The organism is Frateuria sp. GZRe14 (genome assembly GCF_051900395.1).
Taxonomy (GTDB): domain Bacteria; phylum Pseudomonadota; class Gammaproteobacteria; order Xanthomonadales; family Rhodanobacteraceae; genus Frateuria_A; species Frateuria_A edaphi.
Genome location: NZ_JBHZGJ010000001.1, coordinates 3,032,883 through 3,090,200, shown reverse-complemented (window position 1 = coordinate 3,090,200; position 57,318 = coordinate 3,032,883). Strand labels below are relative to the sequence as shown.

Below are 57,318 nucleotides of genomic sequence, written 5' to 3'. Positions count from 1 at the left end.
GCGGGTCAAACCATACTCATGCGTATGTTTTCGAATGATCGCTTTTACTCCCCTGATGGCTTGCATCTGGCGGTTGAAACACGCAACGGTGCTGGCGAGCCACCGCTGCTGTTCGCGCATGGTTTCGGGCAGACCCGCGGCGCCTGGAACGGCGCGGCCGACGCGCTGGCGGCGCGGGGATGCCGCTGCGTGAGCTTCGACAGCCGCGGCCATGGCCAGAGCGGCCGCGTCGCTGGCGGCGATTACCACATGGACCAGTTCGCCAGCGACCTTCATGCGTTGGCGCTGGCGCAGCCGGAGCCGCCGATTCTGGTCGGCGCCTCGATGGGCGGCCTGCTGGGGCTGGTGCTGGCGGGCGAGGCCCGCCCGGCGCCGTTCCGCGCGCTGGTGCTGGTCGACATCACGCCGCGTTGGGAAGCCGCCGGAGTCGAACGCATCCTTGCCTTCATGCAGGCCCACCCGGACGGGTTCGCCGACTATGCCGAGGCGGCCGAACAGATCGCCGCCTACTTGCCGCAGCGACGCGAGCGCAAGAGCGAGGAACAGCTCAAGCCGCTGTTGCGCGAAGGCACGGACGGTCGCCTGCGCTGGCATTGGGATCCGGCAATGCTGGCGGGCGTGGTGCGGGAAAGCGAGCGCTACCAGCCGCGCCTGCTGGCCGCGGCGGCCCGCGTGGACGTACCGGTCCTGCTGCTCTCCGGGCAACGCAGCGACGTGGTGTCACGCGAAACCGTGGCCGAGTTCCTGAAACTGGTGCCGCACGCGCGCCATGTGGAGGTGCCCGGCGCCACGCACATGCTTGCCGGCGACGCCAATGACGCGTTTACGCGCGAAATCGCCGCTTTCATCGAAGATGTCTACCCGGACGGCGTCGCCCGCCCGACCATTCCGCAAGAGGTGCATTGACATGTCCGTGTTCCTGACCCTGCTGGCCGCGATCCTGGCGACCGGCGCCTGCGCCTACCACCGCACCAGCCTGCGGACCTGGGCTATCGCCACGGTGGCCGCCACGCTGGTGGTGGGCGTGTTGACCGGCGCCTGGGTGACGATGATCGTGCTGCTCGTCATCGAGCTGCTGATCGCCGTGCCGCTGCTGATGCCGGCCTTCCGTCGGCGCCAGGTCAGCGCGCCGCTTCTGAAGATGTTCGCCCGCGCCACGCCGACGCTTTCGGCCACCGAACAGACTGCGCTGGAGGCCGGCACGGTCGGTTTCGAGGGCGAGCTGTTCTCGGGCATGCCGGACTGGAAGCAACTGCTCAAGCAGCCGAAGCCCGAACTCAGCACCGAGGAGCAAGCCTTTCTCGACGGCCCGGTCGAACAACTTTGCGCGATGATCGACGACTGGCAGATCACCCACGAATTGGCGGACCTGCCGCCGGAGGTCTGGGCGTTCATCAAGAAGAACAAGTTCTTCGGGATGATCATTCCCAAGCAGTACGGCGGCCTGCAGTTCTCCGCGCTGGCGCATTCGGCGGTGCTGCAGAAGCTGTCGACGGCGTCGGCCACGGTGTCGTCCACGGTGGCCGTGCCGAACTCGCTGGGGCCGGCCGAACTGCTGCTGCACTACGGCACCGATGAGCAGAAGAACCATTACCTGCCGCGCCTGGCCGTCGGCGAAGAGATCCCCTGCTTCGCGTTGACCGGTCCCTACGCAGGCTCCGACGCCACCTCGATTCCCGATTACGGCATCGTCTGCAAGCAGATGGTCGACGGCGTCGAGACGCTGGGCGTGAAGCTCAACTTCGACAAGCGCTACATCACGCTTGCACCGATCGCCACGGTGATCGGTTTGGCCTTCCGCATGTACGACCCCGAGCGTCTGCTCGGCGAGACCGAGGACCTGGGCATCACGCTGGCGCTGCTGCCGCACACGACCCCGGGCCTGGAAGTCGGCCGCCGCCACTTCCCGCTCAACATCCCGTTCCAGAACGGTCCGGTGCGTGGCAAAGACGTGTTCGCGCCGCTGTCGACGATCATCGGCGGGCCGCAGATGGCTGGCCACGGCTGGCGCATGCTGGTCGAGGTGCTGTCGGTCGGCCGCGCCATCTCGCTGCCGTCGAACGCCACCGGCGCGATGCGCGCCTCGGCTGCGGCGACCGGCGCCTATGCGCGCATGCGCAAGCAGTTCGGCCTGGCGATCGCGCGTTTCGAGGGCGTGGAAGAGGCGCTGGCGCGCATCGGCGGCCTGACCTACGCCACCGCGGCACTCTCGCGCGCCACCGCGGCGGCGGTCGACCGCGGCGAGAAGCCCGCGGTGACCTCGGCCATCGCCAAGTACCACGCCACCGAATGGGCGCGCCAGGTCGCCAGCGACACGATGGACGTGCACGGCGGCAAGGCCGTACAGCTGGGCCCGAAGAACTACGCCGCGCGCGGCTGGGAGAGCGTGCCGATCGCGATCACCGTGGAAGGCGCGAACATCATGACGCGCAGCCTGATGATCTTCGGGCAGGGCGCGATCCGCTGTCATCCGTACGTGCTCAAGGAAATGCAGGCGCTCTCCATCGCCGACTACGGCGAGAAGCTGCGCACCTTCGACCGATTGCTCTTCGGCCACATCGGTTTCGGCATTTCCAACGCGGTGCGCAGCTTCGTGCTCGGCATCACCGGCGCGTCGATCGGCCAGGGCGCGGGCGACGCCTATACGCGCCGCTACTACCGCAAGCTCGATCGCTATTCGGCGGCGCTGGCCCTGTGCGCCGACGTGTTCATGGGCGTGCTGGGCGGCAAGCTGAAGTTCAAGGAAAAGCTTTCGGCGCGCCTGGGCGACGTGCTCTCCTACCTGTATATCGCCAGCAGCATGCTCAAGCGCTACGAGGACACCGGTCGCCCGGAAGCCGACCGTCCGCTGCTCGCCTGGGCCTTCCACGAGTGCATGTGGCGCACGCAGATGGCGCTGGACGGGGCGATCCGCAACTTCCCGGTCAAGCCGATCGGTTTCCTGCTGCGCGTGCTGGTGTTCCCGTTCGGCCGTCGCGAGGTGCCGCCGTCGGATCGCCTGGGCCGGCGCGTGGCCGCCATCCTGACCGCGCCGGGCGAGGCGCGCGACCGGCTGATCGACTGGGTCTATCTCACGCCCACGCCGAACAACACCATCGGCCGCATGAACGCACTGCTGCCTGACGTGATCGCCGCCGAGCCGGTCGAGCGCAAGTTCGGCAAGGCGCTCAAGGCCGGCCAGTTGCAGGCGCATGAGTACCAAGGCCAGCTGGCCGAGGCGGTGCGCGAAGGCGTGATCACCGAGGCCGAGGCCGCGCTGCTCAAGCGCGTGCACGAGGGCGTGTTCGAGTTCATTTCGGTGGACGATTTCGATCCGTCCGAACTGGGTGCGAAGGTGACCCGGTCCGACCACAAGCCGCGTTCGGTGGCGGTGGCCTGACGCGCCGGGGCGGGCCCAGCTCCTACCCCGGCCCTCCTTAAGCGGGCAGGTCAAAAAAAAGCGGCGACGAAGCCCTCCCTATCGGGGAGGGCTTTCCACGCAGCGCCCCATCCGGCCCGCGGCAGCAGGCCCGGCGGGACGCCATCCCTGACCGACTTCCGGCCCGCCGAACCGGGCGCGGCGCCGCCGTGCGTCCGCCGCGCATGCCTTGCTGTCTCGCAGCATTACATCGCCGGAAATTTAGGCTATGTTTCGGCGGTACCAGATTTAGATCGATCTAAACCGTCCGGGTCGAGAGCAGGTGGCAAGGCGGGCCAGGTCGAGCGCAAGGGGATGCAGTTGCAGTTGCTCTGAGTTTGTAACGATCCAAATTCTCTCGGGAGGGGAACCATGAAAAGCCCATTCGTGCCGGTCACGCTGTTGGCCGCGGCGGTTCTGGCGGCGCTTTATTGCGGCAACGTGCAGGCGCAGACGCAGGACCAGCAGAACCAGTCCCAGCAGGGTCAGTCCCCGCAGGGCCAGGCCGACACCGGCAAAGGCGCGAAGGCGCAGCCGGACCAGGCCGTATCGCTCTCGAAGGTCCAGGTCACCGGCTACCGCTACTCGATCGAGAAGAGCCTCGACCAGAAGCGCGAGGCCAATGCGATCGTCGAGGTGGTCACCGCCGAGGACGTCAGCAAGTTCCCCGACAAGAACGTGGCCGATGCCCTGCAGCGCGTGCCCGGCGTGATCATTTCGCGCGATGGCGGCGAGGGCAAGAACGTCAGCGTCCGCGGCCTGTCCTCGGAGCTGACGCTGACCGAATTGAACGGCAACTACGTCGCCACGGCCGAGTCCAACGGTGACCCGACGCGCTCGTTCAACTACACGCTGCTGCCGTCGAACATGCTTTCCAGCGCCGAGCTGTTCAAGACGCCTGAAGCACGCATCGACGAGGGCGGCATCGGCGGCACCGTGATCCTGCATACGCGACGCCCGTTGGAAATGGAGGCGAACAGCGGCTTCGTTTCCGCCGAAGGTACCTGGGCTGACACGACCAAGAAGACGGACGGGCAGTTCTCCGGCCAGTACTCCTGGCACGACAAGGACGAGCGCTTCGGCTTCCTCGTCGGCTACACCAGCCAGAAGCGCACCACGCGCACCATGGGCGCGAGCACCGAGAACTGGCAGTGGTACGGCGACGACTACGACGCGCACCCGGCCACCGACGTCAACGGCAAGCCCTCCGGCATGACCTCCTACTGGTGGGGCCAGTCCGGCTTCAACGACCAGAACCATCCCTACACCGGCACCTTCCAGGACGGCTGGCCCACGGAGTGCGGGTACTACTGCAACTTCATGATGCCGACCTCGGTGAACCTCAACGTCACCAACGAGAACCGCGAGCGCAAGGGCGGGCAGGTGACCCTGCAGTTCCGGCCGGTCGACAACCTCACGCTGACGGCCAACTACTTCCGCTTCGACCTGTCGCAGGATTCCCAGACCAACACGCTGAAGATCCCGGAATGGAACCTCGCCCGCTATGCCGGCGATGGCAACTGGCCGGGCGGGCGCATGCTCGACGGACTGACCTTCGACCCCAGCGGCACCATCGTCACCGGCGCCAACTACTCGTTGCATCCGGGCAAGGCCTATTACTGCAGCGGTGACGAGGCGGCCGCGGGCGGATTGACCAATACCGGCGGCTTCGGTCCCGACGACTGCTCCATCCCGACTCCGCAGATCACCGGCAGCTACAACCACGAGAGCGCGCTGTCGCAGACCGCGGACCTCGGCGCCGAGTGGGTCGGCGAATCCTTCGAGGCCAGCGTCAAGGCCGGCCGCACCTGGGCCACCGGTGGCCCGCAGCTGCAGATCTCGGTGCCGATCAAGCCGCGCCGCCAGAACGCGACCGGCGACTACGACCTCGGCAACACCATGAGCTCCTGGAGCCTGGCCGGCACGCCGACGATGAGCTTCTCGCCGGAGTTGATGGCGAACCTTCTGAACGGCATCGGCGAGGTGGATCTCGGCTCGACCGGCTCCTCGTGGACCCGCAACGAAACCCGGCAGAAGTACGCCCAGGCCGACTTCACCTGGCACGCCTACGGCGACTGGATGGACTCGCTGCAGTTCGGCGTGAAGTACCGCAACGGCGGCACCCACCGCAGCACGGGCAACAACTACTGGGTCTGCCAGGGCACGGATCCGACCGATTACGACAACCGCTTCCAGAACGGCTGCGATCCCACCGCCTCGGTGTTCCAGCCGCAGTTCCTGTACGGACAGCCGCTCGGCAACCTCGCCGGCGGCATCAACGCCAGTTCGTTCCCGGCGATCAACTACCCCGCCTACGTTGCCTACCTCAACCAGAACTACGGGGAGATGCAGACGCGCAACGAGGACAACTTCATCTACAACGTAGGCGAGAAGATCTACTCGGGGTACGTGCAGCTCAACTTCAAGACCGAGCGCCTGCGCGGCAACGTCGGCGTGCGCCTGGCGCGCACCCGGCAGCATGCCGACTCGACGGATCAGGTCGATTACTACAACGACTACTTCTTCGACGGCCCCGATGGCAATCCGGCGCCCTGTCAGACCGGCAACCTGCCGGCGGCCGGCGCGCCCGACGGTTCCGGTTGCGTCAGCGGCTTCACCACGCTGCCGGACAGCCAGACCAACCCGGCCACCGGGCACGTGTCCTCGTTCGTGGTCAGCTCGCTCGACCGCACCTACACCGACGTGCTGCCCAGCTTCAATGTCGCCTACGACCTGACCGACGACCTGGTGCTGCGCGGCGCCGCCTCGAAGGTGATCTCGCGCCCGGGCTACAACGACATCGCCTCCCCTGGCGGTCTGCAGTACTACAGCCAGGAATACGTCAACGACCGTCGCCTGATCGGCGGCGGCGACGAGGTCGGCTGGTACGGCGCGGGCAGCAACAAGCAGCTGGAGCCGTACAAGGCGACCCAGTACGACGTCGGCGCGGAGTGGTACTTCCATCCCGGCTCGGTGCTCGGCATCGACGTGTTCCGCAAGGACGTCAGCAACTTCTCGGTGCCGGTGGTGCAGGACGTGTCCCTGGACGTCGGCGGCGAGAACGTGACGGTGCAGAACTACTCGACCACCGCCGGCGGCCGCGACGGCGTGTCCAAGGGCGTCGAACTGTACGCGCAGCACACGCTGGACTTCGGCCTCGGCTTCCAGGTCAATTACACCTACAACAAGACCAACGAGGCGGCGATCACCCTGGAGGACGGCACCGAGATCGGCAAGTCGCCGCTGGTCGGGAGCGCGAAGAACCAGGCCAACTTCACGGTGTTCTACGAGACCGAGCGGTTCCTGGCGCGGGCTTCCTACAACCGTCGTGGCGAGGTGGTGGATGGCCTGGTCAACGGCCTGAACGTCTACGAGGAGCCTTACCAGCAGATCGACCTGAACGCCGCGTACAACATCACCAAGGCGTTCAGCGTCACCGCGTCGGTGCTCAACCTCACCAAGGAGGAGTCGCGCTCGCACCTGGGCAACGACACCAAGGCCCGCTTCTACTCCAACGGCTACGCTGGCCGCATCGTGTACATGGGCCTGACGTACAAGTTCTAGGAAGGCCTTGCCCCGTGCCGCAAGGCACGGGAACCTTCCAACGGCAGTCGCCTGTACTCCCCCGGCACTGCCGTTTTTCTTATGCGCATCTCACTCCGGGTAGCAGCGATGGACGACAACCGCATCCGCACCATCGTCGTCGTGGGCGGCGGCAGCGCCGGCTGGACGGCCGCGGCGGCGCTGGCCACCTACCTGGGCAAGGGCGCCCGCGTCCGCCTGGTGGAATCGGAGGAGATCGGCATCGTCGGGGTGGGCGAATCCACCGTCCCGTTCATGAAAACCTTCAACGCCCAGGTGCTCGGCATCCGCGAGGCGGAATTCGTCGCGCGGACGCAAGGCACGTTCAAGCTCGGCATCCAGTTCAACGATTGGGGCCGCATTGGCGACAGTTACGTGCACGGCTTCGGCACGATCGGCCGTTCGCTGGGGCCGCTGCCGTTCCACCAGTACTGGCTCAAGCTGTTCCTCGCAGGCCGCGCCCCGGACATCGGCGCGTTCTCGCTGCCGACCGTCGCGGCACCGCAGGACAGGTTCACGGCCGACGTGGCCGACGCGCCGCCAGGCTCGCCGCTGGCGGACATCGCCTACGGCTACCAGTTCGATGCGGGACTGTATGCGCGCTACCTGCGCGAGCTGGCCGAACGCCGGGGCGTGCAGCGGATCGAAGGCCGCATCGTCGACGTCGTCCAGCGCGGCGATGACGGTTTCGTCGAAGCGGTGGTGCTCCAGGGCGGCGAGCGGATCGAGGGCGAGCTGTTCGTGGATTGCTCGGGCTTCCGCGGCCTGCTGATCGAAAAGACCGTGAAGGCCGGTTACGAAGACTGGAGCCGATGGCTGCCCTGCGACCGCGCGATGGTCGTGGCCTGCGAGAGCGCCGGGCCGTTGACGCCGTACACGCGCGTGACCGCGCGCGCGGCGGGCTGGCAGTGGCGCATCCCGTTGCAGCACCGCACCGGCAACGGCTACGTGTATTCCAGCGGGCACATCAGCGACGACGAAGCGGCAGCGACCCTGCTCGGGACCCTGGACGGCAAGGCGCTGGGCGATCCGCGCCCACTGCGTTTCACCCCCGGCAGGCGCAGCCGGTTCTGGGACAGGAACGTCGTGGCGGTCGGGCTGGCCGGTGGCTTCATGGAGCCGCTCGAATCGACCGCCATCTACCTGGCCCAGTCGGGCATCCAGCGCCTGCTCGGACTATTCCCGACGCGCGGGTTCGACCCGATGCTGGCCGATCGCTTCAATCGCGAGTCGGTGTTCGAGCATGAACGCGTGCGCGACTTCCTGGCGCTCCATTACCACGCGACCGAACGCGACGACACGCCGTTCTGGGACCACTGCCGCACGATGGCCATTCCCGACCCGCTGCGCGAGACGATCGAGCTTTTCCGTACCGACGGCCGCTATTTCCGCAACGGCGAGGATTTCTTCGCGTTGCCGAGCTGGGTCCAGGTCATGCTTGGCCAGCGCATCGTGCCGCGCGGCTACCATCCCATCGTCGATGAGGTGCCCGAGACCGACCTGGTTGCGTTCGTCGAGCGCGTGCGTCGGACCATCGCCGCGGGCGCCGAAGCCATGCCGTCGCACCAGGACTACATCGACGCGCACTGCCGGGCCGCCACGGCCTGACATCCCATCCTGGCGCCAACGATGCGTCAGTCCGCCAGCACGCAGCGGTTCTTGCCGCCTTCCTTGGCCCGGTAAAGCGCCCGGTCGGCGGCCTGGATCAACGCCTCGTCGCTTGCCACCTGCGCGCTCCACGGCGCCACGCCGATACTCGCGCTGACACGGGCCTCGAAGGCCCCCTGCGGCGACACCAGCGGGTAGGCCTCGGCCAGGCTGGTGCCCAGTTCCTCGCAGCGGCGAAGCAGCACCGGAAGCTCCCCCATCTCGCCCACGATCAGGGCGAATTCGTCGCCGCCCAATCGCGCCACCGTGTCGCCCGCGCGCAGATTGAGCTTCAGCCGCGCCGCGATCGCCTGCAGCAGCGCGTCGCCGGCGGGATGGCCGTAGCGGTCGTTCACGCCCTTGAAGCCGTCGATATCCAGCAACACCAGCGCGAAGCCCGGCCCACCCTCGACCGCATGGGCAAGCGCGGCGCCGAGGCGGTCATGGAACAGCACGCGGTTGGGCAGGCCGGTCAGCATGTCGTGGGTCGCCTGGTGGCGCACCTGCGCCTCGACGCGCTCGCGCTCGGCGATCTCCTGCTGCAACTGGTGGTTGCGCTCGGAAAGTTCCTCCAGCGTCTGCTCCAGCTTCACGCGCGCGCCGTAGAGCTCCAGGAACACGCGCACCTTCGACTGCAGGATCACGTCGTTGATCGGCTTGGCGACGTAGTCCACCGCGCCGGAGCGATAGCCCTTGAGCCGGTTGAGATCGTCCGCATAGGCGGCGGTGACGAAGATGATCGGCGTCTCGTGCATCTGGTCGGCCTCGGTCAGCAGCGAGGCCACCTCGAAGCCGTCCATGTCCGGCATGTTGACGTCCAGCAGGATCAGCGCGAACTCGTGGTCCAGGCACAGCGCGAGCGCCTCGTTGCCGCTGCCGGCCTCGTACAGGTCCGCGCCGGCGTGGGCCAGCAGGCGGCGCATCGCCACCAGGTTGGCCGGGGTGTCGTCGACCACCAGGATCTTCGGTCGCGTCGTGTCGTTCATTCGCGGTGAGCCAGTTCGTTGAGCAGCGGCGCGATCCGCGCCAGGGGCAGGCAGTGATCGGCGCCGGCCTGGTCGAGCGCGGCTTGCGGCATCGCCGACGCGAGCGCCTCGGCCGGATCCTGCACGATGGCCAGGCCGCCGGCCTGGCGGATGCGCATCAGGCCCTTCGCGCCGTCAGGGCTGGCGCCGGTCAGCATCACGCCGGCCAGGCCGGCACCATAGGCATCCGCGGCGCTCTCGAAAAGCACGTCGATCGAGGGACGCGAGTAATGCACCGGCTCGTCTACCGAATAGGCGAAACAACGGTCGCGCTCGATCAGCAGATGATAACCGGCCGGGGCCAGGTGGATCGTTCCCGCCTCGACGGGCCAGCGCTCGCGCGCCTCGCGCACCGGCAGCCGCGCGTACCGCGCCAGCAGCGGTCCGAGCAGGCCGGTGCCCGGCTCGGCGCTGTGGCTGCAGACGATCACCGGCAGCGGGAGCGGCGGCGCGAGTGCGCGCAGCAGAGGCTCGAGCGCGCCCAGGCCGCCGGCCGAACAGCCGATCACGATCGCCTCAAGCCGCGCCATCGGAAGCGGAAAACACGTTGCGGCGGTAGATGCGCAGGTCGGCGTCGAGCGCCGTGAAATCGGCGGCGCTGGGCGCGAAGTCCAGGCTCTCGCGCAGTCCCAGGCAGAGGAAGCCGCCGCGCACCAGGCTGTCGCGGAACAGCCCCAGCACCCGGTCCTGCAGCGGGTTGGCGAAGTAGATCAGCACGTTGCGGCAGAGCACCAGCTGCGCCTCGCAGAACACCTTGTCGGTGACCAGGTTGTGGTTGGCGAAGCTGACGTTGCGGCGCAGGCGCTGGTCGAGCTTGATGAACTCGTAGCGCGCGCTGTAGTAGTCGGCCAGCGAATGGCGGCCGCCGGCCTCCTGGTAGTTGCGCGACCAGGCCTGCGCGGCGCGAACCGGGTAGATGCCCTCCTGCGCGCGCCTGAGCGCGGCCGGGTTGAAGTCGGTGGCATAGATCTGGCAACGGTCGTAGAGGCCTTCTTCTTCGAGCAGGATGGCGAGCGAGTACACCTCCTGCCCGCTGGCGCAACCGGCCTGCCAGATGTTGATGCGCGGCCAGGAGGCGAGCAGCGGCAGCACCTGCTCGCGCAGCGCGCGGAACACCGGCGGGTCGCGGAACATGTCCGAGACCGGTACGGACAGGCCCTCGATCACCTCGAACACGAACTCCGGTTCATGCAGCAGCCGGCCGGTCAGCGCGCTGATCGTGCCGGTGTCGTGCGCGTGCACCAGCTGGCGCACGCGCCGCCGCAGCGAGGCGGGCGCGTAATGGCCGAAGTCGTAGCCGTGGCGCTGGCGCAGCGCGCGCACGAACAGCTCCAGTTCGATGTCCTCCAGCGCGGGATCGATCCGGTCCATCGCCTGGGCGCTCAGTGTGGCAGCCACACGCGCAGCAGCGAGGCGAGCTTGTCGATGTCCACCGGCTTGGAGAGGTAATCGCTGGCGCCGGCCTCCAGGCATTTCTCGCGGTCGCCGCGCATCGCCTTGGCGGTCAGCGCGATGATCGGCAGATCAACGAATTCGTCCTGTGCACGGATCGCGCGCATCGTCTCGTAGCCGTCCATGCCGGGCATCATGATGTCCATCAGCACCAGTTCGGTGGACGGATTGTCTTCCAGTGCCTTGAGCGCCTTGTGGCCGTCCTGCGCCATGGTCACCGCAAGGCCCCAGCCGCGCATCACCTTCGACAGTGCGAACAGGTTGCGCATGTCGTCATCCACCAGCAGCACGCGGCGGCCCTTCAGTTCCTCGCCCGGGGGCGGTTGTTCCGCGGCGCGGCGCGGTGCGTGCTGGATCGAATGCAGGAACAGGCTGACCTCGTCCAGCAGCCGTTCGGGCGAGCGGGCGCCCTTGACCACGATGGCATCGGTGTACTGGCGCAGCTTGAGGTTTTCCTCGCGGCTGAGGTCGCGGCCGGAATAGATCACCACCGGCGGCACGCCCGCGGGCGTGGCGGCCAGGTGTTCGAGCAGCTCCATGCCCGACATGCCGGGCAGGCCCAGGTCCAGCACGATGCAGTCGTACTTCGCCTCGCCGGTCATGCGCAGCGCGGCTTCGGCCGAATCGGCCTCGTCGATCTCCACCCCTTCGCCCCGGAGCATGGAACGCACGGCGGTGCGCGAGGCGGCATCGTCGTCCACCACCAGCAGCCGGCGCGTCTTGCCTTCGGCAAAGTGCAGCAGGCGTTCGAACGCCGCGTTGATCGCCTCGCGGCTGACCGGCTTGGTGAGGAAGCCGACGGCGCCCAGCTCCCGGCCCCGGCCGGCCTCGTCGATGGCGGAGATGAAATGCACCGGGATGTGCCGCGTGGCGTCGTCGGTCTTCAGGCGCTCCATGACCGTCCAGCCGTCCATGCCGGGCAGCATCACGTCCAGCAGCACGCCGGTGGGGCGATATTCGCGCGCCAGCGCCAGGCCGCTCTCGCCGTCGGCGGCGGCCAGCACGCGGTGGCCGTTGCGACGGATCATGTCGGCCAGGATGCGGGCGAACGCGGGGTCGTCCTCGATCAGCAGGATGACCGTGTCGCCGGGCGCCAGCCGGTCGCGGTCGTCCTCGATCGCCTCGGGCAACAACGCGCTGGTATGGGTGCGTGGCGCCGGTGCGGGCGCATGCGCGGACGTTGCCGGGGCGGGCGGGATGGCGACGGACGGGGCGGTTTCCGGCAGCAGCACGGTGAACGTGCTGCCTTCGCCGGGGGTGCTGCACAGCACGACGTCGCCGCCCAGCAGCGCAGCGATGCGCGTGCAGATCGCCAGGCCCAGACCGGTGCCGCCGTACTGGCGGCTGGTCCCTGCGTCGACCTGCTCGAACGCCTGGAAGATGCGCTCGAACTTCTCCGCCGGAATGCCGATGCCCGTGTCGCTCACCTCGATCGCCACCAGCGGCTGGCCGAGCAGGGCGGGGGGAACGCGGGTCTCCGGGCCCGGGTGGCCGATGCGCACCCGCACGCCGCCGCGGGCGGTGAACTTGAACGCGTTGCCGAGCAGGTTGTTGGCCACCTGTTCCAGTCGCGCGCTGTCGGTGTGCAGCGCCGGCGGCATGCCTTCGTCCACCTGCACCTCGAAGGCCAGGCCTTTTTCCTGCGCCACGTGCGCGAAGGTGCGCTTGAGCGCGCGTGCGAACACCGCCAGCGGCAATTCGTCGATGACCAGCTCCATCTTGCCGGCCTCGATCTTGGACAGGTCCAGGATGTCGTTGATCAACCGCAGCAGGTTTGCGCCTGCGTCGTGGATGATCCGCGCCGACTCGATCTGCTCCTCGTCCAGGTTGCCGCCGTCGTTGTCGGCCAGGCTGCGCGAGAGGATCAGCAGGCTGTTGAGCGGAGTGCGCAACTCGTGCGACATGTTGGCCAGGAAGTCGGACTTGTACTGGCTGGCGCGCTCCAGTTCGAGCGCCTTCTGTGCGGTCTCGCGCTGCAGCGCTTCGAGCGCCTGCTTCTGCTGCTTGAGGATGTCGCCCTTCTCGCGCAGTTCCTCGTTGGACGCCTGCAGCTCCTCGGTCTGCACGCGCAGTTCTTCTTCGGAGACGGTCAGGCGCTGGGACTGTTCCTCCAGCTCGCGCGTCTTGGCCTGCAAGGCGGCGTTGGCATCGCGCAGGCCCTGTTGCTGCCGGCGCAGCGCTTCCTCGGAGCGGCGCAGGTGGTCAGCCTGCTCGCGGGTCTGCTCGAGCAGATCCTGCGTGGCGATGGCGCGGGTCAGGTTTTCCTGGGTGAGCGCGACGATCGGCAGCAGCTCCTCCAGGAATTCGCGGCACAACGGCGTCAGCGGTTTGAAGCTTGCCAGCTCCAGCACGCCGACCAGGCGCTCGCGGAACAGTACGGGCAGGATCAACACGTGCCCGGGCGAGGCCTCGCCGGCGGCCGAATGGATGCGCAGATAGCGCTCGGGCACCTCGTCCAGCGCGATCGGCTTGCGCTCGATCACGCACTGCCCGACCAGGCCCTCACCGGGCACGTAGGCTTCGGCAGGGTTCCATGACTGGCGCAGGCCGTAGCTGCCGAGCAGGTCCAGCCGTTCGCTTGCGGCGTCGTAGCCGTAATAGAGCGCAACCCCGGACTGGGTCAGCGGCGCCAGTTCGCTGGCGAGCGCAGCGCCGAAGTCGCGGTGCGTGCCAAGCTGCTGCAGGCGCTGGACCAGTCGCGAGATCTCGCTCTTGACCCAGTTCTGCTCGCTCGAGCCGATCGCCATCCGCTTGAACACTTCCAGTGCACGCGCGATCTGGCCGATTTCGTCGCGCCGGCCCTGGCGGGTGATCGTGACCGAGTGGTCGTGCGCCGCCAGGCGGGACATCAGGGTGGTCATCTGGTGCAGCGGCCGGGTGATGATGCGCCGGGTGAGCTCCAGTACGTAGGCCCCGTAGAGCAGCGAGAGCGCGGCGGCCAGCGCGTTGAACACCCGCATGAGGTCCAGCGTCCGCTGCAGCCGCGCGTTGCGTTCGGCCAGCAGCGCCTCCTCGGTGCCCGCCATCTGGGCCAGCACGCCGGTCACGTCCGGCGCGGTGACGGTGCGGTGGGCGAAGAAGTCCTGCTGGATGCGCTCGCGCGCCCCGGCGTCGATCCTGCCGCGGCTGGCCGGGGTGACCACGTAGGCGACGATCTCGCGCTGCCAGCGTGTCGCCAGCACCTCCGCGCGGTCGAGCCTGGCTTGCTGCAGCGGGTTGTCGGTGGTCAGCGTACGCAGCAGCCTGAACCCGGAGGCCAGGCTGCGGCCGCCCTTCTCGAATCCGGCCAGCTCCGCGCTGCTCTGCGTCAGCATGTAGCCGCGGGCCCCGATCTGCGCGGTCAGCATGGCGTCCTTGACCGAATCGATGGCGAGCAATACCCGGTAGGTGTGCTCGGTCCACCGTCGATTGACCGTCTGCTCCTGCAGCGAGTAGAGCGTGGCCAGGTTGGCGAGCAGGAACACCAGCAGCAGCGGGCCGATCACCAGCAGCATCTTGCGCTGCACCGGCAGGTGCGCCAGCCAGGAATGACGGGAGGGACCGGGCTGGAAATCGTCGGGTACTGCTGCCGGCATGCGTATGTCGCCGTGGTTGCGGAGGGCCGTGGAGTGCTTGCCGCCACGACCTCGTGGTGCCTGCCGCCGGCGATGGAACCAGATTAGCTGCCCGGGGTGGGCATGGGTAGGGAACCCGAACGCGGTTCGGTCCCCTGGCGGCGCCAGCCGGGCGGCACGATCAGGCCGCGTCGCAGCGCCACTGCCAGCAGCATGGCGGACACCAGCGTGCACAGCACGAGCGCGACCACCGACGCCTCGGCGCCGAACACGCCGCCGCTCAGCCAGTCCGGCCCGCTGCGGGTGGATACCAGCCAGCCATCCGCCCGGGTGCCCGATACGGGAATGCCGTAGACCGTGCCCTGCATGAAGTTCCAGGCCGCGTGCAGGCCCATGCAGATCCACAGCGAACGGGTCACCAGGTAGATCAGTCCGAACAGGATGCCGGCCTCGATGGCGATCGCCAGGCCGGCCCACAGCGTGGCGCCCGGGTTGTTCAGATGCGCGGCCCCGAAGAACAAGGCCGACACCAGCAGCGCGATCCAGCTGCCCAGGCCTTCCTCGACGATCCGGTAGAGCACGCCGCGGCAGATGATCTCCTCGCCGATGCCGGCGCCCAGGCCTACCGTCAGTGCCGCGAGCATCCAGTGCGCTTCCGGGTTGGTGCCGATGATCCGGTAACTGCCGAGCAGCCACAGGCTGCCGACGACGGCGCTGAACAGCAGCGCGCCCGCGGCCAGGCCGAGCGCGCCCTCAGGCGCGAGGCGCCGCAGCGCCAGTTCGCGCACCGGCCGGCGCTCGATCAGCTTGACCAGCACCAGGTAGGCAAGCAGCGGCGCCACGGCCCGGAAGCCAAGCTCGCGCAGGCCCTTGGCGACGGGGCTCTCGGCCGGCCCGTGCGGAACGAGCCCGAACAACATGCTGGCGGCGACCAGCAGCGCGGTGAAGAACACCAGCCGGGCGACCGGCGAGAACACCAGCCAGCGCTGCCAGCTCGGGGCCTGGATGGGCGTGACAAAGGCGAGACGGTAACCGTGCATGCAATTTCCCCTGGTTGGAGGGCGCACGCTAGCAGCGCGCGCGGCGCCATCCCAGTGGAGGAGGTCACGCGGGGCGTTCTGCAGGAATGCACCCCTGCGCGACCGCGAGGCAGGCTGGTCGCCGCGCAGGTGCGCTACTGCAGGGAGCGCGGGTTACACCTCGACCGAAGCCGCATGCTCGCGCGTGGCCGAGAAGCGCACCTTCGGCCAGCGCTCCTGCGCCAGCTGCAGGTTGACCCGCGAGGGGGCCAGGTACACCAGCTCGCCGGCCGCGTCGATGCCGAGGTTCATCGCGTTCTTCTCGCGGAATTCCTCCAGCATCTTCGGATCGTCGCAATGCACCCAGCGTGCGGTCGCCACGCCGACCGTATCGAACGAGGCATCCACGCCGTACTCGTCCTTCAGCCGGTAGGCCACCACGTCGAACTGCAGCACGCCGACCGCGCCCAGGACCAGGTCGTTGCTCATCAGCGGACGGAAGAACTGCGTGGCGCCTTCCTCCGACAGCTGTGCCAGGCCCTTCTGCAGCGCCTTCATCTTGAGCGGGTCGCGCAGGCGCGCGCGGCGGAACAGCTCCGGCGCGAAGTTGGGGATACCGGTGAAGTGCACCGGCTCGCCTTCGGTGAAGGTGTCACCGATGGAGATCGTGCCGTGGTTGTGCAGGCCGATCACGTCGCCGGGATAGGCGCTCTCGACGATCTCGCGGTCGCTCGCCATGAAGGTCAGCGCATTGGCGAGGCGCACTTCCTTGCCGGTGCGCGTCTGCATCATCTTCATGCCGGCGGTGTAGGTGCCCGAGCACACGCGCATGAAGGCCACGCGGTCGCGGTGCGCCGGGTCCATGTTGGCCTGGATCTTGAAGACGAAGCCGGTGAGCTTCTCCTCCTCGGGCGTTACCGCGCGGCCGAGCGTGCCGCGGGGGCGCGGGCTCGGCGCGTGCTCGACGAAGAAATCCAGCAACAGCTGCACGCCGAAGTTGTTCACCGCCGAGCCGAAAAACACCGGGGTGAGCTTGCCGGCGAGGTAATCCTCCAGCACGAACGGGTTGGAGGCGCCTTGCACCAGCTCCAGCTCGTCGCGCAGTTCGGCCAGCATGTCGGCGCCCACCGCGGCCTCCAGACCGGGCGCGTCCAGACCCTTGAAGATGGTCGAGTCCTGCCGCGTGAAGTTCTTGCCCGGCTCGTAGACGTGCACCTCGTCCAGCAGCAGGTGGTAGACGCCCTTCAGGCGCTTGCCCATGCCGATCGGCCAGGTCACCGGCGTGCAGGCGATGCCGAGCACCGACTCGACCTCGTCGAGCAGTTCGATCGGCGAGCGCCCCTCGCGGTCGAGCTTGTTGATGAAGGTCATGATCGGCGTGTCGCGCAGGCGGCACACCTCCATCAGCTTGATCGTGCGCTCCTCCACGCCCTTGGCGCAGTCGATCACCATCAGCGCCGAGTCCACCGCGGTGAGCACGCGGTAGGTGTCTTCGGAGAAGTCCGCGTGGCCCGGGGTGTCGAGCAGGTTGACGATCTTGCCCTCGTAGGGGAACTGCATCACCGAGGAGGTGACCGAGATGCCGCGCTCCTTCTCCAGCGCCATCCAGTCGGACGTCGCATGGCGCGCGGCCTTGCGGCCCTTGACGCTGCCCGCCATCTGGATCGCACCGCCGAACAGCAGCAGCTTTTCGGTCAGGGTGGTCTTGCCGGCGTCAGGGTGGCTGACGATGGCGAAGGTGCGGCGGCGGCGGGTTTCTTGGGCGTGCGAGGACATGCGGGCGGTCGGAGCGGGAGTCGAACCGCGCATTGTAGCCGGATCGGCCCGGCTGCCTGCCGGAAGCCCCATCGGTCACGACGCGCGGTTCACACGTGCGCAACAGCGCGCAGGCGTAGCGTCGCCCGCGCGCCGCATCCGCGTGCGCGCCCCCATCGAAGGAGGTGGGCCATGAAACGTGTCGCCATGCTGTTCGCGTCGTTGATGCTGTTCGCGGTGATGGGTACGACGTTAGCCCAGGAGGCCAAGCCCTACAGGGAGGGGCCGGTCAGGGAGGTCAGCTTCATCAAGATCAAGCCCGGCCAGTTCAACAACTACATGAAGTACCTGGACGGCCCCTACAAGGCGGCGATGGAGGCCAGCAAGAAGGCCGGCTTGATCATGGGCTATTCGGTCTACGAGGCGCAGCCACGGACGCCGCAGGACGCGGATCTGATCCTGGCCGTCACCTACCCGAACATGGCGGCGCTCGATCGCACCGACGAGGCCGATGCCATCCGCGCCAAGGTAATGGGTTCGCTGGAGGCACAGGACAAGGGGATGATGGACCGCGAGTCGATGCGCGAGCTGCTCGGCAGCCAACTGATCCGCGAACTCATCCTGAAATAGCGATGCCACGCCCTGGCATGGGTGAGGCCCTTCGCCGGCGGCGAGGGGCCTTTTGCATCACGGCGCCAAGTGCTCCACGCCGAGCAGGTCCTCGTAGAACGCGCCGAACGGCTCGCTGGGGTGGGCGATCTGGATCTCCAGCACCCACAACCCCGGCGAGGGCGCGCCGTCCAGCGTGCCGAGATCGCCGCCCTTGTGCACCGAATGCGGGAAGTCGCCCAGGCGGTGGCCCTTGATCGCATGGTTGAAGCGCCAGCCCATCGCCTGCGCGCGTTCGCTCGCGAAGTCGTAGAGCGCCTTGCCGCTCAGGCCGTCGCTGCGCCAGGCGCGGGCCACCTCGTCGAACAACGTACGGGCGGCGTCGGCGCAGGCCTGCCGCTCCGGCGCGTGGCCGACGACGAAGGTGTCGCCGACGTCGCCTTCATGGCCGTCGAACACCAGCCCGAGGTCGATGAAGTAGCTGTCGTTCTCGGCCAGGCGCACGTTCGGATCGGAGCGCTGGCGATAGGTCTTGGTGGTGTTCGCGCCGATGCGGATGATCACCGGATGCCACAGGCGCTCCATGCCGAGGCCGCGGAAAACGTCGAGCGCCTCATGGCGCGCTTCGTCCTCGCCGATCCCCACGCGCATGCGCTCGCGAATGCCGTGGAGCGCGGCCCATGTCTGCGCGCGGGCATGCTGCATGCGGACGGGATCGAAGCGGGTGCCGACGGCTTCGCGGTCAGTCATGGGCGAGGGCTCCGGAGTGGGAGCTGCATCATCGCAAGCGGGCCGCCCGGATGCAGCAAGGCTCGGCTCGCTTGCGCATAACACGTTCTTGATGCGGCGTTGGGCTTGCCGAGCGTAGCGTTCGCCGGCCGGGTTCGGATGGCGGTCGAAGGGGCGGGCAGAGGAAGCGCCGGCGCGATCAACTTCCGGGAGTATCGGCCATGAAAACCTCAACGCTCGCCGGCATGCTGGCGGTTTTGCTGCTGCCCGCTGCCGCGTTTGCGCAGAACGCCATCGACGGCACCTGGAAGATCGACATGAACAAGGTCCATCTTCCGACCAAGCCCGACGTGCTCGTGCTCAAGGACGGCATGTTCCATTGCAAGACCTGCGTGCCGCCAATCGACGTGAAGGCCGACGGCACCGACCAGCCGGTCAGCGGCCACCCCTACTTCGATTCGATCGCGGTGAACGTGGTGGACGAGCACACGGTCAAGGAGACCGACAAGAAGAACGGCAAGGTGGTCGCCACCGAGACGACGACGGTGGCACCGGACGGCAAGAGCGCCACTTTCCAGTTCAGCGACAGCAGCGCCAGCCACAGCGCCCCGGTCACCGGCAAGGGCAGCATGACCCGCGTGGCCGCAGGGCCCGCCGGTTCGCACGCGCTGTCCGGCTCGTGGCGTACCAGGCACATCGACAACATGTCGGACAACGCGCTGACGATGACCTTCAAGCAGGATGGCGACATGCTGAGCATGAGCAGCCCGACCGGACAGTCCTACTCGGCCAGGCTCGATGGTACCGACGCGCCGTTCAAGGGCGATCCCGGCGTGGACAGCGTCAGCGTACGCAAGACCGGCAAACACAGCTATGTGGAAACCGACAAGCGCGACGGCAAGGTGGTGAGCGTCGCGACGATGACCCTGCACGCGGACGGCAGGACCATGGATGTCGCAGTCGACAACAAGTTGCGCGGCGCGACGATGTCGTTCGTCGCGATGAAGCAGTAGCCGGCAAGGCGGGCTCGGCACGCGCCGCCCCGCCCGGCCGCTCGCTGCGGGGCTAACGTCAGCCGCCGGCTGCATCCGCGCGGAAGGTCACCACCAACACGTCGCGATGGGCGGGCAGGGCCGGATCCTTCGGCGTCACCGCAGTGACGCCGTGGAACACGCGCGCGTCGTCCACCAGCGCGGCATCGAACGGATGGACGAGGGTGAAGCTGCCCAGCAGATGGCCGTCGGCGGCGTGGATGGTGGTGGTGCCGCTTTCGATATTGCTGCGGTCGACCAGCAGCACCAGCACGTAGTCCACGCCGTCGCGGTGCACGCCCTCGGGCGTGGGCTCGCCCGCCTCGCCGGCGCGCGCCTCGATGCGGAACTGGTGCACTTCCAGATGCCAGCGGGCCACTTGCGGTGCGAGCGCGCCGAAGAAGTGGTGGCAGAAGTCCAGGATGCGGCGAAGGCTCGGACCATCGGCATGGATCGGCTCGAACCAGCGCTCGATGTCGCCCTGGAGCGTGTTGTAGGTCTTGCTCTGGTAGTGCGGCTGATGCGCCTCGCGGTGGACGCCTTGCGCGTCGGCCGAGAACACCGCGTGGCGGCGGCGCCGATGGCGGCCGGTCGAGGCCAGGTAGGCATCCGGGGCGAGGTCGTTCCAACTGGCGGTGAAATCCTGCCAGTCGGGCAGGGAGGCCGCATCGAGCAGGACGCGCATGGCGTCGGCGGCGGCGAAAGCGAAGCCATCCTGGCGAAGCTGCTCGTGCAGCGCGGGAAGTGCAGCGGTCATGTCCGGGGTGGGCGGGGAGGGGGCATCAGCATACGCCCGATCTCGAGCCGTCTCCGTCCGGGAAGGTGGCAATGGCATACGCCCGGTCTCGATCCGCCTCCGGAAGGAGGGCGCGCTCGGTCGTGTCATCGTGTTGAAGTAAAGGACATCCAGACGTCTAAACGGCTATTGACAGTTCGCCCGATCAAGTCCCAGAATCGTCCCACTCATCGAGACCGGCGGAGGGATAGGCCCTTTGATGCCGGGGCAACCTGCGGGAAGCGTTCCCGCGACGGTGCCAAATCCTGCGGGGCGCGTGGCGCCGCCGAGAGATGGGCGTGATTCGTCGCCGACGTGCAACCGTCGGCGGGGGATGGCGACCTTTCCGGTTCCCGCAGGCGATGCCACGGAGAACCGCATGACCGCCCAGCCGCTGCCCCTGCCCGTATCGCCCGCCGCCGAACCGCCTCGGGTGGACGCCCGAGCAGGTGGACTCACCGCCCAGCGCAGCACGCGACGGCTGACCCTTTCGCCCAAGTACGGCACCGGCGCGCGCGCGGTCGACGTTCGCTACCTCTGGTGCGGCGCCGCCGACGCGCCGACGGTGATCGTGCAGGGCGGCATCTCGGCCAGCCGTGACGTCACCGCCTTCGACGGTTCGGCCGGCTGGTGGCAGGCGCTGGTCGATGCCGGCGCCGCGGTCGACCTGGACCGTTGTCGCGTGCTCTCGATCGACTGGCTCGCGCCGGCCGATCTGGGTGTCGAGGCGATCTCCAGCGAAGACCAGGCCGACGCGCTTGCCGCGCTGCTCGACGCGCTGGGCATCCACCGCGCGCATGCTTTCGTCGGCGCCTCCTACGGCGCGATGGTGGCGCTGGCCTTTGCCGCCCGTCATCCGCGCGCGCTGGACCGGCTGGTCGTGCTGGCCGGCGCCCACCGCCCGCACCCGCTGGCGTCGGCCCAGCGCAGCGTGCAGCGCGGCATCGTGCGGCTGGGCCTCGCGAGCGGGCAGGCGCAGGAGGCGCTCGGCCTGGCGCGCCAGCTTGCGGTCACCACCTACCGCGGCCGGGAGGAATTCGGCCGCCGGTTCGCCGGTGCGCCGGAATTCCGCGAGGGCCGGTTCCGCCTGCCGGTAGAGGACTACCTGGAGCACCAGGGCCGACGCTTCATCGAGCGCTTCGATGCCGGCCGCTTCCTCGCGCTGTCCGAATCGATCGACCTGCACGACGTCACGCCCGAGCGCATTCCCACGCCTGCCACGCTGGTCGGCTTCGCCTCCGACCTGCTGGTGCCGCTGGCCGACCTGTGCGAACTGCAGCGGCGCCTGCATGGCCCCACCACGCTGGAAGTCCTTGAGTCGCCCTATGGGCACGACGGCTTCCTCAAGGAAACCCACCAGCTCGCGCCGTTGCTGCGCGCGGCGCTGGCCTGACACCCCACGGAGCATTCCCCATGAGCGAATCGGCCCCCTGTACCCGCGCCGTGCGCGCCGGCATCGAAACCGACACGCAACACGGCGCGATCGTGCCGCCGCTGCACCTGTCGACCAACTACAGCTTCGACGGACTGGGCGGCAAGCGGCCCTATGACTACTCGCGCAGCGGCAATCCCACGCGCGACCTGCTGGGCCATGCGCTGGCCGACCTGGAGCTGGGCGCCGGCGCGGTAGTGACGGCCAGCGGCATGGCGGCGGTCGCGCTGGCGCTGGAGCTGGTACCGGCCGGCGGCCTCGTACTTGCGGCGCACGACTGCTATGGCGGCACCTGGCGGCTACTCGATGCGTGGGCGAAGAAGGGCCGCTTCGAGCTGGCCTTCGCCGATCTCACCGACGCCGCCACACTGGCCGCGGGCCTGGCGCGTAAGCCGGCGCTGGTATGGGTGGAGACGCCCTCCAACCCGCTGCTGCGGATCACCGACATCCGCCACGTCGCGCAGGCTGCGCACGCCGTCGGCGCGCTGCTGGTGGTGGACAACACCTTCCTCTCGCCGGCGTTGCAACAGCCGCTGGCGCTTGGCGCGGACGTGGTGGTGCACTCCACCACCAAGTACATCAATGGCCACAGCGACGTGGTCGGTGGGGCGGTGGTGGCGCGTGATGCCGCCGTGGCCGACCAGCTGAAGTGGTGGGGCAACTGCCTGGGCCTGACCGGCGCGCCGTTCGACAGCTTCCTCACCCTCCGCGGTCTGCGCACGCTGGCGGTGCGCCTGCGCCAGCACCAGGAAAATGCGCAGCGCATCGCCGAGTACCTGGCGATGCACCCGGCGGTGCGCGCGGTGCACTACCCCGGGCTGCCGGGCCACTCTGGGCATGCGCTGGCGGCGCGCCAGCAGCAGGGTTTCGGTGCCATGCTGAGCTTCGAACTGGCCGGCGACCCGGCGAGCGTCGCCGCGCTGGTCGATGGGCTGGAGTTCTTCTCGCTGGCCGAATCGCTCGGTGGCGTGGAGAGCCTGATCGCGCATCCCGCTTCGATGACCCACGCCGCGATGGCGCCGGAGGCACGCCGCAACGCCGGCATCGCCGACGCGCTGCTGCGCGTCTCGGTGGGCATCGAGGACGGCGACGACCTGCTGCTCGACCTCGCGCGCGCGCTCGACCGCGCGGCGGACGTGCAGCCGTCCAAACGCCGGGTGAGCGCATGAGCGCGGTACTGGCCGATTGTCCGCAGCCATCCCCTGCCATCGCCGTGGTGCTGCTGGGCACGGGTGTGGTCGGCGGCGCGTTGCTCAAGCTGCTCGATACGCCGGCGGCGGCGGCGCTCCGGCTGGTCGGCGCAGCCAACTCGCGGCGCCAGCAGACCGACCCGCGGCGGCTTGCGCAACGCAACCTGCGCGAGCAGCTGCGCGGCGAGGGCGGACCGCGCGATGACGCGGCGTTGTTCGCCGCGCTGGATGCCAGCGGCGCGCCGGTCAGGGTGATCGTCGACGCCACGGCCAGTGCGGTGCTCGCCGCGCGGCATGCGACGTGGCTGGCGCAGGGTTACCACGTCGTCACCGCGAACAAGGCGTTGGCCGGTGGAGAACTGGCCGGCTGGCGCGCGCTGCAGGCGGCGCTCGCCCACGGCGCGTGCTACGGCGACGCGGCCACCGTCGGCGCGGGGCTGCCGGTGCTTTCCACCCTGCGCCGGCTGCGGGGCTGCGGCGACAGCCTGCTCACGCTGGAGGGCGTGTTCTCCGGTTCCTTGTCGTACCTGTTCAACCAGTACGACGGCAGCCGCCCATTCTCTGCACTGCTGGCCGAAGCGCGCGCGCTCGGCTATACCGAACCCGATCCCCGCTCGGACCTGTCCGGCGAAGACGTCGCGCGCAAGTTGCTGATCCTCGCCCGCCATGCCGGCTTTGCGCTGGGCAGCGAGGAGGTGGAGGTGGAAAGCCTGGTGCCGCCTGCGCTGCGCGAGCTGGACACCGCCGCGTTCCTCGATCGGCTGTCCGAGCTCGACGCGCCACTGGCCGAGCGCCACGCGCAGGCGGCCTCGCGCGGGAACGTGCTGCGATTCCTGGCTCGTCTCGACCAGCGCGGCCGCGCGCGCGTCGGACTGGTCGAGGTGTCGCCCACGCATCCGTCCGCGCGGCTGTACGGCACCGACAACCAGTTCGCCCTCACCACCACCCGCTACAACACCCAGCCCTTGGTGATCCAGGGCCCGGGGGCGGGGCCGGAAGTCACCGCGCAAGCGTTGCTTGGCGATGCCCTGGCGTTGGCGCGAGGGAGCTAGGTGGCGGGCGATCACGGGGCCGACACCGGCTCATGCCGCGTGGGGTCGCGCCATTCGATCCGGCCACTTCATGGCTACAGGCGAACCGGGCTTGCCGCGGGAGGACCTCTCGCCTGGCCCCGCGCGCCGGGATGACCGTCATCAGGACTTCTTGCCCAGCTCCCGCCAGCTCTTTTCGCTCACCTCGACGTCGAACTTCTTCGCCGCCGCCTTGATGCGTTTCCATGCCTCGTCGCGGTCGTCGTCGCTGACGCCCTTGACCTGGTCGAAACGCGCAATGGCGTTGCGAACGTGGCTGGCGTCCTCCAGCGGCTCCTTGCGCTGGTCGGGGAAGGCGAAACTGCCGCGGGACAGGTCGTCCCGTTTGTCGCTATCGAGCTCTGCCATCGGAATGCTCCACAGGTGGTGCCCCGCGAGGGGTGACGCGGAATGTTGTCGCGTCCCCCGTAAGCCATGCGTATGGAGGGTGTGAGCGCTGCCTTGCGGCAATAAAAAACGCGCGGCTTGTCGCCGCGCGTTCGGTGGTGTTGCCGGTGCAGGTCAGTGGCCGGTGATCTTCTCGGCTTCTTCCTCGTCCGGCGGGATCTGCAGCGCATCGGGATGCTGCGCCGCCTGCTCGCGCTCGGCCTCGATCGCCGGCGTGCGCCAGCCCGACGCCACGCCCCACAGGTAGAACACCAGGCCGATCACGCCGACCACGGCGAGGTCGTAGCCGTAGGGGATGTAGTCCAGGCCGCCGAACTTGGCGCTGCCGACCTTCGACACCGCCGCCAGCGTGATCAGGTAGGCGATCAGCCACCACGCGCCCTTCAGGTGCCGGCCGAACTCGTGCCAGCCGTGCTTGGCCGTGTAGTAGAAGTAGACCGGAAGCGCGACCACCATCAGCAGGATGATTTCGCCGGTCAGCGGCCACTTGGCCCAGTACAGCAGTTCGGCGGACATGATGAAGGCGATGCCGGCAATGATCGGCAGGCCGGCAAGCCGGAACGGGCGGTGCAGTTCCGGCGCAGTGCGGCGCAGGGTCATCACGCTGACCGGCCCGGTCAGGTACGAAATGATCGTCGCCACGGAGATCACCGCGGCCAGCGAGTCCCAGCCGCGGAAGAAGAACAGGAACAGGAACGACACCACCAGGTTCAGCCACATCGCCGGGCGCGGCACGCCGGACTTCGGATCGATGCTGCCGAAGATGCGCGGCAGCGTGCCGTTGCGCTCCATGCCGTAGATCATGCGGGCGGTGGTGGCGGTGTAGGTCATGCCGGTGCCGCTGGGGCTGACGAAAGCGTCGGCATAGAGCAGGATCGCCAGCCAGTTGAGGTTGACCAGTACCGCCAGTTCGGCGAACGGCGAGCTGAAGTTGATGCCCCTCCAGCCGGCCTGGGCCAGCAGGTCCGGCGGCACCGCGCCGAGATAGGCGATCTGCAGCAGCACGTAGACCACGGTGGCCAGCAGGATCGCGCCGATGATCGCGAACGGGATGCTGCGCCCCGGGTTGCGTGCCTCGCCGGCCAGGTTCACCGGGCTCTGGAAGCCGTTGAAGCTGAACACGATGCCGGCGGTGGCCACCGCGGTGAGGATCGCCGCGAAATCGTTGGCGTGGCTGCCGCCGGTCGCGCCGACCTCGAGGTTCTCGCTATGGAAGCCGCTGGCGATCAGCGCGACGCCGGTGGCGGCCGGGATGATCAGCTTGACCAGCGTGATCAGGCTGTTGGAGCGGGCGAACAGCTTGACGCTCCAGTAGTTGAGCAGGAAGTACACGATCACCAGCACGCCGGCGATCGCCACGCCCAACTGGCTGAGCTCGCCATGCTGGCCGGGCACGGCGTGGTAGAGATCCTGCGCCCATTGCCACTTCCAGCCGGCCATGTACTGCACCGAGGCTTCCGCCTCGACCGGGATCACCGAGACGATCGCGATCCAGTTGGCCCATGCCGCGATGAAGCCGACCAGCGAGCCATGCGAATAATGGCCGTAGCGCACCATGCCGCCCGACTCGGGAAACATCGCCCCCAGCTCCGCGTAGGTCAGCGCGATGGACAGGATGATTGCCGCGCCGAGCACCCAGGCCCAGATCGCGCCGGGACCGGCGAGCTTGGCGGCGTTCCACGCACCGAACAGCCAGCCCGAGCCGATGATCGAGCCCAGGCCGGTGAACATGAGCGCGAAAGGACCGACGTCACGCCGGATGGAAGTCTGGTTCGCCATCGAGGGCCCCTGTGTCTGCCAGGCGCTGAGCGCCAAAGCGGTGATGGTCGCAAAGTGGGCCGGGCATGTCACCTGCGACGGCGGCTAGATGGTTTGTGGACGTCCGGATGTCCGGTTGTGGCGAGCGGGACGCCCGTGTTCCTATCGCCTCGGGCGAGGGTGGGGATTCGGCAGGGCGTGTTGTCCGGCGATACCGAATCCTCACCCCGACCCCTCTCCCGGAGGGAGAGGGGCGTTCACATTCACGGTTGCAACGAGTGCAGGCACAGCCGAAATCGAAGCGCCCGGCAGCCCGCACGCTGGAGCTAGCCTCAGACCGCGGGGGCCGCCTGCCCGAATGACGGCGGCCGATCCGCCGGTGCCGCACCGAACTTCGGATTGGGCGTGGCACCCATCTCGAACTCCAGCGTTCCGCCCGCCGCCAGCTCCGCGTGGCTGATCCAGCTCTTGGTCCATGGCTTGCCCTTCCAGCGCACCGCCTGGATGTATGGCTTGTCCGGCCCGTTCCCCTGCGTGCGTACCACCAGTTTCCTGTCGCCGGCCAGCATCACCTCGGCTTGGTCGAGCATCGGGCTGCCGAACACGTAGTTCGTGCTCACCGGATCGACCGCGTACAACCCCAGCGCCCCCAGCACATACCACGCACTGGTCTGCCCGCAGTCCTCGTTGCCGGCCAGTCCGTCCGGCTCGGGCCGGTACATCTTCTCCAGCAGCATGCGCACGCGCGCCTGCGTCTTGTGGTGCGCTCCGGTGTACGCGTAGAGGTAGGCCACGTGGTGGCTGGGTTCGTTGCCATGCGCATACTGGCCGACCATGCCGGCGATGTCCGGCGGCGCGTCCCCCGGCAGCGCCGAGCTGGTTTCGAACAGCTCGTCCAGCTTGCGTTCGAACGCCTGCTCGCCACCGAACAGCGGCATGTAGCCGTACAGGTCGTGCTGGTTGAGGAAGGTCGCCTCCCAGGCGTTGGACTCGGTGAAGTCGCGCCACTTGTCGCCATGCCCCATGGCGCGCGGATCGAACGGTTCCAGCCACTTTCCGTCGCTGCCACGCGGGCGGACGAATGCCAGCTTCTTGTCGAACAGGTTGCGGTAATTGCGCGAGCGCTCGCGCAGGTGCTTTGCGTCCTCGTGTGCGCCGGCCGCCTCGGCCAGGCTCGCCATCGCCCAGTCGTCGTAGGCGTATTCGAGCGTCTTGCTGGCGCCCTCCCATTCCTTGTCGCTGGGGATGTAGCCGAGCTTGCGGTAGTACGCGAGGCCGCGATAGTCGTCCTCCATCGCGCGCTTGCGATAGAGCGGCCAGGCTTTTGCGTAGTCGATGCCGGTGAAGCCCTTGGCCTGGGCTTCGGCGATCACCACGGCGGAGTGGTAGCCGATCATGCAGCCGGTCTCCACGCCCTGCAGCGGCCATACCGGCGGGCCGTCCGGGCTTTCCGCCGCCATGCGAACCAGGCCATCGACCAGGTCGGGCACGCGCGCGGGCTGGAACAGCGTCAGCAGCGGATGCAACGCGCGGTAGGTGTCCCACAGCGAGTAGGTGCTGTAGTTGTGCCGGCCCTGCGGCAGCTCGTGGACTTCCAGGTCCATGCCGCGATAACGACCATCGACGTCGCTGAACAGCGTGGGCGCGAGCATGGTGTGGTAGAGCGCGCTGTAGAAGGTGCGCTTGACCGGCTCGGACGGGCTGTCGACGCGGATGCGCGAGAGTTCGCGCTCCCAGGTATCGGAGGCCTGCTGCCGCACACCCTCGAAGTCCCACCCGGGCACTTCGGATTCCAGATTGCGACGCGCGCCGTCGATGTCGACCGCGGAGATGCCGACCTTCACCAGCAGTGGCTCGCGCGCCACGTCGGTGAAATGCAGCGCAGCCTTCAGGTGCTTGCCATGCACCTTGCGCGAGCCGGTGGGCAACGCCACGTCCTCGGCGTACAGCGAGGCGCGCGCGACCGGGCGCGAAAGCTTCATGGCGAAATGCATATAGCGCCCGTTGGCCCACTGGTGCACGCGTCGGCTGCCGACCAGCAGGTCGTCGCCGACGAGCTCGAGCGTGGCATCGCTGACCTTGGCCGGCACCTTGGCATCGTCGTGGTAGCCGTGCGCGAGGTCGACCAGCAGATGCCCGTCGCCTTCGCCATGGAACCTGTAGCGGTGCAGGCCCGCGCGCAGCGTGGCGGTCAATTCGGCCAGGATGTCGTGGTCGGTCAGGTGCACGCGGTAGTAGCCGGGCTGCGCCTGCTCGCCGTCGTAGCGCGAGCGGTAGCCATGGCCGGGTTTGCCGACCGCGTCGGGCGGTAGTCGCGTGCTCGCGAACGCCGCTTCGTCGAAGTGTGACTGGTAGTTCCTGTCCGGCAGCCCGCGCTCGCCGGGCTCAAGCAGCACCGGGCCCTGGGCCGGCATCACCAGCACGTCGAGCATGTCGCTGGCGCCGGTGCCGGAGAGGTGGGTGTGCGAAAAGCCCATGATCGACCCGTCGCGCTGGTGGTAGCCCGAGCAGGCGTCCCAGCCGGCGTCGTTGGTGTCGGGGCTCAGCTGCACCATGCCGTAGGGCAGGGCGGCGCCGGGGAAGGTGTGGCCGTGGCCACCGGTGCCGACGAACACGTCGACGTAGCGCGACACGCCCGCGTCGGCGCCCATCGATGAGCGAGGGGCGCCCGCCCGGCTCATCGCGAAGCCCGGCAGTGCCCCGGCCCCGCCCAGTGCGGCCAGGGCGCCCATGCCTTGCAGGAAGTGTCTGCGGGTCACCATGTCGAGTTCTCCTGTGGATCGGTGGGCGGCACCACGGATGCCGGCCTTGGGTTGGAAAGTGGATTCACGGGTTGCGCAGCAGCGCGGGCCGGGTATCGGCGAGCTTGACGATCAGCTCGCCGAACAGGCTGTTGGCCCAGGCGAACCACGCCCGCGTGAAATGCGCCGGATCGTCCTGGTCGAACGCCTCGTGCATGAAGCCGGTACCCGCGTCGGTATCGCGCAACCAGCGCAGGCACTGGCGGATCTCGGTCGGGTCGCTGCTGGTCAGCGCGCGCATGGTGATCGCCATCGGCCAGATCATGCGCAGGCCCTCGTGCGGGCCGCCGATGCCCTCGGCCGCGGTGCCGCGGAAGAAGTAGGGGTTGTGTTCGCTCCAGGCGCGCTCGCGGGTGCGCCGGTAGAGCGGATCGTCCGCCGCGCAGCAACCGAGGTAGGGCAGGCTGAGCAGGCTAGGCGCGTTGGCATCGTCCATGAACAGCCGGTTGCCGTAGCCATCGATCTCGTAGGCCCAGACGTCGCCATCGGCGTCGTGCAGCCGCCCGTCGCGATGGGTGGCCTGCGCCACCTCGTCGGCCAGCGCCGTGCACTCGTCGGCGAAGGGGCCATCATGGTGGATCGTGCGGCTCATCGTCGCGAGTTGCCGCAGCGATACGACGGCGAAAAGGTTGGCCGGCACGAACAGCGGATACACGCAGGCGTCGTCCGACGGCCGGAACATCGAATGGATCATGCCGTTGGGCCGCGTCGGGTTGCCGTAGCCTGCCAGCGCCTGCGTCTCGGTAGGACGGTCGCTGGTGCGCTGGAAGTGGTACGGGCCGCGGCCGTGCTTGCGTTGCTGTTCGCGGAACGTGTTCACGACCAGGTGCATGGCCGCGCGCCAGTCATCGTCGAACGGGGCCGTGTCGCCGGTCGCCCGCCAGTAGCCGTGCGCCAGGCGGAGCGGCCAGCACAGCGAATCGATCTCCCATTTGCGTTCGCCCACGCCCGGCTTCATGTCGGTCTGGTCCTGGCGCGCCCACGACAGCGGCTGCGCATGCGGATCGGGCATGAAGGCATTGGCGTAGGGATCGATGCGGATGCACCGCGCCTGGCGCTGTATCAGTCCGTGGAAGAGGCGCTGCAATGCGCGGTCCTGCTTCGCCAGCGGCAGGTACGGCGCAACCTGCGCGGAGGAATCGCGCAGCCACATCGCCTCGATGTCGCCGGTGATCACGAACGTGTCCGGCTTGCCGTCCAGTGTGCCCAGCTCGACCGTGGTGTCCAGCGTGTTCGGGAAGCAGTTGGCGAACATCCAGGCAAGCTTGGGATCGCCGATCAGCGCCTGCACGCGCGCCAGCTCACGTTCCACCGTGTCGCTGGTGAAGCGGCGCTTGCCCGGGGGCGGGCGCTTGCCGGCGTAGCCGCGCGCGCGAGCCATGGCGGCGTTGCCAATGGCGCCGGCGGCCGCGGTGGTGCCGAGCAGTTTGAGGAAGTCGCGGCGGGTGGTCATGGCGGGGTTCCCATGGCATGCGCAAGGTCCTGCACCTGCAGGGCTTGCCGGAGCGCTTCGACCGGGGCCTTGCTGGTGACGTCCAGCGTGACGGGTTCGCCCGGCAGCAGGTCGAGGCTGTTGTCCGACAGATCGGCATCGAGATCGCCGAAGGAAACCCACACGTCGCGCGCCAGCGCATCGGCGGCAAGCGTCAGGGTGTAGCCCGTGGGCGCCGGGATGAGTTGCACGTGGACATGCGCCCGCGGAAGGCGCAGGTCCTTCGGCAGGGCGAAGAACACCAGGTTGCGGGCGACGGGCTTGTCGTCCTCGATCAGTTCGAAGACCGCGAAAGTGGCGTGTGGATCGGCGCCATCGAGCAGCTCCGCATCGGTGTAACGGGCAACCTGGGTGCTGGACAGCGGCGCCAGCGTCACGTCATGGTTTTCCTCGCGCCGCACCTTGCCGGCGAAGTCCATCAGGCGCAACCGCCAGCGCGCGGCAAGCGGGCTGGTGCGGTCGGAGACCAGCGACACCGTCGTCGAGCCCTCATGCCGCAAGGCCGCCACCAGCAGCGGCGCGTAGAACCGCCGGGCGCGGAACTGCAACGCCTTCCATCGCCCGTATGAATCGATGCTCGACCAGGTCACGCCCGGCCACAGGTCGTTGAGCTGCCAGTACAGCGAGCCCATCGACTGCGGACGCGAGGCGCGCAGGTGTTCGGCCGCGAGCGCGATCCCGTCGGCCTGCATCACCTGGCTCAGGTACACCAGCGCGGGAAAGTTCTTCGGCTCGCCATATTCGCGCCGCACGTACTCGAGCAGGCGCCGGTTGCCGTTGCCACCGTCGAACTTCTGGTGGGCGCGCAGCACCGGCGAATCCGCCTGCAACGGCGCCGCGCCGGCGAACGCGCGGATCGTGCGCAGGTCGGGGAACGACTGCAGGCCATATTCGGACTGGAAGCGCGGCGTGACGTCCAGGTAGGCGGTGGTTGGTTTTGCCTGGCCCGACCAGACGTCCCAATAGTGGTAGTCACCATCGTCCAGGCTGTTGGCGAAACCATCGCCACCCTGGCTGGGCGAACTCGGCCAGTACGGCACGTCGGGATCGTTCTGCACGACCACGTCGCGCAGCACCTCGCCGAACAGGTCGCGCATGCCCTGCCTGATGCGTTCGTTCTCCGCGGACGCGAGCGAGGCTTGCAGGGCCTTGCGGTCGCCCCAGGACAACCAGCTGCTCTGCACCTCGTTGTTGCCGCACCAGAGCACGATCGAGGGATGGTCCGACAGGCGCTCGACCTGGTCCGCTGCCTCCTGCCGCACATTCGCCACGAACGCTGCATCGTGCGGCGGGATCGCCCCGCCGAACATGAAGTCCTGCCAGATCATCAGGCCCATCCGGTCGGCCATCGCATAGAAGGCGTCGGGCAGGTAATAGCCGCCACCCCACACGCGCAGCATGTTCATGTTGGCCGCGCGCGCCGATTCGAGCGTCCGGCGCATGCGCGCGTTATCCACGCGGGTGGGGAAACTGTCGAACGGGATCAGGTTCGCGCCCTTGGCAAAGATCGGGACGCCGTTGACGACGAACGCGAAGCTGCGGCCCCAGCGGTCCTTGTCGCGCCGAAGCTCGACCGTGCGCAGGCCGACTTGGCGCGAGCCTTCGTAGAGCGGCGTGCCGCCATCGCCCAGCCGCACCCGGACCGTGTACATGTCCTGCGCGCCATACCCGACCGGGTACCACCGCCTCGGATGGGCAATGGTTACCGGCACGCCCACGCGGTGGTGGCCTGCAACAACTTCGACATCCGCGACCTGCCGGGCGACCGGCTCGCCATCCGGGCCGAACACGCTTATTTCCGCCGGCAACGTCGCCTCGCGGTCCGCATCGACATCGAGCTGCACGTCCAACCGGGCGGCCTGCGCATCCAGATGTTTCTGCGCCACATGGAGGCCGGCCACGCGCAGTCGGTCCCAGCTGTCCAGGTGCACCGGCTGCCAGATGCCCTCGGTGACGATGCGCGGGCCCCAGTCCCAACCGTACTGGTAGGCGGCCTTGCGCACGTAGTTGGCGCTCTGCAGGCCCTTGGGCTCGTCGCCGAAGGCCGAGTCGAACTCGCCCGGCAACGCGTACGGTTGTCGCTTCAGCCATGGCTGCAGGCGCTTGATGGGGGAGTACAGGCGAACTTCCAGCGTGTTGGCGCCTGCGTGCAACCAGGGCTTCGCGGATACCGCCCAGCGCCGGAACATGTTGTCCGCGTCGAGCAGCTTGTGCCCGTTGAGGGAGACCTCGGCGAAGGTATCCAGCCCCTCGAACACCAGTTCGACATGCTGGCGCGCCAGCGTGGCCGGGTCGACATCGAAGCGTGTGCGATAGACCCAGTCGGACAGGCCCACCCACTGGATGGCCGCCTCGTTTCGCCCCACGAAAGGATCGGCCGCCAGACCGGCCGCCATCAGATCGGTCTGCACCGCGCCAGGCACCGTGGCAGCGAGCCAGTGCGCCGCTTGCGGGTGCTCCGCCTCGCGGGGGTCGCCCGGCACAAGACGGACCTGCCAACCCTGGTCGAGAAGCTGCGTGGCCGGTGTCGTCCGAGCCGGCCCCGCCAACAGCACCAGCGCAGCCGCGATGCCGGCCAGGCGTGGCGTCTTGCGCGTGCGAGTGGACGGAGGCGGGATCGTCATGACCGCTCGGGGCTAGGTCGATGCCGGGATTTCGCGCGCCGCCAGATCCTGCAGCGCCGATACCATCGCGCGCACTTCCGCCTTGTCGCTGCGCCACTCGCCCGTGGCCATGTCATCCAGGCCTGGCTGTCGATGGCGCATGCCCGACGGCAAGGCACGCTTCGCCGAAGCATGGAACTCGCTCGCGCCCGTCGCCCGGGCAAGCGTCGCGATGTTGCCGGCATGGACGCCTGCGCCGGGCATCACCACCAGCCGCCCGGCCGCCTGTTCCACCAAGGCACGCAAGGCCGCCGCGCCGTCGATCGCACTCGTCCGCGCGCCGGAACTGAGCACGCGTTCGCAGCCCAGTCCGATCACCGCCTCCAGCGCCTGCGCCGCGTCGACCACCATGTCGAAGGCGCGATGGAACGTGACACCCAGTCGCCCGGCCGCACCGACCAGCGCACGACAGCGCGCATGGTCGACCCGACCCTCGGCATCCAGCACGCCGAGCACCACGCCGTCGCACCCCAGAGCCGCACAGGCCTCGACGTCGCGCAGCATCACCTCGCACTCGAAGTCGTTGTAGAGGAAGTCGCCCCCGCGCGGGCGGATCAGCACGTACAAGGGGATCGTCAGCCGATCGCGCGCGGTGGCGATCTCCGCGTAGGAAGGCGTCACGCCTCCCAGCTCCAGCGCCGCGCACAACTCGACCCGCCCGGCGCCACCTTCCTGCGCGGCCAGCGCGGAGGCGACCGAGTTGGCGGCGACTTCGAGCAGTGGTGCGGGGAATGCAGGCATCAGGAGGCCTACCCGCCAGCGGATTCGGTCGCAAGGCGCTCGAAGCGAGCCCACGCGCTTGGGAAGGGGCGAGGATGTTTCACGGTTGCCTGCCATTTAGATCGATCTATATTGGCAAGGTAACATTGCCACCAAGGGCTTGCATGCGGCAGTGCAGTAACGCCGTTTGGATCGCGGTAGCGCGCCCGTGGAGGTCTACCTGATGCGTCGCAGACCCATCCGCGCACGCGGGTGGTCAGGGCAGGGGGCGAAACTTGCGGAAGTCCGCGCATCTGCTTTCGGCCCGCAGCAGGCATCCGGTACACACGGCGTTGAACGATGCTCCGCCTTCGCAAGGGGCCAGTCGCCACAACACGCTCTCGCGTCACTGAATTGTCGCCCACCTGACCCGGTACGAAGCGGAAGAAATCGGGGCGCCCGGCGGAGATTCGGGGGCATCCATGGTTGCAGCCAGATCGCTGAGAGCGGGTGTTGCTTCGGTTGGAATCAAACCGGCTTGGTCGGTCGATGAACGCCGATCGCGGGCTACTGTCGTGATCACATTAGTTGCGCCATGATGCGCCGATTACTCAACAAGGAATGCCCATGGCACAGCTGCAGCCGTTGACGCTGGACGCAATGCGCAACAACGATGCTTGGCTGCTCGAGCAGTGGAACGCGGACCTGGCCAACAGTGGCGCCACCCGCGATACCCGCCTGAGCGCCGAGGATCTTCGCCGGCAGACCACCGAAGCCTTGCGCCTGCTGGTCCAGTGCGCGAGCCGGGGCGGCAGCGCCGTCGGCGGCGACGCATGGGCGGACGGCCGCGCGTTCCTCGAAAAGCTTTCGCGCGATCGTGCGCTGAACGGCTTCGATTCGCAGCACACCGCCAACTTCATCTTCTCGCTCAAGCGGCCGTTGTTCTCGCTGCTCCAGCGGGAGCTGTCAAACGATCCCGCGCGCCTGGCCGAGCAGCTGTGGGCCCTCTCCGAGCTGATCGACGAGCTGGGTCTGTACACCATCGCTACCTTCCAGAAGTCGCGCGAGGAAGTCATCCGCCGCCAGCAGGAAGAACTGCTGGAGCTGTCCACGCCGGTGGTCAAGCTGTGGGACGGCGTACTGGCGCTGCCGATGATCGGCACGCTCGATTCGCAGCGCACCCAGGTGGTGATGGAATCGCTGCTGCAGCGCATCGTCGAGACCGGCTCGGAAATCGCGATCATCGACATCACGGGCGTCCCGACCGTGGACACCCTGGTCGCCCAGCACCTGCTCAAGACGGTGACCGCGATCCGCCTGATGGGCGCCGACTGCATCATCAGCGGCGTGCGTCCGCAGATCGCGCAGACCATCGTGCACCTGGGCCTGGACCTGCAGGGCATCGTCACCAAGGCCAACCTTGCCGACGCGCTGGCGCTGGCGCTCAAGCGCGCGGGCCTGAACGTGGTCAAGGCCTGATCGATGGAACGCATTCCGATCCTGCGCATGGGCGAGTTCCTGCTGGTGACCATCCAGGTGGACATGCACGACCAGCTCGCGCTGACCCTGCAGGAGGACCTGGCCGAGCGCATCAGCAAGACCACCGCGCGTGGGGTGCTGATCGACATCTCGGCGCTGGACATGGTCGATTCGTTCATCGGCCGCATGATCGGCACCATCTCGGCGCAGTCGCGCATCATGGATGCCCACACGGTGCTGGTCGGCATGCAGCCGGAAGTGGCGATCACCCTGGTGGAGCTCGGCCTGACCCTGCCCGGCGTGAGTACGGCGCTCGACGTCGAGCGGGGCATGAAACTGCTGCGCGAACGCGTGGCCGCCCAATGAACGTACGCAACCGCGGCACCATGCCGGTTCGCGTCGAACAGGACGTCGTGCTGGCCCGCCAGGCCGTGCGCCGCGTGGCGCAGGAGTGCGGTCTGCGTCTGGTCGACCAGACCAAGCTGATCACCGCGGCCAGCGAACTGGCGCGCAATGCCGTGATCTACGGTGGTGGCGGCGACATGGACTGGGAGATCCTGGAAGACGGCGTGCGCAGTGGCGTGCGCCTGGTCTTCCGCGACCAGGGCCCGGGCATCGCCGACCTCAAGCTGGCCATGACCGATGGCTGGACTTCCGGCAGCGGGCTGGGCCTGGGTCTGACCGGGGCCAAGCGGCTGGTCAACGAATTCGAGCTGGACAGCGCGCCCGGCAAGGGCACCCGCGTCACCATCGCCCGATGGACATAGGGCAGACCGGCGCACCCACCCTGGTGCTCGCGCTGGAAGATGCCAGCCAGGTCGGCCACGCCAGGCGGGTGGCCATGCAATGGGCGCAGCGGGCCGGATTCGACGAGGCCGACACCGGTCGCGCGGCGCTGGTCGCCACGGAACTGGCCAGCAATGTGCTCAAGCACGCCAAACGCGGCGCGCTGCATCTTTCGATGGTGGCCGGGCGCGATGGGTCGGGGCTGGAAATCGTCGCGGTCGACCGCGGTCCGGGTTTCGACCTGGCGCATTGCCTGGTGGACGGCTATTCCACGCGCGGCACCCAAGGCATCGGGCTGAGCGCGCTCACGCGCCAGGCGCAGGTGTTCGACGCCTATGCCGATGCGCGCGGCGCCGTGGTGCTGGCGCGGCTCTACCCGCGCGGCACGCCGGCCGGGACGGATTACCGCTATGGCGTCAGCCATCACGCGCTGCACGGGGAGAGCATCAGCGGCGACAGCTGGCGGCTGGCCATCGACGGAACCCGGACGAGCGCAATGGTCGCCGACGGGCTCGGCCACGGTCCGCAGGCCGCCGAAGCCGCGGAGGCGGGCGCCGGGGCGTTCGCCGAATCGCCGTTCGATGCGCCGGAGGTACTGCTCGAGCGCGCGCATCAACGCATGGCTGGCACCCGCGGTGGGGCGGTGGCGTTCGCGCGCCACGATGGCCTGGGCCTGCTGCGCTTCGCCGGTATCGGCAACATCGCCGCCTGCCTGGTGGGCGGGGAATCCAGCCGCGGGCTGGCGTCGCATCCGGGCATCGTCGGCGCGCAGTTCCGCAAGGCGCATGCGTTCGACTATCCGCACGTCGCCGGCCAACTGCTGGTGATGCACAGCGACGGACTTCAATCGCGCTGGCGCCTGGGCGATTATCCGGGCCTGTGGCAGCGCCATCCGGCGGTGATCGCGGCCCTCCTGCATCGCGACTACTGCCGCGGCCGGGACGATGCCACCGTCCTGGTCCTAGCCCTGGAGGCGAAGCGTGTCTGATTTGCCCGAATCCCCTGCCACCGAACTCGCGCGCCTGCGCGAAGAGGCCGCGGATCTGCGCGCGGAACTGGACGAGACCAACCGGGGCGTGCTCGCGCTTTACGCGGAGCTGGACACGCAGGCCGAGGAACTGCGCCAGGCCTCGGATCTGAAGAGCCGGTTCCTCTCCTACATGAGCCACGAATTCCGCACGCCGCTCGGCTCGATCCTGAGCATCGTGCGCCTGCTCAGCGACGAACTGGATGGCCCGCTCAACGAGGAGCAGCACAAGCAGGTCGACTTCGTGCAGAACGCGGCAAGCGAGCTGAGTGCGATGGTCGACGACCTGCTGGACCTGGCCAAGATCGAGGCGGGCCGCATCACCATTGCGCCGGCGTGGTTCGAGATGGTCGACCTGTTCGCCGCGCTGCGCGGCATGTTCCGCCCGATCGCCGGTGGCACCGCGGTCGACCTGGTGTTCGAGGAGCCGCACGGGATCCCCAAGCTGTACACCGACGACAAGAAGCTGGCGCAGATCCTGCGCAACTTCATCGCCAATGCGCTGAAGTTCACCTTGCAGGGCGAGGTGCGCGTGACCGCGAGCGTGGAAGGTCCCGGCGAAGTGCGGTTCTCGGTGAAGGACACCGGCATCGGCATCCCCGAGGACATGCACGCCAAGCTGTTCGAGGATTTCACCCAGGTCCATTCGCCACTGCAACAGCGGCTCCGAGGCACCGGGCTGGGCCTGTCCCTGTGCAAGCGCTTCAGCCAGTTGCTGGGCGGCCGGGTCGGGCTGGAGAGCGAGCCCGGGCATGGTTCGGTGTTTTACGTGATCATTCCCACCGTCCTGCCTGGGGAGCATGCCGATGGCTGAGGAAATCCGCCTGCTGGTGGTGGATGACAACGTCGCCACGCGCTACGCCGTCAAGCGCGTCCTGGAGCGTCGCGGCTGCCTCGTGCTGGAGGCGGCGACCGGCGGCGAGGGACTGGCGCTGCTGCAGGCGCACCCGGTCGATGCGCTGATCCTGGACGTCAACCTGCCCGACACGAGCGGCTTCGACGTGGTCCGGCAGCTCCGCCAGCAGCCGCACACCGCCCTGCTGCCGGTGGTGCACGTATCGGCCTCCTCGATCGCCACCGGCGACGTGATCACTGGCCTGAATGCAGGTGCCGACGCCTACCTGGTGCATCCGGTCGACCCGGACGTGCTGATGGCCACGCTGCGTACGCTGCTGCGCGTGCGCGACACCGAGCGCGAACTGCGCGAAAGCGAGGCGCGTTTCCGCGAGATCTTTTCCCACGTGGCGGCGCCCATCGCCGTGCTCGACGCAGACCTGCGCGTGCATGAGAGCAATCCGGCGTTCGCCCGGCTGATTCCGTCCGACGCACACCTGCCGCGTCTGGCCGACTGCTTTGACGAGGGCCAGGCCCAGGCACTGGAAGCACTGAGTTCGAGCCTGCTCGCGGGCGAGCGATGGCAGGGCATGCTGATCGTGCGCGCCGGCGGCGCCCTGCGCGAAACCGAATGGCGCGTGGTGCCGTACCGGGCGCCGGGCCTGGGGTTGATCTTTGTCGAGGACGTCACCGAGCAACGCCAGCGCGAGCGCCAGCACCAGGAGGCGCTGACGTCGGCCACCACCCGCCTGGCACGCGAGGTCGAGGAACATGCGCACACCGAGGCACAGCTGCGCCAGGCGCAGAAGATGGATGCGCTCGGCCGCCTGACCGGGGGCATCGCGCACGATTTCAACAACCTGCTGACCGGCATCATCACCGGCATCGAGCTGATCAACCGACGCGTCGAGGAAGGCAGCCTCGACATACAGCGCTATTCGGACATCGCGCTCGAATCGGCGCGCCGCGCGGCCGCGCTCACCCACCGGCTGCTCGCCTTCGCTCGGCAGCAACCGCTCGACGCCAGGCCAGTGGATATCAACGAGCACGTTCGCTCGCTCAGGGACCTGCTCCATCGCACCATGGGCGAGCGGGTCGAGCTGCGTTTCGAGCTGGCCAGCGAACCGATGGTGGCGCGCATCGACGTCAGCCAGCTCGAGAATGCCGTGCTCAACATGGTGATCAACGCGTGCGACGCGCTGCAGGACAACGGCTATGTCTGCGTCAGCACCAGCGGCGTGCATATCCGCGCCGACCACGAACTGGCCGATGGCCAGTACATCGCCCTCAGCGTGCGGGACAACGGTTGCGGCATTCCGCCCGAATTGCTGGAACAGGTATTCGAACCGTTCTTCACCACCAAGCCGAGCGGCAAGGGCACCGGCCTGGGTCTTTCGATGATCTACGGCTTCGCGCGGCAGTCCGGCGGCCTGGTCCGCATCGCCAGCACCGAGGGCCAGGGCACCGAGGTGACGCTGCTGGTCCCGGCCGAGCAGGCCGAGGCGCGCCCGACCGTGACGCTGCCGCAGGTGGTCGCACGGGGCAACGGCGAACACATCCTGCTGGTCGAGGACATGTCGACGGTGCGCATGCTGGTGGCCGAGCTGCTCGGCGAGGCGGGCTACCGCTGCTCGCGTGCGGCCGATATTGAATCGGCGCTGCGGGTCCTGCGCGGCGACGAGAGCCTGGACCTGCTTGTCACCGACGTCGGTCTGCCCGGCATGAACGGTCGCGACCTGGCCGATATCGCGCGCGGGCTCCGCCCGCACCTGCCGATCCTGTTCATCACCGGCTACGCGGAAAACGCGCTGACGCGCGAGAAGTTCCTCGGTCCCGGCATGGACATGGTGGTCAAGCCGTTCGAGATCGAGCATCTGCTGCGGAAGGTCCGCACCATGCTTGATGCATGACGAACCTTCGCCGTCATCCGGCCTAGTCGGAACTGTCGGCTGCCGCGCGGATAACCGTGCCGGTCCGGAGACCGTTGCGACGCTATGGGTCCACCTGCTCTGGCTGGAAGCGGAATCCCAGGCAGGCCGGGCCGTGACGTCCCCAATGTCCAACTACCTTGCGGCACCCAAACCCGCCTACCGGCGCGATCATCGTGCCGGGACGGTGCTGAAAGCGCAGGCCGGTTGGGGTTCCCGAGGGGGAAAGCCGGGCGTTCAACACTCGATGACGTTGACAGCGAGACCGCCGCGGCTGGTTTCCTTGTACTTGTCCTTCATGTCGCGCCCGGTGTCGCGCATGGTCTTGATGACCTTGTCCAGGCTCACGCGGTGCTTGCCGTCGCTCTTGAGCGCCATGCGGCTGGCGTTGATGGCCTTGACCGAGCCCATGGCGTTGCGCTCGATGCAGGGGATCTGCACCAGGCCGCCGATGGGGTCGCAGGTGAGGCCGAGGTTGTGTTCCATGCCGATCTCGGCGGCGTTCTCGACCTGCCAGACGCTGCCGCCCAGCGCGGCGGTGAGGCCGCCGGCAGCCATCGAACAGGCAACACCGACCTCGCCCTGGCAGCCGACTTCGGCGCCGGAGATCGAGGCGTTTTCCTTGTAGAGAATGCCGATCGCGGCGGCGGTCAGCAGGTAGTCGACGATGCCGTTCTCGTCCGCCTTGGGGCAGAAGCGCAGGTAGTAGTGGCCGACCGCGGGCACGATGCCGGCGGCGCCGTTGGTCGGCGCGGTGACCACGCGGCCGCCGGCGGCATTTTCCTCGTTGACGGCCAGCGCGTAGAGGTTCACCCAGTCCAGGATGGTGAGCGGGTCCTTGAGCGCCGCTTCGGGCTGGTTGCGCAGTTCCTCGGCCATCGCCGGCGCGCGGCGCGCGACGTGCAGGCCGCCGGGCAGGGTGCCGGGGGAACGCAGGCCGCGCGAGACGCAGTCGGCCATGGCCTTCCAGATGGTGAGCAGGCCGGCGCGGGTTTCCGCTTCCGGGCGCCACACGCTTTCATTGGCCATCATCAGCTGGGCGATGGTCAGGCCGTGGCGCTCGCAGGCCGCGAGCAGTTCGTCGCCGCTGGAGAACGGGTAGGGCTGCACGGTGGTGTCGGCGACGATGCGGTCTTCGGCTGCCTCGTCCTGGTTGACCACGAAGCCGCCGCCCACCGAGTAGTAGTCGCGCGTGGCGAGCTCGTGGCCTTCAGCGTCGTAGGCGGTGAAGCGCATGCCATTGGTGTGGAAGGGCAGCTTCTGGCGCTTGTTGAAGACGAGGTCCGCCTTCTCGTCGAAGACGATGTCGTGCTTGCCGAGCACGCGCAGCCGGCCGCTGGCGCGGATGCGTGCCAGGATGTCGGGAATCAGGTCCGCATCGATGGTGTCCGGATGGTGGCCTTCGAAGCCAAGCAGCACCGCCTTGTCGGTGCCGTGGCCGCGACCGGTCATCGCCAGCGAACCGTAGAGCTCGGCGCGCACGCGGGCGACGCGGTCGAGCACGCCCTTCTCCTCCAGCCAGCGCTCGCCGAAGCGGGCGGCCGCACGCATCGGCCCGACCGTATGCGAAGACGACGGCCCGATGCCGATCTTGAAGATGTCGAAAACGCTGACGGCCATGGATGCGCTGCGGTGAACGGGGGGAACCCGTTATTCTACGCGCCCCCTTCACGTTTGGCAGTCCATTCGCCGCCGCATGGCCGACCTCGTTCTCTACCAGCGCGACTACTGCCACCTGTGCGACCAGGCGCTCGCCGTGCTCGCCGAGGCGCGGGCGCCGGAGTTCGACAGCGTGTGGGTGGATGACGACGAGGCGCTGGAGGCGCGCTACGGCACGCGGGTGCCGGTGCTGCGCGATGCGCGGGACGGGCGGGAGCTGGATTGGCCGTTCGACGCGGCAGCTGTGCGAGCGCTCGTGGGCGGCTAGCCACGCCGTGCCTCCTCGCTTTCAGGGCGGGGCGGGCTCTATTTCGGGGCGAGCACCAGGTGCGCGTTGACTGTCACGTCGTCGCCGATCACCGATGTATCGGCATATTCGCCCCCGCCCACGCCATAAGCCAGCCGCTTGAGCGTTCCGCTGACGTCCATCAGCGTGGTGCCGCCCGGCTGCGGGGTGAAGGTCACGGTAAGGCTGAGCGGATGGACCTCGCCGCGCAAGTCGAGCTGGCCGCGGGCGATCACGTGCGTGCCGGCCCGGACGAACTCGGTCGCCACGTAATGCGCCTGCGGGTAACGGGTCGCGTTGAAGAAATCCGCGCCGGGAAGCGCGCCGTCGCGATCCGGATCGCCGGTGCTGGCGCTGGTGGTGTCCACCGTGACGTCGAACTTCGAGCCGGCCAGATGCGCCGGATCGAACCGGATCGCGGCATGCCACTGCGCGAAGCTGCCCTGGAACGGCGCGCCCTGGAAGGTAGCGGTGAAGCCGAGCGTGCTCTGGTCCTGCAGCACGCGGTAATCGGTCGCCGAGGCGGCCACGGGCAGGGCCAGACAGATCAGCAGCGCAACCAGGCGCCGCAGGGCAGGTCGGGTCATGCGGAATCTCCTTTGGCGCCTTGGCGGAGGCGGGCGAACGGCCACATGCGGCGCAACACGTCGTCGTTGTCGAGCACATGATGCTTGAGCGCCGCGCCGACGTGGGCGAGCAGCACCAGCAGCAGGATCCAGAACAGGTATTCGTGCACTTCGTGCGACAACCGGCGCAGGTCGGGGTTCTTGGCCGCGATCGCGGGCAGGTTGAACAGCTTGAAGAACTGCAGCGGATAGCCGCGCACCGAGTTGAACCACCAGCCCGAAAGCGGCAGCGCGACCACCAGCAGGTATAGCGCCGCGTGCACCACCCTTGCGGCCCAGAGCTGCCAGCGTGGCGCCGGCAGCTCGCGCGGCGGGCGGTTGAATGCCCGCCAAAGCAGGCGCAGCACGAACAGCGCCAGAACGGTCAGGCCGATCGACTTGTGCAAGGCCATCCAGTTGACCTTCTGCATTGGCGAACTGGCCAGGTCCATCAGCAGGCCGAACACCCCGTTGCCCAGGATCAGCAACGCAATGGTCCAGTGGAAAAACTTGGCGACGGCGCCCCAACGCCACTCGTCATTGCGAAGCATCTGCGCTCTCCGGGCGGCGGGTGCGGTCCTCGCGGATGGCCTCGATTTCAAGCCATACGGATATGTTCCGGCCAATCGAGCCGGTGCTGGTGGTCAGGCCGAAGCGGGTGCGGTCGAGCATGGCGGTGGCGGAAAAACCGGCGACGGTGTGCATGCCGAAGATGGTGCGCGCTTGGCGGTTGAACGTAAACGGAATGTCCAGCGGACGGGTGACGCCGCGCAAGGTGAGCTCGCCGTGCAGCACGCCGTGGCTGTCGTCGGTGCGTTCGACCCCGGTGCTGGCGAAATGCGCGTAGCGTGCCTTGGCCACGTCGAGGAAACGCGGTTCGAGCACCGCCTGGTTCCAGTCGGGGTCGCCCATGTCGAGACTGGCCAGGTCGATGTCCAGCTCCGTCGCGGCCCGGCTCCAGTCGTCCGGGTCGAAACGGAGCCAGCCGCGGGCGATGTGAAGCCGGCCGAACGGGCGCGAGTAGCCGTCGTGGCTCACGCTGAAGAGGATCTGGCTGTGCACCGTGTCGTAGCGGTACCGGTGCTCCGATGCGCCGGCTGCCAGCGGCAACAGCAGCGCGGCACAGGCAAGCAGGCGGGCGGTGGCGGGCAGGGCGCTCATCAGGCCAAGTCTGGACGATCGTTGGCGTGGGTGCCAGCGGGAAGCCTTGGCGTTTCATGCACGCCCCGCGTGTCAAACCTCCAGACCCGCCACTCATGGAGGTCGGCCATGGCTCGCCCCATCTGGACCGGCACGCTGTCGTTCGGGTTGCTGAATGTCCCGATCCGCCTGATGACCGCCGAGCGCAAGGTCGACCTGCATTTCCGCATGCTCGACCAGCGCAACAACCAGCCGGTGCGTTACGAGCGCGTCAACGCCGAATCGGGCGAAGAGGTGCCTTGGAAAGACATCGTCAAGGCCTACGAATATTCCAAGGGCAACTACGTGGTGCTTGAGGAATCGGACATCCGCAGTGCCGCCGCCGAAGCGCACGAGACGGTGGAGATCGATACCTTCATCGACGCCGGCCAGCTCACGCCCGCGTACTTCGAGAAGCCCTATTTCCTGGTGCCCGGGAAGAAGGCCGAGAAGGGTTACGTGCTGTTGCGCGAGACGCTCAAGCGCACCGGCAAGATCGGCATCGCGCGGGTGGTGATCCGTACGCGCGAATACCTGTGCGCGGTGATGCCGCAGGACGAGGCCCTGATGCTGGTCCTGTTGCGCTTCCCCCAGGAATTGGTCGATGCCGACGAGTACGCGCTGCCGGACAAGGCGGCTTCGGAATACCGCATCAGCGACCGCGAGCTGGACATGGCGGGCGAGCTGATCGAGTCGATGTCGGGCAAGTTCGAGCCGGAAAAATACAAGGACGAGTTCCGCGAGCGTTTGACCGCGGTGATCGAGCAGCGGCTCAAGAGCAAGGGCGTCACCACCACGCTGGAGGAAGAGGAGCCCGCGCACGCCAATGCCACCACCAACGTGGTCGATTTCATGGCGCTCTTGAAGAAGAGCATCGAGGGCAAGCAGCGCACGCCGGCCAAGGGCAAGGACGAGGAAAAGACGGAGAAGAAGCCCGCGGCGAAGAAGGCAGCCGCGAAAAAGGCCGAGCCGGCGGCCAAGAAGGCCTCGCGCAAGAGCCCGGCAAAAAAGGCCACGTCCACGCGCAAGGGGCGCAAGGCCGGGTGATGCACGTCTTCGGCAACTCCTGTAACAGGGCTCGCGAGTGACGTGAGCATGCGCGAATCCTCCAGCGAAACCGCCGCCAGCCATCGCCCGCGGACGGACAAACCCGTCGACGTTGCCGGCGTCCGGATCACGCACCCCGCGCGCGTGGTCTATCCGGACGACGGCATCACCAAGGGCGAGGTCGCCGCCTATTACGCGGCGGTCGCCGACTGGATCCTGCCCGAACTGGTCAACCGCCCGTTGTCGATGGTGCGCTGTCCCGGCGGCACCGACAGCGCGTGCTTTTTCCAGAAACACCACGCGGCCAAGCTCGGCTCCAGCGTGCGTCCCATCGCGCTGGAGGAAAAGGGCGGCGGCGAGGACGACTACGTCTATATCCGCGACCGCAAGGGCCTGCTGCAGCTGGTGCAGATGAACACCATCGAGTTCCATCCCTGGGGCTCGCGCGTGGACAAGCCCGATTCGCCCGACCGCATCGTGCTGGACCTGGACCCCGCGCCCGGTGTGGCGTGGGAGGCGGTGGTGGAGGGGGCGCGCGGCATCCGCGACCTGCTGGACGGGATGCAGCTGGCGAGCTTTGTGCGCACCAGCGGCGGCAAGGGATTGCACGTGGTGGTGCCGTTCCGGCGCGGGCCTGGCTGGCAGGCGGTGAAGGACTTCTGCGAACGGGTGGCCGACGCGATGGTCGAGCGCGCGCCCGATCGCTACATCGCCACGGCCAGCAAGGCGCAGCGGGAAGGCAAGATCTTCATCGACTGGTTGCGCAACGCGCGCGGCGCGACCAGCGTGTGCAGCTGGTCGTTGCGGGCGCGCGTGGGCGCGCCGGTGGCGATGCCGTTGCGGTGGGAGGAATTGGGAAAGGTCGGAGGCGGCGCCGCATTTGGCATGCAGGCGGCGCTCGAACGGGCGCGGAACCTGAAGACCGATCCCTGGGAGGATATGGCCAAGGCGCAGCAGCGGCTACCGAAGGGCTGAGACCTCGGGCTCCCACACCCCCACGGGCACCTTCCCGCAAACGGGGAAAGGGACGGCTGTCGAAGCTCCGCCTGAGTGAACCTTCCCGTTTCACGGGGAAGGTTCACTCAGGCGGATGGTGGACGTTCGCGGGTTACTTCACCTTCAACACGTCGTTGGCGCGATTGGCTTCCGGCAGCGCGTGCGCCGGATCCAGCGCTGCCGACACGACCTTGCGGGATCCAGCCACCCGTACCACGTATTCGCGATGCTGCTGCCAGGTCTCCACGGGCACGCGCAGGTCCCTGGTGCTGCCGTCGTCATAGGTCAGCCGCAGCGTAGTGGGCAGGACGAGCCGGTCCAGGTTCGCCACGGTCACCGCGGCGCCGTGCGACCACCCGCCTTCGACCGGCTCGACCTTGCGTACCGCCATGTCGAACGTCCAGTTGTGCTGGTACCAGCCGCGCCAGAACCAGCCCAGGTCCTCGCCCGATTCGCTTTCCATGAAGCGGAAGAAATCCGACGGCGAGGGATGATGGAAGGCCCAGGTGGCGATGTACTTGCGGAAGGCATCGTCGAACCGCTCCGGTCCCAGGATCTGTTCGCGCAGCAGCACCAGGCCGAAGGCGCTCTTGAAGTAGCTGATCGGGTGGCGGTACTTCTCGCTCGTTTCGTCCGCGCCGTTGAGCAGGGCGGGCGCCTCGGGATCGGCAATCACCTGGGCGATCTCGTCGGCGGGATTGCCCTTGTGCGGCGCGTACTCGCCGTCGCGCTTGGGCGCGAACTCGCCGTGGTTGAAAGCTTCGTCCTCGTAAATGTCGACGAAGGTGTTGAAACCCTCGTCCATCCAGGCATGGCGGCGCTCGTTGGAGCCGACGATCATCGGGAACCAGGTGTGGCCGATCTCGTGCGCGATCAGGCCGTGCAGGCCGCCGCCCTTGGCGCGCTTGTGGTCGAAGGTGATGCCCGGGTATTCCATGCCGCCGGCGGTGCCGGCTTCATTGATCGCCACCGGCCACGGATAGGCGAACCATTCCTTGGAGAAGTACTCGACCGAGGCCTTGAGAAATTCCGTGGCGCGGCTCCATTCGCTCTCGACCGGGTAGACCGACATCGCCAGCGCGGTCTTGCCGTGCGGCAGGTTGATGCGCGCGGCGTCCCACACGTACGCCTTGGATGCGCCGAACGCCACGTCGCGCGTGTCGTGCATGCGGAAGTGCCAGGTCAGCGTGCCGCCCTGCTTCGGACGGCTGGACGGCTGGGTGACCTCGGCGGGCGTGCGGATCATCACCGTCTTGTCGCTGTGACGGGCTTCGTCCAGGCGCTTGATCTGGGTCTGGGTGAGTACCTCCTGCGGGTTCACCAGTTCGCCGGAACCGGCCACGATCATGTCCGCGGGCACGGTGACCTTGTAATCGAAGTCGCCGTATTCCAGGTAGAACTCGCTGTTGAGGTAAGGCGCGGTGTCCCACCCGCGCAGGTCGTCGTAGACGCACAGGCGCGGGTACCACTGGGCGATCTCGAAGATGTCGCCGTTCTTGCTGGCGTTGACGTCCATGCGGCCGCCGAACTCGCCCGGCACGGTGAAGCTCCAGGCGATGTGCACGCGCACGCTGCCGCCCTTGGGTCTGACCGCTTCGGGCAGGCGCAGCTGCATGCGGGTATCGGAAACGACCCACTGCACCGGTTGCAGGCGGCCGCTGCCGTCTTCCACCTCCACCGAGGCGATCTTGTAGCCGTCGGTGAACTCGGTCGGGAACTCGCTGGTGAAAGCGCCGCGTGCATCGGGCTTGTAGCGGTTCTGGTCCAGTTGCAGCCAGAGCACGTCCAGCGCGCTCGGGCTGTGGTTGGTATAGGTAATGGTTTCGCGGCCGGTCAGCAGGCGGCTGGCGGGGTCCAGCGTCGCCTCGATGGTGTAGTCGGCGCGGTTCTGCCAGAACAGAGGGCCGGGCTTGCCGTCGGCCGAGCGATAGGCGTTGACTGGATCGGGGTAGGCGAACGGCGCGAAAGTCTGGAGCGGATCGTAGCGCGGGGCGTCGGCCGCCGCGGCGAGGGTGGTAGCCAGTGCCAGCGCGCCGGCCATGCAGACTGCGAGTGCCTTCATCGAAAATCCCCTGTTCATGGTTGGCTGCCGGCGCGGATCAGCGCGAGCACTTCGTGGCAGGCGCCCATGGTGTGGTAGTCGACCTTGCCGGCCGGGCTCTTCTCGTCGTCGTACTTGCGGTTGTCGTGGGTGAGGATGCGGTACCACGCGCCGTGTTCGTGGTCGACGAAATGCTGCCACGCGTACGTCCACAGACGCTCGTACCACTGGTCATACACCGCCTCGCCGGTGCGGGCGTGCAGCAGCGCCGCGGCGGCCAGCGATTCGGCCTGCACCCAGAAGTACTTGTCCGGGTCGCAGATGCTGCCGTCGGGTGCGAAGCCGTAATGGATGCCGCCGTGCTTCGGATCCCACGCGCGCATCAGCGCGGTGTCGAACAGGTGGCGCGCGGTCGGCAGCAGCCAGCGCTCCTCGCGGCCGCGCTCGGCCAGGTGCGATTCGAGGATCACCAGCAGCTTGGCCCACTCGGTCTGGTGGCCGGGCTGGAAGCCCCACGGGCGGAACAGGTGGCGCGGGTTGTCGCGGTTGTAGTCCCAGTCGATGTTCCAGTCCGTGTCGTAGTGCTCCCATACAAGACCGCCGGCCTTGGCCGCCTGGCGGCGGGTCATGTGATCGGCCAGCAGCAGCGCGCGGTCGAGGTAGCGCACGTCGTTGCTGGCCTGATAGGCGGCCAGCATCGCCTCGCACATGTGCATGTTGGCGTTCTGGCCGCGGTAGGAGGAGAAGTGCCAGTTCGCGTCGGCCTCGTCGCGGTAGAGGCCGGCCTCGGCGTCCCAATAGCGCTTTTCCAGCAGCGCCCAGGTTTCGTCCATCCACAGCTCCGCTTCGACCAGCCCCGCGCGCAGCGCGCTGGCGCAGGCCAGCAGCACGAAGGCGACGCCGTAGGCGTGGTTGGTCCGGTCCTCGGGCTCGCCGTCGCAGATGGTCCAGGCGTAGCCGCCGGTGACGGGGTCGCGGTGCACGTCGCGCAGGTAGCGCAGGCCATGGCGCGCGGCTTCGAGGTAATCGGTGTCCTCGAATTCGATCGCGGCCAGCGCGTAGTTGAAAACGAAGCGCGTGCTGCTGACCAGGTGGCGATGGCGGCGGTCGTAGATCGTGCCGTCGTCCTTGAAGTAGTGGAAGAAGCCGCCGGCCGGATCGATCGCACGCGGGTGGTAGAACGCCATGGTCCGGGCGATGTGCTCGCGCAGGAAGCTCTCGCTGCGGAAGTCGGGCAGGGTGGTCATCGGTGTGACTCCAGGAAGGCGTCGACTTCCGCCGCGCTCGGCATCGCGGTGAACGAGCCCTGGCGGGTGACGGTGAGCGCGCCGCAGGCGGCGGCGAAGGCGAGCATCGCGTGCAGAGAAGGCTCGTCACGCAACAACGCATCGAAGGCGTCCGCGTTCCCGAGCGTGGCGAGCTTGTACAGCAGGCCGCCGACGAAAGCATCGCCCGCGGCGGTGGTGTCGACCGCCTCGACCTGCGGGCAGGGCAACTCGCCGGTCGCGTCTCGGCGGAACCAGCGCAGCGGCCGCGGGCCGTCGGTGACCACCAGCAGGCGCGTGCGACCGCGCCACAGGCGGTTGAGCAGCGCGCCGTCCTCGGCCAGCCAGGCGAACTCCTCGGCGCACAGCTTGACCACGTCCGCCAGGTGCAGCGCAGGCCACACCAGCGGTCGCGGGTTCGACTCCCGCGGCCACAGCGCCGGCCGCAGGTTGAGATCGAAGCTCACCAGCGCGCCGGCGGCCTGCGCGCGGCGCATGCCCTCGCGGGTGGTCTCGGCCAGGTCGGGGTCGGTCATGCTGTTGGAACAGACATGGAACACGGCGAGGTCGTCGAACGCCTCCGCACGGAAATGCCGGGGGCGGAACAGCAGGTCCGCCGAGGGTGGCCGATAGAAGTTGAAGCTGCGCTCGCCGCGCGCATCGAGGCTGACGAAGGCCAGCGCCGTGTTGGCTTCGTCCGTGCGCGCCACGTCGGCCACGCCCACGCCGGCGCGTTGCAGGCTGTCGAGCAGGAAATCGCCGAACGGATCGTGCGCGAGCATGCCGGCGAAGCGCGCCGCGCCGCCCAGTCGCGCCACCGCCACCGCCACGTTGGCCGGAGCGCCGCCGGCAAAGGGCACGAACGCACGCGGGAAGCCGTTCGCGCCGGCAGCCTCGGCGTGGAAATCGATCAGCGCTTCGCCGAAGCAGAGGATCGGACGGCTCATCGACCCTCCAGCGACGCACCGGCGATGCGCGAACCGCGCAGGCCGTAGAACACGATGTAGGCGTAGCACACGACGGGCAGGATGAAGGCGGCCTGCACGCCGATCGCGTCGGCCAGCGCGCCCTGCGCGAACGGAATCACCGCACCGCCCACGATGGCCATGATCAGCAGGCTCGAAGCCTTCTCGGTCAGGGGCCCGAGCCGCTCGATGCCCAGCGTGAAGATGGTCGGGAACATGATCGAGTTGAACAGGCCGATCGCCACGATGCTCCAGGCGGCGGTCATGCCGGCGGTGCTCATGGTGACCGCCAGCAGCGCGATGTTGATCGCGGCGAACAAGGCCAGCAGCGCGCGCGGCGAGTAGCGGGTCATCAGCCAGGAACCGGCGAAGCGGCCGATCATCGCGCCCAGCCAGTAGTAGGACACGTAGGTCGCGGCGGTGGTCTCGTGCATGTTGCCGATCTGCGGCAGCGACAGGTAGTTGACCATGAAGCTGCCGATGGCCACCTCCGCGCCCACATAGCAGAAGATCGCGATCACGCCGAACAGGACGTGCGGGATGCGCAGCGCATCGAGCAGCGTGTGGTGCCCGCGGTCGGCCTGTTCGGTGGCCTCCTCCAACGTGGGCAGGCGGAACAGGTACACCAGCACCGCCAGCACGAACAGCGCGATAGCCAGGCCCAGGTAGGGCCCTTGCACGGCCTGCGCTTCCTGCGCCCGGTAGACCAGCTGCTCGGCGGGCGAGAGCTGGGTGACTTCCAGCGAACTCTTTACCGCCACCGACAGGATCAGCAGCCCGCCGAAATGGGGTGCGAGGAAGGTGCCGAACGAATTGAGCGCCTGCGCCAGCGTGAGCCGGCTGGAGCTGGTGCGCTCGGGCCCGAGCAGCGCCACGTAGGGGTTGGCGGCCACCTGCAGCACCGTGATGCCGGTGGCGAGCACGAACAGCGCACCGAGGAAGGCCGGGTAGGAATGCAGCCCCGCGGCCGGCCAGAAGCCGGCGGCGCCCACGCCGGCGATCGCCAGGCCCGCGACGATGCCGAGCTTGTATCCCAGGTGTGCTACCAGCCGCCCGGCGGGCAGCGACATCAGGAAATAGGCGCCGAAGAAGGTGAACTGCACCAGCATCGCCTGCTTGTAGTTCAGTTCGAACAGCGCCTTCAGGTGCGGAATGAGAATGTCGTTGAGGCAGGTCAGGAAGCCCCACATGAAGAAGATCGTGGTGACCACCGCGAGCGCCGCGGGATAGTGGGTGTAGCGCTCGCGCGACCCGTCGGCGGGAGCGGCGGGCGACCGGTTGGGAGCTTGCATGATGGCCATGGGGACTCCTTAAGTCCTGGTCAGGCGGTGGGCGGGCAACTGCTGGCGCGGATCACCAGGCGTACGGGGGCGACGATGCGCCGCGTTTCGGCTTCGGGGTCGCGCAGGCGTTCGAGCAGCATCTGCGCGGCCTGGCGACCGCGTGCGCGCGGTGCGGCGGCGAGGGTGGTAAGTGAAGGGGTGGCAAGCGCGGCTTCGGCGATGTCGTCGAAGCCGGTGAGGGCGAAGTCGCGTCCCGGCGTGAGCCCGCGTTCGACCAGTCCGTGCATCAGGCCCAGCGCCACCGCGTCGTTGTAGCAGACCGCCGCGGTGGGCGCGGGCCCGGCCGCGAACAGCGCCTCGGCGCAGCGGGCCGCATCCAGGCGCGTGGGCAGGCATTCGACTTCCCAGTGGGAGTCCACCGGCAATTTGGCGGCCTTCATCGCCTCGCGATAGCCGATGCGGCGCTGGCGGCACGACGAGGAGTCGCCGTGCCCGCCGAAAAAGGCGATGCGCCGGTGACCCTGCTCGACCAGATGCGCGGTGGCCTCGCGCGCGCCCTGCTGGTTGTCCAGTGCCAGTGAATCCCAATGCGCGTATTCGGGCTGTTCACCGGTGAGCTCGCGGTTGAACACCAGCAGCGGCGTGCGCGCGCCGACCGCGGCCAGCACCTGGCTGGCGTCGCTGCCCTCGGCGGGCGAGAGGATGATGCCGCCCGGTCCGTGTTCGATCAGCGAGCCGAGCACCGCCTGCTCGCGCTTGGGCGATTCGCTGGACGAGCCGAGCAGGGTGACCATGCCTGCCTCGCCGACCACGTCGTCCACGCCCGCGGCGAATTCGGCGAAGAACGGGTTGGCCAGTTCGTTGATGACCAGCGCGATCGACGAGGACGTGCGCCGGCGCAGGTTGGCGGCGGCGCGGTTGTAGACGTAGCCCTGCCTGCGCAGTTCCTCTTCGACGCGCGCACGGGTGTCCTTGTTCACCAGCGGGCTGCCACGCAGCACCAGTGAGACGGTCGCGCGCGAGACGCCGCAGCCGGCGGCGATGTCGCTCACGGTGACCTTGCGGCCGAGTGGGGTGTTGCTGTCCATTGGGCACCCGGTGGGATAAGCGGTTTGGAACGATCCAAATCTAGCCGATCATGACACCAGCGGCTTCACGCAGCGCAACATGCGCCGCGCGGCGCGCGCTGTTAGCGTTGGAATTTGGAACGATCCAAACGGAGCCTTTCAGATGGCCCTTCGCCTGTCCCGCCTCGTTTTCGCCCTGGCCCTCTCGCCCGGCGTCGCGCTCGCCGCCACCGGCCATGCGGGCGATGTCGATCCGCGCATCGGCACCGGCGGCGACGGCCACACCTTTCCCGGCGCCACGGTGCCCTTCGGCATGATCCAGCTGTCGCCCGACACGGCGATGCCGGATTTCAAGCACGCCTACAAATGGGCCGCCGGCTACCAGTACGGCGACGGCAGCATCCTGGGCTTCTCGCATACGCACTTCTCCGGTTCGGGGCACTCGGACCTGGGCGACGTGCTGGTGATGCCGATCGCCGGCGAGGTGAAGCTGGAACCGGGCGACCCGGCCAGGCCCGGCAGCGGCTACCGCTCGCGCTTCGACCATGCCACCGAGGTCGAGCAGGCCGGCTACTACGCCGTGACCCTGGCCGACTACGGCATCCGCGCCGAGCTCACTGCCGGCCGCCGCGTGGGTTGGCATCGCTATACCTTCCCCGCGGGCAAGAGCGCCCACCTGCTGCTGGACCTGCGCCCGAGCATCTACGACTACCCGGGCAAGGTGCTGTGGTCGAACGTGCAGGTGGCCGACGACGGCACCGTGACCGGCTGCCGAACCACGCGCGGCTGGGCGCCGGGGCGCGAACTGTGCTTCGCCATGCGCTTCAACCAGCCGGTCACCGCGCGCACGCTGTACGACCGCGAGAACGATGTCGCCTACAAGGGCTTCAAGGGACCGGGCAACCAGCCTGTGGACCACGACGCGCAGAACGGCCGCGCGCTGGTCGGCGTGTTCGACTTCGGCACGCTGGTCAAGCCGCTGGAAGTGAAGGTGGCGATCTCGCCGGTCAGCGCCGCCAATGCGGTTGCCAACCTGGACGCGGACGGCAAGGGCTGGGACTTCGATGCCCGCCGCGCGCAGGCGAAGGCCGCCTGGGACAAGGCGCTGGCGGTGGTCGACGTCGACGCACCGGCAACCGTGCGCAAGCAGTTCTACACCGCGCTCTACCACGCGATGCTCTCGCCCACGCTGAGCATGGACGCCAACGGCCAGTACCGCGGCCCCGACCACGCGGTACACCAGGCCAAGGGCTACGAGTTCTACTCGACCTGGTCCCTGTGGGACGTCTACCGCGCGCAGCAGCCGCTCATGGTGCTGCTCGCTCCCGAGCGCAGCAGCGACTTCGTCCGCTCCCTCATCGCAGCGCGCGAGGCCAGCCCGTTCGGCATCCTGCCGGTGTGGGCGTACCAGGGCCTGGAGACCTGGTGCATGATCGGTTACCACGCCGTGCCGGTGATCGCCGACGCGTACATCAAGGGCGTGCGCGGCTTCGATGCGGGCAAAGCCCTGGACGCCATGGTCGGAAGCGCCACCTACGCCCCCTATGGCGACCTGGCCGACTACATGAAACTCGGCTACGTGCCGATCGACCGCGAGCCCGAGGGCGCCTCCAAGACGCTCGAATACGCCTACGACGACTGGTCGCTGGCGCAGATGGCCCGGGCGATGGGGCGGGACGATGTCGCCGCCACCTTCGGCAAACGCGCCGGCAACTGGAAGAACGCCTGGGATCCCGGGACCGGCTTCATGCGCGCGCGCCTCGCCGACGGCAAGTTCCGCGAACCGTTCGATCCCACGGCCGCCGGTTACGGCAGCGACTTCACCGAAGGCAACGCCTGGCAGTATTCGTGGTACGTGCCGCAAGACGTGCCGGGCCTGATCGGGGCGATGGGCGGCAACGCGAAGTTCGTGGCGAAACTGGACGCGCTGTTCGACGCCAAAGTCGACCCGGCGCACTTCAAGCACGTGGAGGACATCACCGGACTGATCGGCTGGTACGCCCACGGCAACGAACCCAGCCACCACATCGCCTACCTGTACGACTACGCCGGCGCGCCGTGGAAGACGCAGCAGCGGCTCAAGCAGATCATGGACAGCCAGTACGCGGCGCGTCCGGACGGGCTCTCGGGCAACGACGACCTGGGCCAGATGTCGGCCTGGTACGTGTTCACCGCGCTGGGCTTCTATCCGGTGACACCGGCGAGCGACGTGTACGCGATCGGCCGGCCGTTCGTCGAACGGGCCACGCTGCACCTGACCAACGGCAAGGTCTTCACCGTCAGCGCCGCGCCGCTGGACGACGCGCATCCCTACGTCGGCGAGGTCACGTTGAACGGCAAGCCGCTGGGCAAGCCCTTCCTGCGCCACGGGCAGATCCTTGCCGGCGGGGATCTGCATTTCCGCATGCAGGCCGAGCCGGCGCGCCCGTGAGATCGCTCCCGGCCGGGCGCGTGCCGGCAGGCTGTTTCAAGGCCAGCGCGACCCCTCACCGCAACCCTCTCCCCGCAGGGAGAGGGGGCCGGCACGGGGCGTAGCCAGATACCCACGGACGCGAGCGCCTGAACCCTCGGTACGGGGGATCGGGCTACGCCATGCCGGCAATTACGCCGGAGTCCGCCATCACCCGGCCCTAACGCGCCGTAGGCTTTCATTATACGTTTACCGGCCGGGGGCGAGAGGACGTAAGCTGCGCCTGGTCGACGCGCCGTGAGGAAGCCTCCCCGCATGCCCAGCCGCCATCGCGCCCTGCTGCCCGAGCTTCGCCGCGGCCTGCACCGCTGGCGCGTGCCGCGGTGGCGCATGGTCGGGCTGCTGTGCGCGGTGCTGGTGATCGTTCTGCTGCCGTACCTGGCCACGCGCACCAGCCACGAAGACGCGATGGAAGCGGGCCAGCTGGTCACGCACTCCTCCGAGGTCAAGTCGCTCACCTATCGGATCGCCTATGTCACCCGCAGCAGCGAGGCGGCGATATTCCGCCTGCTGGAGGGCGCCAGGGAACCCAGCCTGGTCGACAGGGCGCACCAGGCCGGCAACGACGTGCCCGCGCTGCTCGGCCAGCTGAGCGACATGACGCGCGACAACCCGACCCAGCAGGCCGCGATCGGCGCGCTGGGCAACGTGGTCAACGGCCGCCTGGCGCTGCTCGAACAGGCGCTCGCGCGTATCCAGCACGGCGATCGCGCCGGCGCGGTGGCGGCGCTGCACGATGCCGGCACGTTGTTTCCGATGGACGATCAGATCGATACGGTCGTGCGCAACGAGGGCACCGTGCTGATGGAGCGTCGCGCGCACGCGCGGCGCAGCGCGTTCGAAAGTGCGCTGGTGCTGGGAATCACCTCGATCGCGCAGATCGTGCTGCTGTCGATCATCGTGCTCGTGTCCGAACGCCAGATCGCCCGCCGCATGCGCGCCGAGACGCGCGAGAGCCAGGCGGTGCGCCGCGCGCAGATGATCCTGCAGGCGGTGCGCGAGCCGATCGCCCTGCTCAACGCGCAGCTGTGCACGTTGCTGGTCAACACCGCCTTCAGCGAGTTGTATGGCCTGCCGCAGGAGGACCAGCGCGAGTTGCGCCCGCTGCAGGAGGTGGGCGAGGGCGCCTGGACCGACGGCGCGCTACTGCAGCGCCTGCGCGACGTGATGCTGCACGATCGCGAGCTGTGGGACTACGAGCTGGTCCAGCGCACCGTCGGCGGGATCGATCGCCACGTCATGGTCAACGCGCGGCGCCTGCAACAGCACGAGGGCGAACCGCCGGTGCTGCTGCTCACTGTCAGCGACGTCACCGCGCGCGCGCTGGTCGAGCAGCAGGTGAAGGAGCTCAACCGCCAGCTCGAAGGCAAGGTGGCGCAGATTTCCGACGTCAACCGCGAGCTGGAGGCCTTCAGCTATTCCGTCTCGCACGACCTGCGCGCGCCGCTGCGCCACATCGCCGGCTTCACCGGCAAGCTCAAGCGGCACCTGGTCGAACACCTGGACGAGACCTCCGCCCATTATCTGGATGTCATCTCCACCTCTGCCACGCGCATGGCGCAGCTGATCGACGACCTGCTGGTGTTCTCGCGCCTGGGGCGCGGCGCGCTCAGGCTGCAGGCCGTGGATACGCAGTCGCTGGTCGACGAGGCGCGTGCACTGGCCGAGTCGGAGGCAGGCGAGCGGCGCATCGAGTGGAGCATCGGCCCGCTGCCGATCGTGATCGGCGACGAGAACATGCTGCGCACCGTGTGGCAGAACCTGATCGGCAACGCGGTCAAGTACACCGGCCGGCGCGAGGTGGCGCAGATCGCCATCAACGTGAACCGTGACCGCGACGGTGAATATGTCTTCACGGTGGCCGACAACGGCGCGGGGTTCAATATGGAATACGCCGGCAAGCTGTTCGGCGTGTTCCAGCGCCTGCACCGCGCCTCCGAGTTTCCCGGCAACGGCATCGGGCTGGCCAACGTGCGCCGCATCGTCGCGCGCCATGGCGGCCGAGTCTGGGCCGAGGCCGAACCGGAACGCGGTGCGAGCTTCCATTTTTCGCTGCCGGCCACCGAACTGGCCGAAGCGCGCACTACGAGGCTTCCGTCATGAACAATCGTCACCTGGGTCCGGTACTGCTGGTCGAGGACAGCATGGCCGATGCCGAGATGGCCATGGACGCGCTGCGCGAAGCCAATCTGGCCAACCCCGTGGTGCACGTGGAAGATGGCGTCGACTGCCTGGACTACCTGCAGTGCCGCGGCCCCTGGCAGGGTCGCGAGGACGTCGACCCGTCGGTGATCCTGCTCGACATCAAGATGC

General features: G+C 68.3%; 44 protein-coding genes and 1 riboswitch (1 of these 45 cut by a window edge). Of the genes, 21 read left to right on the top strand and 23 right to left on the bottom strand.

All coding sequences use genetic code 11. The annotated features are described in order from the left end of the window. Positions 1–18: 18 nt before the first annotated feature. The 4 genes from ACFWZ1_RS14085 to ACFWZ1_RS14070 all read left to right on the top strand — a co-directional run bounded on the left by ACFWZ1_RS14085 (position 19) and on the right by ACFWZ1_RS14070 (position 8,587). Positions 19–906 carry an alpha/beta fold hydrolase gene (locus ACFWZ1_RS14085; RefSeq protein ID WP_439666844.1) on the top strand — a complete coding sequence of 296 codons (888 nt, stop codon included), beginning with the start codon at positions 19–21 and terminating at the stop codon, positions 904–906. Between the two features lies 1 nt (position 907). Further along, positions 908–3,379, top strand: coding sequence for an acyl-CoA dehydrogenase (locus ACFWZ1_RS14080; protein WP_439666843.1), 2,472 nt, complete (start codon positions 908–910; stop codon positions 3,377–3,379). A 390-nt stretch (positions 3,380–3,769) separates the two neighbouring features. Further along, entirely contained in the window at positions 3,770–6,961 is a 3,192-nt protein-coding gene (locus ACFWZ1_RS14075) for a TonB-dependent receptor (RefSeq protein WP_439666842.1), read from the top strand. A gap of 108 nt (positions 6,962–7,069) precedes the next feature. Beyond that, positions 7,070–8,587, top strand: coding sequence for a tryptophan halogenase family protein (locus tag ACFWZ1_RS14070; protein ID WP_439666841.1), 1,518 nt, complete (start codon positions 7,070–7,072; stop codon positions 8,585–8,587). Between the two features lie 26 nt (positions 8,588–8,613). On the opposite strand, the gene ACFWZ1_RS14065 is transcribed toward ACFWZ1_RS14070, so the two are convergent. The 6 genes from ACFWZ1_RS14065 to ACFWZ1_RS14040 form a co-directional block, all read right to left on the bottom strand. Beyond that, complete coding sequence (locus ACFWZ1_RS14065) at positions 8,614–9,612, bottom strand: diguanylate cyclase (RefSeq protein ID WP_439666840.1); 999 nt, start codon at positions 9,610–9,612, stop codon at positions 8,614–8,616. Then, positions 9,609–10,160 carry a chemotaxis protein CheB gene (locus tag ACFWZ1_RS14060; RefSeq protein ID WP_439666839.1) on the bottom strand — a complete coding sequence of 184 codons (552 nt, stop codon included), beginning with the start codon at positions 10,158–10,160 and terminating at the stop codon, positions 9,609–9,611. Before ACFWZ1_RS14060 ends, ACFWZ1_RS14065 begins: the two co-directional genes overlap by 4 nt. 7 nt (positions 10,161–10,167) lie before the next feature. Beyond that, positions 10,168–11,022, bottom strand: a complete 855-nt coding sequence (locus tag ACFWZ1_RS14055; RefSeq protein ID WP_439666906.1) for a CheR family methyltransferase — start codon at positions 11,020–11,022, stop codon at positions 10,168–10,170. Between the two features lie 11 nt (positions 11,023–11,033). Further along, positions 11,034–14,678 (bottom strand): response regulator, encoded by a 3,645-nt coding sequence (locus ACFWZ1_RS14050; protein ID WP_439666838.1) that lies wholly within the window; start codon positions 14,676–14,678, stop codon positions 11,034–11,036. Between the two features lie 83 nt (positions 14,679–14,761). Beyond that, complete coding sequence (locus ACFWZ1_RS14045; RefSeq protein ID WP_231321392.1) at positions 14,762–15,697, bottom strand: CPBP family intramembrane glutamic endopeptidase; 936 nt, start codon at positions 15,695–15,697, stop codon at positions 14,762–14,764. Between the two features lie 153 nt (positions 15,698–15,850). After that, positions 15,851–17,452 (bottom strand): peptide chain release factor 3, encoded by a 1,602-nt coding sequence (locus ACFWZ1_RS14040; protein ID WP_439666837.1) that lies wholly within the window; start codon positions 17,450–17,452, stop codon positions 15,851–15,853. Between the two features lie 171 nt (positions 17,453–17,623). Between ACFWZ1_RS14040 and ACFWZ1_RS14035 the strand changes: the two genes are divergently transcribed. Further along, positions 17,624–18,061: a hypothetical protein gene (locus ACFWZ1_RS14035; RefSeq protein ID WP_439666836.1), complete on the top strand. Its 438-nt coding sequence runs from the start codon at positions 17,624–17,626 to the stop codon at positions 18,059–18,061. 57 nt (positions 18,062–18,118) lie between these two features. Here the strand turns inward: ACFWZ1_RS14035 and ACFWZ1_RS14030 are convergent, their stop codons facing one another. Next, complete coding sequence (locus ACFWZ1_RS14030; protein ID WP_439666835.1) at positions 18,119–18,790, bottom strand: M24 family metallopeptidase; 672 nt, start codon at positions 18,788–18,790, stop codon at positions 18,119–18,121. A gap of 200 nt (positions 18,791–18,990) precedes the next feature. Here ACFWZ1_RS14030 and ACFWZ1_RS14025 point away from each other — a divergent pair, with 200 nt between their 5' ends. Beyond that, the gene (locus ACFWZ1_RS14025; RefSeq protein ID WP_231321385.1) at positions 18,991–19,782 is read left to right on the top strand and encodes a hypothetical protein; all 792 of its coding nucleotides are present in this window, start codon (positions 18,991–18,993) and stop codon (positions 19,780–19,782) included. Positions 19,783–19,840: 58 nt separating this feature from the next. Here ACFWZ1_RS14025 and ACFWZ1_RS14020 read toward each other — a convergent pair whose 3' ends face one another. Continuing rightward, positions 19,841–20,557 (bottom strand): 2OG-Fe dioxygenase family protein, encoded by a 717-nt coding sequence (locus tag ACFWZ1_RS14020; protein ID WP_231321384.1) that lies wholly within the window; start codon positions 20,555–20,557, stop codon positions 19,841–19,843. Between the two features lie 203 nt (positions 20,558–20,760). Beyond that, positions 20,761–20,875: riboswitch (SAM riboswitch) on the top strand. 79 nt (positions 20,876–20,954) lie between these two features. Here ACFWZ1_RS14020 and metX point away from each other — a divergent pair. Genes metX through ACFWZ1_RS14005 form a run of 3 tightly spaced genes read left to right on the top strand, consistent with a single transcriptional unit; the run spans position 20,955 to position 24,249 of the window. Further along, positions 20,955–21,968, top strand: coding sequence for a homoserine O-succinyltransferase MetX (gene metX / locus ACFWZ1_RS14015; protein WP_439666834.1), 1,014 nt, complete (start codon positions 20,955–20,957; stop codon positions 21,966–21,968). Positions 21,969–21,988: 20 nt separating this feature from the next. After that, positions 21,989–23,176 carry a cystathionine gamma-synthase gene (gene metB / locus ACFWZ1_RS14010; RefSeq protein WP_439666833.1) on the top strand — a complete coding sequence of 396 codons (1,188 nt, stop codon included), beginning with the start codon at positions 21,989–21,991 and terminating at the stop codon, positions 23,174–23,176. Beyond that, positions 23,173–24,249 (top strand): homoserine dehydrogenase, encoded by a 1,077-nt coding sequence (locus ACFWZ1_RS14005; protein WP_439666832.1) that lies wholly within the window; start codon positions 23,173–23,175, stop codon positions 24,247–24,249. Before metB ends, ACFWZ1_RS14005 begins: the two co-directional genes overlap by 4 nt. 141 nt (positions 24,250–24,390) lie before the next feature. Here the strand turns inward: ACFWZ1_RS14005 and ACFWZ1_RS14000 are convergent, their stop codons facing one another. The 6 genes from ACFWZ1_RS14000 to ACFWZ1_RS13975 form a co-directional block, all read right to left on the bottom strand. After that, positions 24,391–24,636, bottom strand: coding sequence for a DUF6582 domain-containing protein (locus ACFWZ1_RS14000; protein WP_231321380.1), 246 nt, complete (start codon positions 24,634–24,636; stop codon positions 24,391–24,393). A 153-nt stretch (positions 24,637–24,789) separates the two neighbouring features. Next, positions 24,790–26,454, bottom strand: coding sequence for an APC family permease (locus tag ACFWZ1_RS13995; RefSeq protein ID WP_231321378.1), 1,665 nt, complete (start codon positions 26,452–26,454; stop codon positions 24,790–24,792). Between the two features lie 311 nt (positions 26,455–26,765). After that, on the bottom strand, positions 26,766–29,195 hold the full coding sequence (locus ACFWZ1_RS13990; RefSeq protein WP_439666831.1) for a GH92 family glycosyl hydrolase: 2,430 nt from the start codon (positions 29,193–29,195) through the stop codon (positions 26,766–26,768). Positions 29,196–29,259: 64 nt separating this feature from the next. Then, positions 29,260–30,687 carry a glycoside hydrolase family 125 protein gene (locus tag ACFWZ1_RS13985; RefSeq protein WP_439666830.1) on the bottom strand — a complete coding sequence of 476 codons (1,428 nt, stop codon included), beginning with the start codon at positions 30,685–30,687 and terminating at the stop codon, positions 29,260–29,262. Continuing rightward, positions 30,684–33,350: a beta-mannosidase gene (locus tag ACFWZ1_RS13980; RefSeq protein WP_439666829.1), complete on the bottom strand. Its 2,667-nt coding sequence runs from the start codon at positions 33,348–33,350 to the stop codon at positions 30,684–30,686. The genes ACFWZ1_RS13985 and ACFWZ1_RS13980 overlap by 4 nt, the downstream gene beginning before the upstream one ends. Before the next feature lie 12 nt (positions 33,351–33,362). Next, complete coding sequence (locus tag ACFWZ1_RS13975; protein ID WP_439666828.1) at positions 33,363–34,130, bottom strand: copper homeostasis protein CutC; 768 nt, start codon at positions 34,128–34,130, stop codon at positions 33,363–33,365. Positions 34,131–34,715: 585 nt separating this feature from the next. Here ACFWZ1_RS13975 and ACFWZ1_RS13970 point away from each other — a divergent pair. The 6 genes from ACFWZ1_RS13970 to ACFWZ1_RS13945 are packed head-to-tail and all read left to right on the top strand — an operon-like array spanning position 34,716 to position 40,124. Beyond that, positions 34,716–35,567, top strand: a complete 852-nt coding sequence (locus ACFWZ1_RS13970) for an STAS domain-containing protein (protein WP_439666827.1) — start codon at positions 34,716–34,718, stop codon at positions 35,565–35,567. 3 nt (positions 35,568–35,570) lie between these two features. Next, a complete protein-coding gene (locus tag ACFWZ1_RS13965) occupies positions 35,571–35,933 on the top strand; it encodes an STAS domain-containing protein (RefSeq protein WP_231321371.1) in 363 nt (120 codons plus the stop codon). Continuing rightward, positions 35,930–36,334, top strand: coding sequence for an anti-sigma regulatory factor (locus tag ACFWZ1_RS13960; protein ID WP_231321370.1), 405 nt, complete (start codon positions 35,930–35,932; stop codon positions 36,332–36,334). The genes ACFWZ1_RS13965 and ACFWZ1_RS13960 overlap by 4 nt, the downstream gene beginning before the upstream one ends. After that, a complete protein-coding gene (locus tag ACFWZ1_RS13955) occupies positions 36,325–37,341 on the top strand; it encodes an ATP-binding protein (RefSeq protein WP_231321369.1) in 1,017 nt (338 codons plus the stop codon). Before ACFWZ1_RS13960 ends, ACFWZ1_RS13955 begins: the two co-directional genes overlap by 10 nt. Beyond that, complete coding sequence (locus ACFWZ1_RS13950; RefSeq protein ID WP_231321368.1) at positions 37,334–38,194, top strand: sensor histidine kinase; 861 nt, start codon at positions 37,334–37,336, stop codon at positions 38,192–38,194. The genes ACFWZ1_RS13955 and ACFWZ1_RS13950 overlap by 8 nt, the downstream gene beginning before the upstream one ends. Continuing rightward, positions 38,187–40,124 carry a response regulator gene (locus ACFWZ1_RS13945; RefSeq protein ID WP_439666826.1) on the top strand — a complete coding sequence of 646 codons (1,938 nt, stop codon included), beginning with the start codon at positions 38,187–38,189 and terminating at the stop codon, positions 40,122–40,124. Before ACFWZ1_RS13950 ends, ACFWZ1_RS13945 begins: the two co-directional genes overlap by 8 nt. 255 nt (positions 40,125–40,379) lie before the next feature. On the opposite strand, the gene ACFWZ1_RS13940 is transcribed toward ACFWZ1_RS13945, so the two are convergent. After that, positions 40,380–41,762 carry an L-serine ammonia-lyase gene (locus tag ACFWZ1_RS13940; RefSeq protein ID WP_231321365.1) on the bottom strand — a complete coding sequence of 461 codons (1,383 nt, stop codon included), beginning with the start codon at positions 41,760–41,762 and terminating at the stop codon, positions 40,380–40,382. A 76-nt stretch (positions 41,763–41,838) separates the two neighbouring features. Between ACFWZ1_RS13940 and ACFWZ1_RS13935 the strand changes: the two genes are divergently transcribed. Then, complete coding sequence (locus ACFWZ1_RS13935) at positions 41,839–42,069, top strand: glutaredoxin family protein (protein WP_231321363.1); 231 nt, start codon at positions 41,839–41,841, stop codon at positions 42,067–42,069. 38 nt (positions 42,070–42,107) lie between these two features. On the opposite strand, the gene ACFWZ1_RS13930 is transcribed toward ACFWZ1_RS13935, so the two are convergent. The 3 genes from ACFWZ1_RS13930 to ACFWZ1_RS13920 are packed head-to-tail and all read right to left on the bottom strand — an operon-like array spanning position 42,108 to position 43,853. Beyond that, positions 42,108–42,674: a YceI family protein gene (locus tag ACFWZ1_RS13930; protein ID WP_439666825.1), complete on the bottom strand. Its 567-nt coding sequence runs from the start codon at positions 42,672–42,674 to the stop codon at positions 42,108–42,110. After that, entirely contained in the window at positions 42,671–43,243 is a 573-nt protein-coding gene (locus ACFWZ1_RS13925; protein WP_231321359.1) for a cytochrome b, read from the bottom strand. The genes ACFWZ1_RS13930 and ACFWZ1_RS13925 overlap by 4 nt, the downstream gene beginning before the upstream one ends. After that, complete coding sequence (locus ACFWZ1_RS13920; RefSeq protein WP_439666824.1) at positions 43,230–43,853, bottom strand: YceI family protein; 624 nt, start codon at positions 43,851–43,853, stop codon at positions 43,230–43,232. The genes ACFWZ1_RS13925 and ACFWZ1_RS13920 overlap by 14 nt, the downstream gene beginning before the upstream one ends. A 108-nt stretch (positions 43,854–43,961) precedes the next feature. Here ACFWZ1_RS13920 and ACFWZ1_RS13915 point away from each other — a divergent pair, with 108 nt between their 5' ends. After that, positions 43,962–44,918 carry a non-homologous end joining protein Ku gene (locus ACFWZ1_RS13915; RefSeq protein ID WP_231321355.1) on the top strand — a complete coding sequence of 319 codons (957 nt, stop codon included), beginning with the start codon at positions 43,962–43,964 and terminating at the stop codon, positions 44,916–44,918. A 48-nt stretch (positions 44,919–44,966) separates the two neighbouring features. Further along, positions 44,967–45,893 (top strand): non-homologous end-joining DNA ligase, encoded by a 927-nt coding sequence (gene ligD, locus ACFWZ1_RS13910; RefSeq protein WP_439666823.1) that lies wholly within the window; start codon positions 44,967–44,969, stop codon positions 45,891–45,893. Positions 45,894–46,026: 133 nt separating this feature from the next. Here ligD and ACFWZ1_RS13905 read toward each other — a convergent pair whose 3' ends face one another. Genes ACFWZ1_RS13905 through ACFWZ1_RS13885 form a run of 5 tightly spaced genes read right to left on the bottom strand, consistent with a single transcriptional unit; the run spans position 46,027 to position 52,556 of the window. Beyond that, complete coding sequence (locus ACFWZ1_RS13905; RefSeq protein ID WP_439666822.1) at positions 46,027–47,976, bottom strand: M1 family metallopeptidase; 1,950 nt, start codon at positions 47,974–47,976, stop codon at positions 46,027–46,029. A gap of 14 nt (positions 47,977–47,990) precedes the next feature. Then, positions 47,991–49,202 (bottom strand): AGE family epimerase/isomerase, encoded by a 1,212-nt coding sequence (locus tag ACFWZ1_RS13900; protein WP_439666821.1) that lies wholly within the window; start codon positions 49,200–49,202, stop codon positions 47,991–47,993. Beyond that, positions 49,199–50,167, bottom strand: a complete 969-nt coding sequence (locus tag ACFWZ1_RS13895; RefSeq protein WP_439666820.1) for a carbohydrate kinase family protein — start codon at positions 50,165–50,167, stop codon at positions 49,199–49,201. Before ACFWZ1_RS13895 ends, ACFWZ1_RS13900 begins: the two co-directional genes overlap by 4 nt. After that, positions 50,164–51,486 (bottom strand): sugar MFS transporter, encoded by a 1,323-nt coding sequence (locus tag ACFWZ1_RS13890; RefSeq protein ID WP_439666819.1) that lies wholly within the window; start codon positions 51,484–51,486, stop codon positions 50,164–50,166. The genes ACFWZ1_RS13895 and ACFWZ1_RS13890 overlap by 4 nt, the downstream gene beginning before the upstream one ends. Positions 51,487–51,506: 20 nt before the next feature. Beyond that, positions 51,507–52,556, bottom strand: a complete 1,050-nt coding sequence (locus ACFWZ1_RS13885) for a LacI family DNA-binding transcriptional regulator (RefSeq protein WP_231321349.1) — start codon at positions 52,554–52,556, stop codon at positions 51,507–51,509. 142 nt (positions 52,557–52,698) lie between these two features. Between ACFWZ1_RS13885 and ACFWZ1_RS13880 the strand changes: the two genes are divergently transcribed. From ACFWZ1_RS13880 to ACFWZ1_RS13870, 3 genes are all read left to right on the top strand, one after another. Further along, entirely contained in the window at positions 52,699–54,966 is a 2,268-nt protein-coding gene (locus tag ACFWZ1_RS13880) for a GH92 family glycosyl hydrolase (protein ID WP_439666818.1), read from the top strand. Positions 54,967–55,335: 369 nt separating this feature from the next. Further along, on the top strand, positions 55,336–57,108 hold the full coding sequence (locus ACFWZ1_RS13875) for an ATP-binding protein (RefSeq protein ID WP_425600847.1): 1,773 nt from the start codon (positions 55,336–55,338) through the stop codon (positions 57,106–57,108). Then, a protein-coding gene (locus ACFWZ1_RS13870) for a response regulator (RefSeq protein WP_231321346.1) crosses the window boundary here: on the top strand, positions 57,105–57,318 show its beginning. 233 nt of this gene lie beyond the right edge of the window; 214 of the gene's 447 nt are visible here — the first part of the coding sequence; its start codon is at positions 57,105–57,107; the stop codon falls past the right edge of the window. Before ACFWZ1_RS13875 ends, ACFWZ1_RS13870 begins: the two co-directional genes overlap by 4 nt.

Coding starts and splice junctions, on each gene's coding strand:
- ACFWZ1_RS14085 (WP_439666844.1), top strand. CDS start 19: ATGCGTATGTTTTCGAATGATCGCTTTTACTCCCCTGATGGCTTGCAT.
- ACFWZ1_RS14080 (WP_439666843.1), top strand. CDS start 908: ATGTCCGTGTTCCTGACCCTGCTGGCCGCGATCCTGGCGACCGGCGCC.
- ACFWZ1_RS14075 (WP_439666842.1), top strand. CDS start 3,770: ATGAAAAGCCCATTCGTGCCGGTCACGCTGTTGGCCGCGGCGGTTCTG.
- ACFWZ1_RS14070 (WP_439666841.1), top strand. CDS start 7,070: ATGGACGACAACCGCATCCGCACCATCGTCGTCGTGGGCGGCGGCAGC.
- ACFWZ1_RS14065 (WP_439666840.1), bottom strand. CDS start 9,612: ATGAACGACACGACGCGACCGAAGATCCTGGTGGTCGACGACACCCCG.
- ACFWZ1_RS14055 (WP_439666906.1), bottom strand. CDS start 11,022: ATGGACCGGATCGATCCCGCGCTGGAGGACATCGAACTGGAGCTGTTC.
- ACFWZ1_RS14050 (WP_439666838.1), bottom strand. CDS start 14,678: ATGCCGGCAGCAGTACCCGACGATTTCCAGCCCGGTCCCTCCCGTCAT.
- ACFWZ1_RS14045 (WP_231321392.1), bottom strand. CDS start 15,697: ATGCACGGTTACCGTCTCGCCTTTGTCACGCCCATCCAGGCCCCGAGC.
- ACFWZ1_RS14040 (WP_439666837.1), bottom strand. CDS start 17,452: ATGTCCTCGCACGCCCAAGAAACCCGCCGCCGCCGCACCTTCGCCATC.
- ACFWZ1_RS14035 (WP_439666836.1), top strand. CDS start 17,624: ATGAAACGTGTCGCCATGCTGTTCGCGTCGTTGATGCTGTTCGCGGTG.
- ACFWZ1_RS14030 (WP_439666835.1), bottom strand. CDS start 18,790: ATGACTGACCGCGAAGCCGTCGGCACCCGCTTCGATCCCGTCCGCATG.
- ACFWZ1_RS14025 (WP_231321385.1), top strand. CDS start 18,991: ATGAAAACCTCAACGCTCGCCGGCATGCTGGCGGTTTTGCTGCTGCCC.
- ACFWZ1_RS14020 (WP_231321384.1), bottom strand. CDS start 20,557: ATGACCGCTGCACTTCCCGCGCTGCACGAGCAGCTTCGCCAGGATGGC.
- metX (WP_439666834.1), top strand. CDS start 20,955: ATGACCGCCCAGCCGCTGCCCCTGCCCGTATCGCCCGCCGCCGAACCG.
- metB (WP_439666833.1), top strand. CDS start 21,989: ATGAGCGAATCGGCCCCCTGTACCCGCGCCGTGCGCGCCGGCATCGAA.
- ACFWZ1_RS14005 (WP_439666832.1), top strand. CDS start 23,173: ATGAGCGCGGTACTGGCCGATTGTCCGCAGCCATCCCCTGCCATCGCC.
- ACFWZ1_RS14000 (WP_231321380.1), bottom strand. CDS start 24,636: ATGGCAGAGCTCGATAGCGACAAACGGGACGACCTGTCCCGCGGCAGT.
- ACFWZ1_RS13995 (WP_231321378.1), bottom strand. CDS start 26,454: ATGGCGAACCAGACTTCCATCCGGCGTGACGTCGGTCCTTTCGCGCTC.
- ACFWZ1_RS13990 (WP_439666831.1), bottom strand. CDS start 29,195: ATGGTGACCCGCAGACACTTCCTGCAAGGCATGGGCGCCCTGGCCGCA.
- ACFWZ1_RS13985 (WP_439666830.1), bottom strand. CDS start 30,687: ATGACCACCCGCCGCGACTTCCTCAAACTGCTCGGCACCACCGCGGCC.
- ACFWZ1_RS13980 (WP_439666829.1), bottom strand. CDS start 33,350: ATGACGATCCCGCCTCCGTCCACTCGCACGCGCAAGACGCCACGCCTG.
- ACFWZ1_RS13975 (WP_439666828.1), bottom strand. CDS start 34,130: ATGCCTGCATTCCCCGCACCACTGCTCGAAGTCGCCGCCAACTCGGTC.
- ACFWZ1_RS13970 (WP_439666827.1), top strand. CDS start 34,716: ATGGCACAGCTGCAGCCGTTGACGCTGGACGCAATGCGCAACAACGAT.
- ACFWZ1_RS13965 (WP_231321371.1), top strand. CDS start 35,571: ATGGAACGCATTCCGATCCTGCGCATGGGCGAGTTCCTGCTGGTGACC.
- ACFWZ1_RS13960 (WP_231321370.1), top strand. CDS start 35,930: ATGAACGTACGCAACCGCGGCACCATGCCGGTTCGCGTCGAACAGGAC.
- ACFWZ1_RS13955 (WP_231321369.1), top strand. CDS start 36,325: ATGGACATAGGGCAGACCGGCGCACCCACCCTGGTGCTCGCGCTGGAA.
- ACFWZ1_RS13945 (WP_439666826.1), top strand. CDS start 38,187: ATGGCTGAGGAAATCCGCCTGCTGGTGGTGGATGACAACGTCGCCACG.
- ACFWZ1_RS13940 (WP_231321365.1), bottom strand. CDS start 41,762: ATGGCCGTCAGCGTTTTCGACATCTTCAAGATCGGCATCGGGCCGTCG.
- ACFWZ1_RS13935 (WP_231321363.1), top strand. CDS start 41,839: ATGGCCGACCTCGTTCTCTACCAGCGCGACTACTGCCACCTGTGCGAC.
- ACFWZ1_RS13930 (WP_439666825.1), bottom strand. CDS start 42,674: ATGACCCGACCTGCCCTGCGGCGCCTGGTTGCGCTGCTGATCTGTCTG.
- ACFWZ1_RS13925 (WP_231321359.1), bottom strand. CDS start 43,243: ATGCTTCGCAATGACGAGTGGCGTTGGGGCGCCGTCGCCAAGTTTTTC.
- ACFWZ1_RS13920 (WP_439666824.1), bottom strand. CDS start 43,853: ATGAGCGCCCTGCCCGCCACCGCCCGCCTGCTTGCCTGTGCCGCGCTG.
- ACFWZ1_RS13915 (WP_231321355.1), top strand. CDS start 43,962: ATGGCTCGCCCCATCTGGACCGGCACGCTGTCGTTCGGGTTGCTGAAT.
- ligD (WP_439666823.1), top strand. CDS start 44,967: ATGCGCGAATCCTCCAGCGAAACCGCCGCCAGCCATCGCCCGCGGACG.
- ACFWZ1_RS13905 (WP_439666822.1), bottom strand. CDS start 47,976: ATGAAGGCACTCGCAGTCTGCATGGCCGGCGCGCTGGCACTGGCTACC.
- ACFWZ1_RS13900 (WP_439666821.1), bottom strand. CDS start 49,202: ATGACCACCCTGCCCGACTTCCGCAGCGAGAGCTTCCTGCGCGAGCAC.
- ACFWZ1_RS13895 (WP_439666820.1), bottom strand. CDS start 50,167: ATGAGCCGTCCGATCCTCTGCTTCGGCGAAGCGCTGATCGATTTCCAC.
- ACFWZ1_RS13890 (WP_439666819.1), bottom strand. CDS start 51,486: ATGGCCATCATGCAAGCTCCCAACCGGTCGCCCGCCGCTCCCGCCGAC.
- ACFWZ1_RS13885 (WP_231321349.1), bottom strand. CDS start 52,556: ATGGACAGCAACACCCCACTCGGCCGCAAGGTCACCGTGAGCGACATC.
- ACFWZ1_RS13880 (WP_439666818.1), top strand. CDS start 52,699: ATGGCCCTTCGCCTGTCCCGCCTCGTTTTCGCCCTGGCCCTCTCGCCC.
- ACFWZ1_RS13875 (WP_425600847.1), top strand. CDS start 55,336: ATGGTCGGGCTGCTGTGCGCGGTGCTGGTGATCGTTCTGCTGCCGTAC.